Source organism: Micromonospora aridisoli (assembly GCF_056150025.1).
This window is the reverse complement of record NZ_JAXCFK010000023.1, coordinates 1-51,341: the sequence shown is the minus strand read 5'-3', so window position 1 is coordinate 51,341 and position 51,341 is coordinate 1. Positions and strand designations below refer to the sequence as shown.

At 71.0% G+C, this 51,341-nt stretch carries 50 protein-coding genes, 1 tRNA gene, 1 rRNA gene and 2 pseudogenes; 30 read left to right on the top strand and 24 right to left on the bottom strand.

The window, feature by feature from the left end; genetic code table 11:
• A 5S ribosomal RNA gene (rrf, locus tag SM447_RS28515) occupies positions 1–98 on the top strand; the annotation flags it as partial.
• A 94-nt stretch (positions 99–192) separates the two neighbouring features.
• On the opposite strand, the gene SM447_RS28510 is transcribed toward rrf, so the two are convergent.
• The gene (locus tag SM447_RS28510; RefSeq protein ID WP_474575971.1) at positions 193–1,980 is read right to left on the bottom strand and encodes a hypothetical protein; all 1,788 of its coding nucleotides are present in this window, start codon (positions 1,978–1,980) and stop codon (positions 193–195) included.
• Between SM447_RS28510 and SM447_RS28505 the strand changes: the two genes are divergently transcribed.
• Both SM447_RS28505 and SM447_RS28500 read left to right on the top strand, forming a co-directional pair.
• The gene (locus SM447_RS28505; protein WP_474575970.1) at positions 1,885–2,946 is read left to right on the top strand and encodes a tetratricopeptide repeat protein; all 1,062 of its coding nucleotides are present in this window, start codon (positions 1,885–1,887) and stop codon (positions 2,944–2,946) included. The two genes, SM447_RS28510 and SM447_RS28505, sit on opposite strands and share 96 nt — an antisense overlap.
• Positions 2,943–3,956, top strand: coding sequence for an HAD-IIA family hydrolase (locus SM447_RS28500; RefSeq protein ID WP_474575964.1), 1,014 nt, complete (start codon positions 2,943–2,945; stop codon positions 3,954–3,956). The genes SM447_RS28505 and SM447_RS28500 overlap by 4 nt, the downstream gene beginning before the upstream one ends.
• 15 nt (positions 3,957–3,971) lie before the next feature.
• Here the strand turns inward: SM447_RS28500 and SM447_RS28495 are convergent, their stop codons facing one another.
• On the bottom strand, positions 3,972–4,310 hold the full coding sequence (locus tag SM447_RS28495; protein ID WP_474575969.1) for an SCP2 sterol-binding domain-containing protein: 339 nt from the start codon (positions 4,308–4,310) through the stop codon (positions 3,972–3,974).
• Positions 4,311–4,418: 108 nt separating this feature from the next.
• Here SM447_RS28495 and SM447_RS28490 point away from each other — a divergent pair, with 108 nt between their 5' ends.
• From SM447_RS28490 to SM447_RS28430, 13 genes and pseudogenes are all read left to right on the top strand, one after another.
• A complete protein-coding gene (locus tag SM447_RS28490; protein WP_474575963.1) occupies positions 4,419–5,009 on the top strand; it encodes a phasin family protein in 591 nt (196 codons plus the stop codon).
• An 88-nt stretch (positions 5,010–5,097) separates the two neighbouring features.
• Positions 5,098–5,319, top strand: coding sequence for a hypothetical protein (locus tag SM447_RS28485; RefSeq protein WP_474575962.1), 222 nt, complete (start codon positions 5,098–5,100; stop codon positions 5,317–5,319).
• Between the two features lie 16 nt (positions 5,320–5,335).
• Positions 5,336–6,196, top strand: a complete 861-nt coding sequence (locus SM447_RS28480) for a TlyA family RNA methyltransferase (RefSeq protein ID WP_474575961.1) — start codon at positions 5,336–5,338, stop codon at positions 6,194–6,196.
• 61 nt (positions 6,197–6,257) lie between these two features.
• Positions 6,258–7,142 carry an NAD kinase gene (locus tag SM447_RS28475; RefSeq protein WP_474575960.1) on the top strand — a complete coding sequence of 295 codons (885 nt, stop codon included), beginning with the start codon at positions 6,258–6,260 and terminating at the stop codon, positions 7,140–7,142.
• 67 nt (positions 7,143–7,209) lie between these two features.
• Complete coding sequence (gene recN / locus SM447_RS28470) at positions 7,210–8,967, top strand: DNA repair protein RecN (RefSeq protein ID WP_474575959.1); 1,758 nt, start codon at positions 7,210–7,212, stop codon at positions 8,965–8,967.
• A 119-nt stretch (positions 8,968–9,086) separates the two neighbouring features.
• Positions 9,087–10,265, top strand: a complete 1,179-nt coding sequence (steA, locus tag SM447_RS28465) for a putative cytokinetic ring protein SteA (protein ID WP_474575958.1) — start codon at positions 9,087–9,089, stop codon at positions 10,263–10,265.
• 27 nt (positions 10,266–10,292) lie between these two features.
• Positions 10,293–11,234: a copper transporter gene (locus SM447_RS28460; protein ID WP_474575957.1), complete on the top strand. Its 942-nt coding sequence runs from the start codon at positions 10,293–10,295 to the stop codon at positions 11,232–11,234.
• 61 nt (positions 11,235–11,295) lie between these two features.
• Positions 11,296–12,162, top strand: a complete 867-nt coding sequence (locus tag SM447_RS28455; protein WP_474575968.1) for a hypothetical protein — start codon at positions 11,296–11,298, stop codon at positions 12,160–12,162.
• Position 12,163: 1 nt separating this feature from the next.
• On the top strand, positions 12,164–13,801 hold the full coding sequence (gene murJ, locus SM447_RS28450; RefSeq protein WP_474575956.1) for a murein biosynthesis integral membrane protein MurJ: 1,638 nt from the start codon (positions 12,164–12,166) through the stop codon (positions 13,799–13,801).
• 164 nt (positions 13,802–13,965) lie between these two features.
• Complete coding sequence (locus SM447_RS28445; RefSeq protein WP_474575955.1) at positions 13,966–15,132, top strand: glycosyltransferase family 4 protein; 1,167 nt, start codon at positions 13,966–13,968, stop codon at positions 15,130–15,132.
• Positions 15,132–17,261, top strand: a pseudogene (locus SM447_RS28440) (hypothetical protein); the annotation flags it as partial. The gene SM447_RS28445 and the pseudogene SM447_RS28440, both read left to right, overlap by 1 nt.
• A gap of 172 nt (positions 17,262–17,433) precedes the next feature.
• On the top strand, positions 17,434–19,173 hold the full coding sequence (locus SM447_RS28435) for a CTP synthase (RefSeq protein ID WP_474575954.1): 1,740 nt from the start codon (positions 17,434–17,436) through the stop codon (positions 19,171–19,173).
• Positions 19,174–19,249: 76 nt separating this feature from the next.
• Entirely contained in the window at positions 19,250–19,855 is a 606-nt protein-coding gene (locus SM447_RS28430) for an NUDIX domain-containing protein (protein WP_474575953.1), read from the top strand.
• A gap of 60 nt (positions 19,856–19,915) precedes the next feature.
• Here the strand turns inward: SM447_RS28430 and SM447_RS28425 are convergent, their stop codons facing one another.
• Positions 19,916–20,173 carry a TM2 domain-containing protein gene (locus SM447_RS28425; RefSeq protein WP_474575952.1) on the bottom strand — a complete coding sequence of 86 codons (258 nt, stop codon included), beginning with the start codon at positions 20,171–20,173 and terminating at the stop codon, positions 19,916–19,918.
• A gap of 291 nt (positions 20,174–20,464) precedes the next feature.
• On the opposite strand from SM447_RS28425, the gene ald reads away from it, so the two are divergent.
• The 8 genes from ald (at position 20,465) to der (ending at position 28,936) form a co-directional block, all read left to right on the top strand.
• The gene (gene ald / locus SM447_RS28420; RefSeq protein ID WP_474575951.1) at positions 20,465–21,580 is read left to right on the top strand and encodes an alanine dehydrogenase; all 1,116 of its coding nucleotides are present in this window, start codon (positions 20,465–20,467) and stop codon (positions 21,578–21,580) included.
• Positions 21,577–22,578, top strand: coding sequence for a tyrosine recombinase (locus SM447_RS28415; RefSeq protein WP_474575967.1), 1,002 nt, complete (start codon positions 21,577–21,579; stop codon positions 22,576–22,578). Before ald ends, SM447_RS28415 begins: the two co-directional genes overlap by 4 nt.
• 231 nt (positions 22,579–22,809) lie before the next feature.
• The gene (locus SM447_RS28410; protein WP_164450082.1) at positions 22,810–23,733 is read left to right on the top strand and encodes a ParA family protein; all 924 of its coding nucleotides are present in this window, start codon (positions 22,810–22,812) and stop codon (positions 23,731–23,733) included.
• Between the two features lie 46 nt (positions 23,734–23,779).
• The gene (locus tag SM447_RS28405) at positions 23,780–24,970 is read left to right on the top strand and encodes a segregation and condensation protein A (protein WP_474575950.1); all 1,191 of its coding nucleotides are present in this window, start codon (positions 23,780–23,782) and stop codon (positions 24,968–24,970) included.
• Positions 24,967–25,953 (top strand): SMC-Scp complex subunit ScpB, encoded by a 987-nt coding sequence (gene scpB / locus SM447_RS28400; protein WP_474575949.1) that lies wholly within the window; start codon positions 24,967–24,969, stop codon positions 25,951–25,953. Before SM447_RS28405 ends, scpB begins: the two co-directional genes overlap by 4 nt.
• Positions 25,940–26,710 (top strand): pseudouridine synthase, encoded by a 771-nt coding sequence (locus tag SM447_RS28395; RefSeq protein ID WP_474575948.1) that lies wholly within the window; start codon positions 25,940–25,942, stop codon positions 26,708–26,710. The genes scpB and SM447_RS28395 overlap by 14 nt, the downstream gene beginning before the upstream one ends.
• Positions 26,711–26,858: 148 nt before the next feature.
• Complete coding sequence (cmk, locus tag SM447_RS28390; RefSeq protein ID WP_474575947.1) at positions 26,859–27,539, top strand: (d)CMP kinase; 681 nt, start codon at positions 26,859–26,861, stop codon at positions 27,537–27,539.
• On the top strand, positions 27,536–28,936 hold the full coding sequence (der, locus tag SM447_RS28385; RefSeq protein ID WP_474575946.1) for a ribosome biogenesis GTPase Der: 1,401 nt from the start codon (positions 27,536–27,538) through the stop codon (positions 28,934–28,936). The genes cmk and der overlap by 4 nt, the downstream gene beginning before the upstream one ends.
• 20 nt (positions 28,937–28,956) lie before the next feature.
• Here der and SM447_RS28380 read toward each other — a convergent pair whose 3' ends face one another.
• Positions 28,957–29,409: a RidA family protein gene (locus SM447_RS28380; protein WP_474575945.1), complete on the bottom strand. Its 453-nt coding sequence runs from the start codon at positions 29,407–29,409 to the stop codon at positions 28,957–28,959.
• A complete protein-coding gene (locus SM447_RS28375; protein ID WP_474575944.1) occupies positions 29,406–30,218 on the bottom strand; it encodes an NAD(P)-dependent oxidoreductase in 813 nt (270 codons plus the stop codon). Before SM447_RS28375 ends, SM447_RS28380 begins: the two co-directional genes overlap by 4 nt.
• 80 nt (positions 30,219–30,298) lie before the next feature.
• Between SM447_RS28375 and SM447_RS28370 the strand changes: the two genes are divergently transcribed.
• On the top strand, positions 30,299–31,195 hold the full coding sequence (locus SM447_RS28370; RefSeq protein WP_474575943.1) for a LysR family transcriptional regulator: 897 nt from the start codon (positions 30,299–30,301) through the stop codon (positions 31,193–31,195).
• 187 nt (positions 31,196–31,382) lie between these two features.
• Positions 31,383–31,456 (top strand) — tRNA-Pro (locus SM447_RS28365).
• An 84-nt stretch (positions 31,457–31,540) separates the two neighbouring features.
• Here SM447_RS28365 and SM447_RS28360 read toward each other — a convergent pair.
• The 14 genes and pseudogenes from SM447_RS28360 to SM447_RS28295 form a co-directional block, all read right to left on the bottom strand.
• Positions 31,541–32,745 (bottom strand): annotated as a pseudogene (locus SM447_RS28360) (site-specific integrase).
• 59 nt (positions 32,746–32,804) lie between these two features.
• Positions 32,805–32,927, bottom strand: a complete 123-nt coding sequence (locus tag SM447_RS28355; protein WP_474575966.1) for a helix-turn-helix domain-containing protein — start codon at positions 32,925–32,927, stop codon at positions 32,805–32,807.
• A 153-nt stretch (positions 32,928–33,080) separates the two neighbouring features.
• Positions 33,081–34,325 (bottom strand): AAA family ATPase, encoded by a 1,245-nt coding sequence (locus tag SM447_RS28350; protein WP_474575942.1) that lies wholly within the window; start codon positions 34,323–34,325, stop codon positions 33,081–33,083.
• Positions 34,322–35,092 (bottom strand): DUF6884 domain-containing protein, encoded by a 771-nt coding sequence (locus SM447_RS28345; RefSeq protein WP_474575941.1) that lies wholly within the window; start codon positions 35,090–35,092, stop codon positions 34,322–34,324. Before SM447_RS28345 ends, SM447_RS28350 begins: the two co-directional genes overlap by 4 nt.
• On the bottom strand, positions 35,089–36,066 hold the full coding sequence (locus tag SM447_RS28340) for a bifunctional DNA primase/polymerase (RefSeq protein WP_474575940.1): 978 nt from the start codon (positions 36,064–36,066) through the stop codon (positions 35,089–35,091). The genes SM447_RS28345 and SM447_RS28340 overlap by 4 nt, the downstream gene beginning before the upstream one ends.
• Positions 36,067–36,082: 16 nt before the next feature.
• The gene (locus SM447_RS28335) at positions 36,083–36,382 is read right to left on the bottom strand and encodes a hypothetical protein (protein ID WP_474575939.1); all 300 of its coding nucleotides are present in this window, start codon (positions 36,380–36,382) and stop codon (positions 36,083–36,085) included.
• Positions 36,382–36,669: a hypothetical protein gene (locus SM447_RS28330; RefSeq protein WP_474575938.1), complete on the bottom strand. Its 288-nt coding sequence runs from the start codon at positions 36,667–36,669 to the stop codon at positions 36,382–36,384. The genes SM447_RS28335 and SM447_RS28330 overlap by 1 nt, the downstream gene beginning before the upstream one ends.
• Positions 36,666–36,908 (bottom strand): hypothetical protein, encoded by a 243-nt coding sequence (locus tag SM447_RS28325; protein ID WP_474575937.1) that lies wholly within the window; start codon positions 36,906–36,908, stop codon positions 36,666–36,668. The genes SM447_RS28330 and SM447_RS28325 overlap by 4 nt, the downstream gene beginning before the upstream one ends.
• 144 nt (positions 36,909–37,052) lie before the next feature.
• The gene (locus SM447_RS28320) at positions 37,053–39,275 is read right to left on the bottom strand and encodes a P-loop NTPase family protein (protein WP_474575936.1); all 2,223 of its coding nucleotides are present in this window, start codon (positions 39,273–39,275) and stop codon (positions 37,053–37,055) included.
• Between the two features lie 93 nt (positions 39,276–39,368).
• Positions 39,369–39,578, bottom strand: a complete 210-nt coding sequence (locus SM447_RS28315; RefSeq protein WP_474575935.1) for a hypothetical protein — start codon at positions 39,576–39,578, stop codon at positions 39,369–39,371.
• Between the two features lie 134 nt (positions 39,579–39,712).
• The gene (locus tag SM447_RS28310; protein WP_474575934.1) at positions 39,713–40,588 is read right to left on the bottom strand and encodes an ABC transporter permease; all 876 of its coding nucleotides are present in this window, start codon (positions 40,586–40,588) and stop codon (positions 39,713–39,715) included.
• A 14-nt stretch (positions 40,589–40,602) separates the two neighbouring features.
• Entirely contained in the window at positions 40,603–41,268 is a 666-nt protein-coding gene (locus tag SM447_RS28305) for an NUDIX domain-containing protein (protein ID WP_474575933.1), read from the bottom strand.
• A complete protein-coding gene (locus SM447_RS28300; protein WP_474575932.1) occupies positions 41,265–41,639 on the bottom strand; it encodes an RRQRL motif-containing zinc-binding protein in 375 nt (124 codons plus the stop codon). The genes SM447_RS28305 and SM447_RS28300 overlap by 4 nt, the downstream gene beginning before the upstream one ends.
• Positions 41,639–41,887 carry a DUF6284 family protein gene (locus tag SM447_RS28295; protein ID WP_474575931.1) on the bottom strand — a complete coding sequence of 83 codons (249 nt, stop codon included), beginning with the start codon at positions 41,885–41,887 and terminating at the stop codon, positions 41,639–41,641. Before SM447_RS28295 ends, SM447_RS28300 begins: the two co-directional genes overlap by 1 nt.
• 735 nt (positions 41,888–42,622) lie before the next feature.
• On the opposite strand from SM447_RS28295, the gene SM447_RS28290 reads away from it, so the two are divergent.
• From SM447_RS28290 to SM447_RS28280, 3 genes are all read left to right on the top strand, one after another.
• Positions 42,623–43,789, top strand: coding sequence for a hypothetical protein (locus SM447_RS28290; RefSeq protein ID WP_474575930.1), 1,167 nt, complete (start codon positions 42,623–42,625; stop codon positions 43,787–43,789).
• Between the two features lie 4 nt (positions 43,790–43,793).
• Positions 43,794–44,345, top strand: coding sequence for a cysteine hydrolase family protein (locus tag SM447_RS28285; RefSeq protein ID WP_474575929.1), 552 nt, complete (start codon positions 43,794–43,796; stop codon positions 44,343–44,345).
• A 554-nt stretch (positions 44,346–44,899) separates the two neighbouring features.
• Entirely contained in the window at positions 44,900–45,580 is a 681-nt protein-coding gene (locus SM447_RS28280) for a restriction endonuclease (RefSeq protein ID WP_474575928.1), read from the top strand.
• An 873-nt stretch (positions 45,581–46,453) separates the two neighbouring features.
• Here SM447_RS28280 and SM447_RS28275 read toward each other — a convergent pair.
• Positions 46,454–47,968, bottom strand: a complete 1,515-nt coding sequence (locus tag SM447_RS28275; RefSeq protein WP_474575927.1) for a ParB N-terminal domain-containing protein — start codon at positions 47,966–47,968, stop codon at positions 46,454–46,456.
• Entirely contained in the window at positions 47,968–48,459 is a 492-nt protein-coding gene (locus SM447_RS28270) for a hypothetical protein (protein WP_474575926.1), read from the bottom strand. The genes SM447_RS28275 and SM447_RS28270 overlap by 1 nt, the downstream gene beginning before the upstream one ends.
• A gap of 177 nt (positions 48,460–48,636) precedes the next feature.
• On the opposite strand from SM447_RS28270, the gene SM447_RS28265 reads away from it, so the two are divergent.
• On the top strand, positions 48,637–48,909 hold the full coding sequence (locus SM447_RS28265; RefSeq protein WP_474575925.1) for a hypothetical protein: 273 nt from the start codon (positions 48,637–48,639) through the stop codon (positions 48,907–48,909).
• A 474-nt stretch (positions 48,910–49,383) separates the two neighbouring features.
• Here the strand turns inward: SM447_RS28265 and SM447_RS28260 are convergent, their stop codons facing one another.
• The 3 genes from SM447_RS28260 to SM447_RS28250 form a co-directional block, all read right to left on the bottom strand.
• Entirely contained in the window at positions 49,384–49,644 is a 261-nt protein-coding gene (locus SM447_RS28260) for a hypothetical protein (protein ID WP_474575924.1), read from the bottom strand.
• Positions 49,645–49,964: 320 nt separating this feature from the next.
• A complete protein-coding gene (locus SM447_RS28255; RefSeq protein ID WP_474575965.1) occupies positions 49,965–50,342 on the bottom strand; it encodes an MBL fold metallo-hydrolase in 378 nt (125 codons plus the stop codon).
• Complete coding sequence (locus SM447_RS28250; RefSeq protein ID WP_474575923.1) at positions 50,276–50,707, bottom strand: MBL fold metallo-hydrolase; 432 nt, start codon at positions 50,705–50,707, stop codon at positions 50,276–50,278. The genes SM447_RS28255 and SM447_RS28250 overlap by 67 nt, the downstream gene beginning before the upstream one ends.
• Positions 50,708–51,341 lie beyond the last annotated feature (634 nt).

Below are 51,341 nucleotides of genomic sequence, written 5' to 3'. Positions count from 1 at the left end.
GGGAAACGCCCGGTCTCATTCCGAACCCGGAAGCTAAGCCCTCCAGCGCCGATGGTACTGCACCCGGGAGGGTGTGGGAGAGTAGGACACCGCCGGACACACGTCACAGTCGAGGGCCGCCCGGTATCGGGCCGGCCCTCGACTGCGTTGCGTCGTTGACACGGCGCACTCAGGAAGGATGTACCTGTGAGTTCAGCACCTCAGGGCGGGGACCGCCCCCGGGGTTACGAGGGTCGGCCCGCGGATCGCGACGGCGGATCCCGCCGCGACGACCGCCCGTCGCGCCACGACCGGGGAGAGGAGCGGGGCTCCCGCGACGGCGGACGCGACGCCGGCGACCGAACCCGGTCCGGAGGATTTCGGCGCGATGGTGACCGTCGCGAGGGCGGGTTCCGCGACGAGCGCCGTGACCGAGGATTCGGCGGCGGTCGGGACGGTGCTGCGGACAGGGACCGGGGCGCTGGAGGCTTCCGCGCGGAGCGTCGCTTCGGCGACGACCGTGAGGGTGGATTCCGACGCGACAGCGGTGAGCGTTCGGGCGGCTTCCGCGGCGGCGACCGGCCAACTGGCGGTTTCCGTGGTGATCGCCGTGAGGGCGGCTCCCGCGGTGGTGAGCGCCGGGACGGCGGTTTCCGCGGCAACGATCGCCGTGATGGCGACGGCGATCGCCGTGAAGGCGGTTTCCGGGGCGGTGAGCGTCGCGACGGCGGTTTCCGGGGCGGCGACCGCCGTGAGGGTGGTTTCCGGGGCGGTGAGCGCCAGGAGGGGAGCTTCCGGGGCGACCGTCGGGACGGCGATCGCCGTGAGGGTGGCTTCCGTGGCGGGGATCGTCGTGAGGGTGGCTTCCGTGGCGGGGATCGTCGTGAGGGCGGTTTCCGTGGCGGGGATCGTCGTGAGGGCGGTTTCCGTGGCGGGGATCGTCGTGAGGGTGGCTTCCGCGACGGTGAGCGTCGCGACGGTGGGTTCCGTGGCGGGGATCGTCGTGAGGGCGGTTTCCGTGGCGGCGACCGTCGGGAAGAGGGCTTCCGGGGCGACCGCCGGGAGGGTGAGCGTCGCGAGGGCGGTTTCCGTCGAGACGCTGACCAGCGAGGCGGGTACCGCGACGACTCGCGGCGCGACCGTGGCTTCCGCGGTGGTGAGGGCCGCGAGGGCTCCTTCCGTGGTGAGCGTCGAGACGACGAAGGCCGCAGCGGCGGGTTCCGTGGCGGCGACCGTCGTGAGGGTGGTTTCCGTGGCGGTGACCGGCGCGAGAGCGGCTTCCGCGGTGACGAGCGTCGCGGTGGCGGGTTCCGTGACGGTGAGCGCCGTGAGGGTGGTTTCCGTGGCGGTGAGCGCCGTGAGGGTGGTTTCCGTGGCGGTGACCGGCGCGAGAGCGGCTTCCGCGGTGACGAGCGTCGCGGTGGCGGGTTCCGTGACGGTGAGCGCCGTGAAGGTGGTTTCCGTGGCGAGCGCCGCGACGACGAGCGCCGCAGTGGCGGGTTCCGCGGCGGCGACCGCCGTGAGGGCGGCTTCGGTGGCAACCGTCGTGAGGGCGGTTTCCGCGACGGTGAGCGTCGTGAGGGTGGCTTCCGTGGCGGCGAGCGTCGTGAAGGCGGGTTCCGGGACCGGGACCGCTCCGGTAGCGGAGCGGGTGGTTTCGGTGAGCGCGGTGGGTTCCGTCGTGGGGCGGACGAGCGTGGCGGCGAGCGTCGTGGCGGCGGATTCCGGGACGACCGGGACGGCGAGCGTCGTGGCGGCGGATTCCGGGACGACCGGGACGGTGAGCGTCGCTACGGGCGGGACGACCGCGATGGTGGTTCGACCGAGGACGGGCGTACGCCGGCACCGGCACTGCCCGACGAGATCGTCGCGACCGACCTGGACAAGGAGGTCCGCGCCGAACTGCTGTCGCTGGCGAAGCCGGTCGCGGAGACCGTAGCCCGGCATCTCGTGGCGACCGGCCAGCTGATCGACGAGGACCCGGCCGAGGCGCTGGCCCACGCACTGGCGGCGCGGCGACTGGCCTCGCGGATCGCCGCGGTGCGGGAGGCGGTCGGCCTGGCCGCATACCACGCGGGACAGTGGCAGTCGGCCATCGCCGAGCTGCGGACGTACCACCGGATGAGCGGTGCGCAGAGCCACCTCGCGGTCATCGCGGACAGCGAGCGGGCACTGGGTCGCCCGGAGCGCGCCATCGACCTGTTCCGCGGCGCCGACCAGGAGAAGCTCGACCCGGCCGTCGCCATCGAACTGCTGATCGTGGCCGCCGGTGCGCGTGGCGACCTTGGCCAGCGGGACGCGGCGGTGGCGATGCTCCAGGTCCCCGAGTTGACCACCGAGGCGGTGCAGCCATGGACGGCCCGGCTGCGGTACGCGTACGCCGACGCGTTGCTGGCCGTGGGACGGCGGGCCGAGGCGCGGGAGTGGTTCTCCCGCGCCGCCGAGGTGGACACCGAGGCGGAGACGGACGCCGCCGAGCGGCTGCTCGAACTCGACGGCGTGGTCATCGAGGGTGACGACGAGGACGAGGTGACCGAGGAACTGGTCGCCGGTCCGGGTGCCCCCGGAGCGGTGCCGGCCCGTCCGGACGCCACGTCCGCGGTGCCCACCGCCGATGTTTCCGACCGGGACGTTCCGGCCCCGGGCGGCGCCGCTTCCGACGAGCCGGACGTCAATGCGACGGTCGTCGCCGAGCCGAACGGCGAGGACGCGCCGGTCGAGGCGCGGACGGTCGACCACCCGGCAGAGACGCGGTCGGCAGACGATCAGACGGTGGACGAGGAGCCGGCGGTCCGGGACCTGGCGGTCGACGAGCCGGACGCCGATGGTGGGCAGGACCAGGCCGGCGGCGACGGGGTCGAAAACGTGGCAGCGGGCAACGACGTTGCCTCGGAGGCCGCCGAACTCGATGCCGTGGACCGTCGCGAGGAGGACGGGCCTGAGGAGCCGGAGGCTCGGCAGCGATGAGCGGGGACCGGCTGGTGGACGGTTACGCCCTGGTCGTCTTCGACCTGGACGGGGTGATCTACCTGATCGACCAGCCGATCCCCGGCGCGGTCGAGACGGTCGCCCGGCTGCACCAGGAGGGCCGGGCGATCGCGTACGCCACGAACAACGCGTCGCGGCGCGCCGCCGACGTGGCCGACCTGCTCACCGGGATGGGCGTGCCGGCGCGACCGGAGGAGGTGCTCACCAGCGCCGCCGCGGCCGCCCAGTTGCTGGGTGAGCGGCTGCCCGCCGGTGCGCCGGTGCTGGTAGTGGGTGCCGAGGCGCTCCGGTCCGAGATCAGCGAGGTCGGGCTGAAACCGGTCTCCACCGCCGACGAATCCCCGGTCGCGGTGATCCAGGGGTACGGGCCGCAGGTGGGCTGGGCCGACCTGGCCGAGGCCGCGGTGGCGGTACGCGCCGGCGCGACCTGGGTGGCCACGAACACCGACCGGACGCTGCCCAGCGGCCGTGGACCGTTGCCGGGCAACGGCGCGCTGGTCGCGGCGCTGGCCACCGCGCTCGGTCGGAACCCGGACGAGATCGTCGGCAAGCCGTCGCCGGAGCTGTTCGCGACCGCCGCCCGGCGGGTGGAGAGCGGTCGCGCACTGGTCGTCGGCGATCGCCTGGACACCGACATCGAGGGCGCCAACCGGGCCGGTCTGGACAGCCTGCTGGTCCTCACCGGGGTCAGTGACGCTGCCGAACTGCTCGCCGCGCCCGCCGAGCGGCGGCCGACCTACGTCGCGTGGAACCTGGGCGGGCTCTTCGATCCCGGTGGTGTGGTGCGGGTGCCGGCGTCGGGGGCCGACCAGGCCGGCTGGCACGTGACCACCGGGACGGACGGATGGCGGCTGTCCGGCTCGGGGCGTCCACTGGACGCGCTCGCGGCGCTCTGTGCGGCGGCCTGGCGCGGTCACCCGGCCGGCCCCGGTCGGGCGACGTCCACGGAGGCGGCGCGGGCTCTGGAGACGCTCGGCCTGGCGTCCTGACCGGCACCGGCCGGCTCAGAGCAGCTTGCGCAGCTTCATCAGGTCGAACGGGTTCGCCTTGATCGACACGCGGCGGTTGGCGACCGCGCGGGTGACGTCGAGTTCGCCGCGGACCAGGGCGACCAGGTCGTCGCTGGTGGTGCTCATCGCGATCTTCGCCTTCGGGTCGTCGCCGTCGGCCAGGTCCACCAGCCGTCCGCCGGTGAGCCGACCGTGGAACGCGGTCTCCAGATCGGTGATCCGGCAGGCCAGGGTGCGATCCAGGTCCACCCGGTCACGGACGGTCTCCGCGTTGCGTTCGAGCCGGGCGGCCAGATCCTGCAACGCCTGCCGACACTCGTCCACGGTGGCCACCATCGCCTCCTCGCCCACCACGTCGTCTCCCGGCACGGTACCGCACGGGACGGTACCGGCGGCCGGTAGCGTGACACCTGCACAGCCGGCGGGCGAAAGGACTCAGGCATGCAGGACGCGTGGCGCGCCTACCTCGAACTGGCCATGGGCCTGACGGAGGCGCCCCGAAAGAAGGCGCAGGACGCGGTACGCCGGGCGATGGGATCGACCGGGGCGACCGCCGCTCAGCTCCAAACGCTCGCCGAGGAGCTGCGCTCGACCGGCGCGGCCAACCGTGAGGCCCTGACCAAGCTGGTCCGGTTCGAGGTCGAACGTGCCCTCGGCGCGGTGGGCCTGGCCACCGCTGAGGAGGTGGCCGAACTGGACCGCCGCGTGCGGGAGTTGGAGCGCCAGCTTCGGGCGGCTTCCGCCGGCACCGCATCGGGGCCGGCGTCGTCCGCCGCTGCCCCCTCCGTCGGCACGCCACCGACCGCGGCCGCCGCCCCACCCACGAAGGCCGTGGCGAAGAAGGCCGTGGCGAAGAAGGCGGTCGCCAAGAAGACGGTGGCCAAGAAGACGGTGGCCAAGAAGCCCGTCGCCAAGAAGGCGGTGGCGAAGAAGACGGCGGGGGCGGTCGTGCGTACCGCCGATGGTGAGCCCGCGCCGCGACCGGCGAAGGCCACGCCGGCGCGCCGACCGCGCCCGGACGGTGCCGCGTGACCGGCCGACGCACCGGGACCTCCCGGAGCGGCAGGCCGCCGCGTCCCGGTTGCGGCCTCGGCTTGGCGGAGCGCGGGAGAGGGGCGGCATGAGCGCGCCTCGGCCCGGTCCGCCGCCGGGTCCACGTCCCGGTCCACCGCCGCAGCGGTGGACCGGTGACGGCGGCGAGGACGACGGTCATCCGGCGGTGGACGCCGCGGTGCAGGCCATCGCCAACGCCGCGACGCTCGGCCCCGCCGACCAGATCGCCCAGTACGAGGCCGCGTACCAGACGCTGCGGGAGACGCTGGCCACCATCGACCAGGCCTGAGGAGGCGCGTCCATCCATGGCACGGCGTAACCGGCTGGACGCCGAACTCGTCCGTCGCGGTCTGGCCCGCTCCCGCGAGCAGGCGGTCGCGCTGGTGGAGGCGGGCCGCGTCCAACTGCGGGGAGTGCCGGCACGCAAGGCCGCCGCGATGGTCGACCCCGCCGATCCGCTGCTGGTCACCGGTGCCGACCCCACGTCGGAGTACGTCTCCCGGGGCGGACACAAGCTGGCCGGCGCGCTCGCCGCGTTCGCCCCCGCCGGGTTGGCGGTGCGTGGGCGCCGCTGCCTCGACGCCGGCGCGTCCACGGGTGGCTTCACCGACGTGCTGCTGCGCGCGGACGCCGCCGAGGTGGTCGCGGTCGACGTCGGCTACGGCCAGTTGGCCTGGTCGCTGCGCAACGATTCCCGGGTACGGGTCTTCGAACGCACGAACGTCCGGACGCTGACCCCCGAGGCGATCGGCGGGCCGGTCGACCTGACCGTCGCCGATCTGTCGTTCATCTCGTTGCGGCTGGTGCTGCCGGCCCTGGCGGCCTGCACCAGTGCCGACGGCGATCTGGCGTTGATGGTCAAGCCCCAGTTCGAGGTGGGTCGGGAGCGGGTCGGCACCGGCGGGGTGGTACGCGATCCGGAACTCCGCGCGCAGGCGGTGCTCGATGTCGCCGCCGCCGCGGCGACGCTGGGGCTGGGGCTGGCGGATCTCGCGGCGAGCCCGCTGCCCGGGCCGAGCGGCAACGTCGAGTTCTTCGTATGGTTACGCCGGGACGCGCCACCGGCCGACCCGCACCGGGTGCGGGCGGTGGTGGCGGCCGGGCCGGGTGGTCCGGTGACGTCCGGCGACGGGCCGGACGAGGCGACGGAGGAGGCGGCCACGTGAGGGAGCGGAGCAGGTCTCGGCGAGCGAACCGTCAGCGCGGTCCGGTCGGGCGGGCGTCGCGGTGACCCGCACGGCCCTGTTGGTGACGCACACCGGCCGCCGACGCAGCACCGAGCACGCCCGTACGGTCGCCGCGGATCTGATCGCCGCCGGGTTCGAGGTCCGGGTGGTGGCCGAGGAGGCGGAGGATCTCGACCTGCCTGGCGTGGTGCCGGTGACCGGGCCGGAGGCGGCCGAGGGTGCGGAGATCGTTTTCGCGCTCGGTGGGGACGGCACGTTCCTGCGCGCCGCGGAGCTGGCCCGGCCGGCGAAGGTGCCGCTGCTCGGCATCAACCTCGGCAAGGTCGGCTTCCTCGCCGAGGCGGAGATCGACGATCTGGATGTCGCGGTCCGTGACGTGGTGAGCCGCAACTACAGCGTCGACGAGCGGCTGACCCTCGACGTGACCGCGGAGTTCGACGGCGGACCGACGATCGAGTCGTGGGCTCTCAACGAGATCAGCGTCGAGAAGGGCGAGCGGGCGCAGATGCTGGAGCTGCTCGTCGACGTCGACGGGCGACCGCTGTCCCGATACGGCTGTGACGGCGTGGTCTGCGCCACGCCCACCGGCTCCACGGCGTACGCCTTCTCCGGCGGCGGGCCGGTGGTCTGGCCCGAGGTGGAGGCGTTGCTGCTGGTGCCGATCAGCGCGCACGCGCTGTTCAGCCGGCCGCTGGTGACGGCACCCACCTCCACCTTCGCCATCACCGTCGACCCGTTCACCACCCTGGCGGTGCTCTGCTGCGACGGCCGGCGGGTCTACGACCTGCCGCCGGGCGCCCGGGTCACCGTGCGGCGGGGCACCCTGCCGGTACGGATCGTGCGGCTGCGGGACCGGTCCTTCACCGCGCGTCTGGTGGCCAAGTTCGACCTTCCGGTACACGGCTGGCGGGGCAACCGTCGCTGACGGTCTCTGACCGTGGTGGCCGCGCTGGCTGGTCAAGTGTCGGGCCTCGCGTCTACTGTCGGTTGCTGTGCTGGAGGAGCTGCGCATCACCGGACTGGGCGTCATCGAGGACACGACGCTGCCGCTGACCGGCGGTATGAACGTCATCACCGGCGAGACCGGTGCCGGCAAGACGATGGTGGTGACCGGGCTCGGCCTGCTCTTCGGTGGCCGGGCCGACGCCGGGCGGGTGCGGGCCGAGCCCGGCCGCGCCGTCGTCGAGGGCCGGCTGCGCCTGGGCGGCCGGGTGGCGGAGACGGTGCACGCCCGGATCACCGACGCCGGGGGTGAGCCCGACGAGGACGGCTCCGTGCTGCTGAGCCGCACGGTCACTGTGGAGGGTCGGTCCCGGGCGCACCTGGGTGGCCGTGGCATGCCGGTGTCGATGCTCAGCGAGGTCGGTGAGCAGGTGGTGGCGGTGCACGGCCAGTCCGACCAGTTGCGGCTGCTGCGCCCGGCCGAGCAGCGGGCCGCCCTGGACCGGTTCGCCGGTCCCGAGCACGAGAAGCTGCTCGACGCGACCCGGGACGCGTTCACGCGCTGGCGGCGGGTGGTCGACGACCTGGCGGACCGGCGACGCAACGCGCGGGAACGCCACCAGGAGGCGGACCTGCTGCGGTTGGGCCTCGACGAGATCACCCGGGTGGATCCGCAGCCGGGTGAGGATGACGAGCTGAAGGCGGAGACGCAGCGGCTGGAGCACGCGGAGGGTCTGCGTACGGCGGCTCAGCTGGCGCACCAGTGCGTGGCCGGCGGTATGGAGGCGGCCGACGACACCCCCGACGCCACGACGCTGCTGGGCACCGCCCGACGTACGTTGGAGGCGCAGACCGGCACCGACGCGGCGCTCGGTGAGCTGGCCGCCCGGCTGGAGGAGGCCGCCACCCTGGTCGCCGACGTCTCGGTGGAGCTGTCCACGTACCTCGCCGGCCTGGACGCCGACCCGGCCCGACTGCAGGCCCTCTACGAGCGGCGGGCCGCGCTGCGCGCGTTGACCCGCAAGTACGCCGACGACATCGACGGGGTCATCGCCTGGGCGGAGCGGGCGAGGACCAGACTCTCCGAACTGGACACCTCCGACGAACTGCTCGACGAGTTGGACCGGGAGGCGTCCCGGCTGGCCGCCGAGGTGGCCGAGCTGGCCGGGCGGCTCTCGGCGTCCCGGCAGGAGGCGGCGACGCGCTTCGCCGGCCAGGTCACCGTCGAGCTGGCCGGGCTGGCCATGCCGCACGCCCGGATCGAGGTGGCGGTGCTGCCCCGACCCGCCGGTCGGGCCGAGCCGACGTTGCCGGTCAACGGGGTCGACGTCGGCGTCGGGCCCGACGGCGGCGACGAGGTCGAGCTGCGCCTGCTGGCGCACCCCGGGGCACCGTCGCTGCCGTTGCAGCGGGGTGCCTCCGGCGGTGAGCTGTCCCGGGTGATGCTCGCCATCGAGGTGGTCTTCGCCGGCTCCGGCGGTCCGCCCACGCTGGTCTTCGACGAGGTCGACGCGGGTGTCGGCGGTCAGGCGGCGGTGGAGATCGGCCGTCGGCTGGCCCGGCTGGCCCGCAGCCACCAGGTCCTGGTGGTGACCCACCTGCCCCAGGTCGCCGCCTTCGCCGACCGGCACCTGGTGGTGGCGAAGGACACCGGCGGCGCGGTCACCACCAGCGGGGTGCGGGTGGTGGAGGACACCGAGCGCGCCCGGGAGCTGGCACGCATGCTGGCGGGTTTGCCCGATTCGGATCTGGGTATCGCTCACGCGGAGGAACTGCTGGCCGTGGCGGCCAGGGAACGACGGTCCTGAGGACCGCGATTGTGAGCGGAGGCACACCGGCCTTCGCCCATGTGTGCTTCCCTGGGTAGGCGGCCCTGCTCAGGCATGTCGCGACAGATTCGCCTGCCTCACATGCCAGGATGGTCACGATGCGTCTACCCACGTTGCGCCGGACCCGGAACGCGGAACCGGGACGAATCCTCGGCACCGCGCGCCTCGACCGCCGTACGAAGCGGCTGGTCGGCCGGCTCCGCCCCGGTGACATCGCGGTCATCGACCACGTCGACCTGGATCGGGTCGCCGCCGACTCGCTGGTCGCGGTCGGCGTCGGCGCGGTGCTCAACGCCAAGCCGTCGGTCTCCGGCCGGTACCCGAACCTCGGGCCGGAGGTGCTGATCTCGGCGGGCATTCCGCTGCTCGACGACCTCGGCGAGGGCGTCTTCGAGCGGATCCGTGAGGGCGACACGGTGCGCATCGAGGGCAACACCGTCTACCTGGGCGAGGACCCGGTGGCGCACGGCAGCCTCCAGGACGCCGAGAGCGTCGCCAAGGCGATGACCGACGCGCGGGAGGGCCTGTCGGTGCAGCTGGAGGCCTTCGCGGCCAACACCATGGACTACCTCAAGCAGGAGCGCGACCTGCTGCTCGACGGCGTCGGGGTGCCCGAGATCGCCACCGAGGTGCAGGGGCGGCACTGCCTGATCGTGGTCCGGGGCTACGACTACAAGGCCGACCTGGACGTGCTGCGCCCGTACATCCGGGAGTTCAAGCCGGTGTTGATCGGCGTCGACGGGGGTGCCGACGCCCTGGTCGAGGCGGGCTACACCCCGGATATGATCATCGGCGACATGGACTCGGTCACCGACGACGTGCTGCGATGTGGTGCCGAGGTGATCGTGCACGCGTACCCGGACGGGCGGGCGCCGGGGCTGCCCCGCGTCAACGGCCTGGGGGTGCCGGCGGTGACCTTCCCCGCGGCCGCCACCAGCGAGGACCTCGCCATGCTGCTGGCCGACGAGAAGGGCGCCTCGCTGATCGTGGCGGTGGGCACCCACGCCACCCTTGTCGAGTTCCTCGACAAGGGGCGCGGTGGCATGGCGTCGACCTTCCTCACCCGGCTCAAGGTCGGTGGCAAGCTGGTCGACGCCAAGGGCGTCAGCCGGCTGTACCGGCAGAGCATCTCGGGGTCGTCCCTGCTGCTGCTGGTTCTCTCCGCGCTCGCCGCCATGGCCTCGGCGGTGGCCGTCTCCACCGTCGGCAAGGCGTACTTGGGCGTGGTCTCCGAGTGGTGGGACAATTTTGTGTTCCAGCTCGGCCAGCTCTTCTAGCTCCCGACCGATCAAGAGGCGTCAAGCGTGATCAACTTCCGGTACCACGTGGTGTCCCTGACCGCGGTCTTCCTGGCCCTGGCGATCGGCCTGGTGGTCGGTACAGCCGCCCTCAACGGCCCGGTCGCGGACTCGCTTCGGGAGACCGTCAACGAGCTGCGCAAGGACAACCAGCAGATGCGCCAGGCGGTCCAGAGCATGCAACGGGAGCTGGAGCTGGAGGAGGACTTCGCCGCCGAGATGGCCCAGGTGATGCTGCCGGGCACCCTCAGCGGCAAGCGGGTGCTGGTGCTCAGCCTGCCCACCGGCCGCGACCACACCGAGGGTGTGCTCAAGATGCTCCAGCTGGCCGGCGCCGACGTCACCGGGCGGATCGACCTGCAGGACAAGTTCATCAACCCGGAGAACAACAACAACCTGCTCGAACTGGCGGTCACCGCGGCCCGCCCCACCAGCGCGCCGACGAACGGTCTGCCCGGCAACGGCCACGGCGTCGAGACCTCCAGCGCCCTGCTGGCCACCGTGCTGCTGGACCAGCCCGCCAATGCCGAGCCGGTCACCGAGGCCGACCGCCGGGCGGTGCTGGCCGCGTACGGCAATGCGAACTACCTGACCACCTCCGACCGGGTCACCGCGCCGGCCGAGGCCGTCGTGGTGGTCAGCGGGCAGCCGTACGTGGACAAGGACGCCGCCAAGAAGGACGAGTCGGTGGTCAAGATCGCCGAGCAGTTCGACCGGACCGGGGGCATCGTGGTGGCCGGCAACGGCTCGGCCGGGGGCAACCTGGTGGCCTTCGTCCGGGGCGACGCGGTGCTCACCCAGACCATCTCGACCATCGACAACGCCAACACCGTCCAGGGTCAGCTGGTCACCACCCTGGCGCTGGTGCAGCAGCTCGGCGAGCGCAAGGCCGGTCAGTACGGCGTCGGTGACGGCGCGGCCTCGCTGATGCCTAGACTGCCCCAGTGACGGATCCGACGATCTCCGCCGGCCGGCGGGAGGGGACGGCGTGAGCGAGCGTGGCGGTGACGTGAGGGTGTTCGGACGACTGTTGGCGGCCGGGGTCGGCGCGGCCGCCGCCCGGTACGCGCTGCGCGGGATCCGTACCGCACCGGCCGCGCCGGCACTGGAACGGACCAACTTCCGCGGACGCACGGTGACCCTGGCCGCCGGCCCGGCGCTCGCCGTGGGCGCCTCAGGTGCCGCCGCCGGGGCGGCGGCGAGCGTGCCGGCCGGGGCGGCGACGCTGGTGGCCGGGCTCGGCGCCGGTGCGGTGGGCCTCTACGACGACGTGGTCGGCGCTCGCCCGGACCAGAAGTCGGCCAAGGGCTTCGCCGGGCATCTGGCCGCGCTGCGGCAGGGCCGGGTGACCGCCGGTCTCATCAAGGTCGTCGGCGTTGGTGCGGCCGGTCTGGGCGCGTCGATCCTGCTCTCCGCCGACCCCGGGGTGGCCGGGCATCGCCGCCGGGGGCGGCAGGGCGCGTGGGGGCGGGGCGTCGACGTGCTGCTCGGCGCGGGCGTCGTGGCCGGCACCGCGAACCTGATCAACCTGCTCGACCTGCGCCCCGGACGGGCGCTGAAGTCGGGTCTGCTGCTCGGTGCGCCGCTGGTCGGCGGCCGCCACGGTGGGATCGCCTCGGGCGCGGTCGGCGCCGCCGCCGGGCTGCTCCCCGCCGACCTCGGCGAGGACGTGATGCTCGGCGACAGCGGCGCGAACGCGCTCGGCGCGGTGCTCGGGGTCGCCATGGCCGCCCGTACCGGCCCGGTCGGGCGGGCCGCACTGCTCGCCGTCCTCGCCGGGCTCACCGCCGCCAGCGAGAGGGTCAGCTTCACGAAGGTCATCGCGAGCACGCCGGGGCTGCGTGAACTCGACGCGCTGGGCCGACGCGCCGACTGACGTGACCAGACCGGCCCCCCTCGCCGGCGCCGGCCGGGTGGCCGGAGCGGCGGCCCTCATCGCCGTACTCACCGTGGTCAGCAGGCTGGCCGGGTTCGGGCGTATCGCCGTCTTCACCTGGGTGGTGCAGGACAGCGACCTGGGCGCGATGTACGTCCTGGCGAACACCGTCCCGAACATCATCTTCGAGATCGTCGCCGGTGGGGCGCTGGCCAGCCTGGTCGTACCGCTGCTCGCCGGAGCGGTCGCGGCGGGCGACCGGCGGGCGGTCGCCGCCACCACGGGGGCCCTGCTCACCTGGACGGTGACGTTGCTCGTGCCGCTGGCGGCGCTGGTGGCCCTCGGTGCCGGTCCGATCATCGCCGCGGTCGGTGACAGCCGGTCACCGGAGGAACTGGCGTCGGCCGCCCGGATGCTGCGGGTGTTCGCGCCGCAACTGCCGCTGTACGGCATCGGCATCGTGCTCACCGGTGTGCTCCAGGCCCACCGGCGGTTCGCCTGGCCGGTGATCGCACCGCTGCTGTCCAGCCTCACGGTCGTCGTGGTCTACCTGGTCTTCGCCGGGGTGGCGGGCACGGGGGCGAGCGTGGCGCAGGCCGGCCGCGGCGGTGAGCTGATCCTGTCGGTCGGCACCACCCTCGGCGTGGTGGTGCTGTCGTTGTCCCTGCTGATCCCGCTGCGCCGACTGCGGCTGACGCTGCGCCCCGGGTACGCGTTCCCGGCCGACGCCCGGGTCCGGATCCGCGGGCTGGCGGTGGCCGGCGTGGTGACGGTCACCGCCCAGCAGGTGGCGTTGGCGGTGATCCTCTACCGGTTGGCGAGCGGCCGGACCGAGGCGTTCCAGGTGTTCAACCTGGCGCAGACGTTCTATCTGCTGCCCTGGGCGGTGCTGGCGGTGCCGCTGGCCACCGCGGCGTACCCGACCCTCGCCACGGCGGCCGCCGGGGGGGACGACCGGAGCTACCGCGACGTGCTGTCGGCGACGCTGCGCGGGGTGCTGCTGTGCAGTTCCCTCGGTGCCGCGGTGCTGGTCGGCGCGGCCGGCCCGATCGGGCGGTTCTTCCCGCTCGACAGCGACGCGACGGCGGCCGCGATCGCGGGTTATGCTCCCGGGCTGCTCGGGTACGGACTCTTCGCGGTGTTGTCGCGGGCGTTGTACGCGCGCGGCGCGACGCGGGTGGCCACCGCCGCCATCACCGCCGGTTGGTTGGCGGTCCCGCTGGTGCTGTTCCCGTTGTCGGCCCTGCTCCCGGTGGCCGACCGGGTGCTGGCGGTGGCGTTGGCGAACTCGGCGGGAATGCTGCTGCTCGGCGCGCTGCTGCTGGTGGCCGTCGCCCGCTCGGCCGGCCGGGAGGCGCTCGTGGGCGGGGGCCGGGCCGGCGGGGCCGGCCTGCTGGCCGGCAGCACGTCCGCGGCCGCCGGGGTGGCGCTGCTGCGGCTGCTGGGCGCCGGGGGCGACCCCCCGGCGCGGTGGACGGCACTGATGCAGGGCATGCTGTCCGGAGTCCTGGTCGCTGTCGTGTTCCTCGCCGTGGTGTGGTTGGTCGACCGGCAGGACCTGCGGCCACTGCTGACCGGGCTGGGTCGACGCCTGCGCCGGGCCCGGCCTGCGGGCCGGAAGGAGGAAGTGTCCCGGTGAGCGCGAGGAGTGAGCTTGCGAGCCCCGCAGTCGCGAACGGAGTGCTGGTCCGGTGAGCGCGAGGAGTGAGCTTGCGAGCCCCGCAGTCGCGAACGGAGTGCTGGTCCGGTGAGCGCGAGGAGTGAGCTTGCGAGCCCCGCAGTCGTGAACGGAGAGTTGGTCCGGTGAGCGCGGCGAGTGGGTCGGCGGCTGGTCCGGACCGACCGGGGACGGTGGTGCTGCTGCTCGCCTCCAGCACCGGCGGGGTGGGTCAGCATGTCCGGTCGCTGGCGCGGGGACTGGCCGCCGCCGGGCAGCCGGTGCTGGTCTGCGGGCCGGCGGCGACCCAGGACCAGTTCGACTTCGTCGCCGCCGGTGCCCGGTTCCGGCCGGTGGAGATCCCGTCCAGCCCCACTCCGGCCGATGCCCGCGCGGTGACCGTGCTGCGCCGGCTGCTGGCCGGGGAGGCGGTCAGCGTCGTGCACGCGCACGGGTTGCGCGCCGGGTTGGTGGGGGTGCTGGCCCGACCTTCGGCGCCGCTGGTGGTCACCTGGCACAACGCGGTGCTGGCCGGCGGGTTGCGTGGCGGTCTGTCCCGGCTGGTGGAGCGGATCGTGGCGCGGGGTGCCCGGGTGACCCTCGGTGCCTCCGCCGACCTGGTCGCGCGGGCCGCCGCGCTGGGCGCGGGGGATGCCCGGCTCGCTCCGGTCGCCGCCCCTGAGCTTCCCGCGCCGCGTCGTCGGCGGGCCGCCGTCCGCGCCGAGTTCGCCGTCGCCGCCGATCAGCCGTTGATCCTGTCGGTGGGTCGGCTGCATCCGCAGAAGCGGTACGACGTGCTGGTGGACGCCGCCGCCAGGTGGCGGGACCGCAACCCGCCGCCGGTCGTCGTGATCGCCGGCAGCGGACCGGCCTATCTGCCGTTGGCCGCGCGGGTCAGCGCCGCCCGGGCGCCGGTGACCCTGCTCGGGCACCGTACCGACGTGGCCGACCTGCTCACCGGCGCCGACCTCGCGGTGGTCACCAGTGACTGGGAGGCCCGGCAGCTGTTCGCGCAGGAGGCGCTGCGGGCCGGCGTACCGCTGGTGGCGACCGCGGTGGGTGGGTTGCCGGAGCTGGTCGGCGACGCGGCGGTGCTGGTGCCGGCGGGTGATGTGGACGCGGTCGACGCGGCGGTCCGGGCACTGCTCGACGACGAGGCCGGCCGCGCCGAGCTGGCGCGGCGCGCGGTGGCGCGGGCGGCGACCTGGCCTACCGAGGCGCAGACCCTCGCGCAACTGCTCGCGCTCTACGCCGAGCTGGCGCCCGGCCCGGCCACGCCGGACGCCGACGCACCGTCGACGGGACGCCGGTGATGTTGCGCCGAATCACGCCGATCCTGCTCACCCTGGTCGTGGTGGCGCTCGCGGTCACCGCGCTGGCCGCCCGGCCGCAGCACCCGCCGGCCGGGCAGAGCGCCGACTACGTGGTTCTCGTCGGCGTGTCCGGGTTGCGTTGGGACGACGTGGACGCGGAGCGTACGCCGACGCTGTGGCGGCTGGCCCGCGACGGCTCGATCGGGTCGCTGTCGGTGCGTTCCGCGCACCGGCCGACCTGCCCGGTGGACGGCTGGCTGACCCTCGGCGCGGGCAGCTTCGCCGCCTGGACCGGCAACCGGGCCGCCGACGGGCAGTGTGCTCCGGTCGACGTGACGGTGGAGCAGCCGGACGGCATCGGGGCGAACCTGCCGGACCAGGAGAGTGTCGTCCTGCACAACCAGGACCGGCTGCCGTGGGGCACGGTGCCGGGTGCGTTGTCGGAGTCGGTGCGGTGTTCGGTGGCGGTCGGACCGGGTGCGGCGGTGGCCGCGGCCCGACCGTTCGGCCGGGTGGACCGGTACGCCCCGACGCTGCCCACGGAACCGGCGGAGCTGCTCGGCTCCTGCGTGCTCAGCATCGTCGATCTCGGCACGGTGGACGGCGAGGACCCGGCGGTGCGGGCGGCCGCGGCTCGGGCCGCCGACGCGCAACTGGCCCGGGTGCTCGACGGTCGGCCACCGAGATCCCTGGTGATCGTCGCCGGGGTATCCGACACCGAGCGGCCGTCCCGACTGCACGTGGCGGTCGCCCATGGACCAGGCTGGGAGGAGGGCTGGCTGACCTCAGCCAGCACGGGCCGTCGGGGCTACCTGCAACTGATCGACCTGGCCCCGACCGCGCTGACCGCCCTGGGGCGTCCGATGCCGGACCGGCCCTTCCTCGGAAGGCCCGCCGAGTCGGTCGGCGGCCGGCCGGCCGACCCGTCCGCCGCGATCGCCGAGGCCGCCGACGCCGACCGGGAGGCCGCCGCCCAGCGGGAGGTGGCCGGCGGGTTCTTCACCCTGCTGGCGGTCGCCCAGGTGGCGCTCGCCGTGGCGGTGCTGCCGCTGCTGCGCCGGGCCCGCCGGCACGCTGGGCCGTACGGGCCGAAACCGGTGCCGCCCGCGGTGGTGGCGACGGTCGAGGTGCTGCTGGTGGCCGCCGCCCTCGCGATACCGGCGGCGCTGATCGCCGAGGCCGCGCCGTGGTGGCGCTACGCGCATCCGGCGGCGTCGTTCGCCGGGTTGACCGTCGTGCTGCTGGCCGCCACGACGCTGCTGGTACGGCTGGCCCCCGGCTACCGCACCACCCTGGGCCCGCTGGGCGCGGTGGCCGGGTTGACCACGTTGGCCGTCGGCCTGGACGTCGTCACCGGTGCCCGGTTGCAGCTCAACGCTGTGGTCGGCTACTCCGCGCTGGAGGGGGGCCGCTACGCGGGGCTCGGCACCGTCGGGCTCGGCGTGTTCGTCGCCGCTGCCCTGCTCAGCGCCGGCTGGCTCGCCCAGCGGGTACGCCGCGGCTGGCGGCCGATCGTCATGGTGATCGTGGGCGGCGGGGCCGTGGTGGTCGTCGGCAGCCCGTACCTGGGCGCCGACTCGATCGGTGCGATCGCCCTGACCGCCGGGGTGAGCGTGGCGGCGGCGATCAGCGCGGGGGGCTGGCTGACCCTGACCCGGCTCGCCTGGGCGGCCATGGCGGGTCTGGCCGTGACGGTCGGGTTCGCGGTGGTCGACCTCGGTCGCGCTCCGGCCGAACGGGGCAGCCTGGGCCGTTTCCTGGCCGCGCTCGGCGACGGCACCGGTGGGCTGACCGTGCAGCGGGCCAGTGCCGCCAGCTTCGACACCCTGGTCAACAGCCCGCTGACGGTGCTGGCGCTGGCCGGGGCGCTGCTGGTCTGGTTCGCGCTGCTGCAACCCTGGGGCGGGCTCATGCGCCTGTTCGGCATCTACCCGGCGATCCGGGCGGCGATGGCGGGTACCGCGGTGGCGGCGGTGATCGGCGGTCTGCTCGGTGCCGCGGCGCTGGACGTGGCCGGGGCCGCCGCCGCGGTGGTGGTGCCGATGGCGGCGCTGTCGGCGCTGCGGGTGCTCGACCACTCGGCGGACCGGACCCGGCCGGGGGTGGACCGTCCGGTCGAGGGCGAGCCGGGTGTGCGGTCGTCGGCCGAGGTGGTGAGCGGGTGACCGGACGGCGGTACCCGGGTGCGGCCCCGACCTGCCGCCGGGGAGGTGTTACCGTGGAATCCCGTGGATCGCGTGATCACTTCGCTGATCGGCTCGGCGGTCTGCACGACCGCGACGGACGACACGGGAGCAGGCCTTGGCCCCTTCAGCACGGACGACCAGGCACATATTCGTCACCGGGGGCGTCGCCTCCTCGCTGGGTAAGGGGCTGACCGCCTCCAGTCTCGGCAACCTGCTGACCGCGCGGGGGCTTCGCGTGGTGATGCAGAAGCTCGACCCGTACCTCAACGTCGACCCGGGCACCATGAACCCGTTCCAGCACGGCGAGGTCTTCGTGACCGAGGACGGTGCCGAGACGGATCTCGACGTCGGCCACTACGAGCGGTTCCTGGACCGGGCGTTGTCCGGCAAGGCCAACGTCACCACCGGCCAGATCTACTCCGACGTGATCGCCAAGGAGCGGCGCGGTGAGTACCTGGGCGACACCGTCCAGGTGATTCCGCACATCACCAACGAGATCAAGTCCCGGATCCTGGCCATGGCGGACCCGGACGACGACGGCCGTACTCCCGACGTCGTGATCACCGAGGTGGGCGGCACGGTCGGTGACATCGAGTCGCTGCCGTTCCTGGAGGCCATCCGTCAGGTCCGGCACGACCTGGGTCGGGACAACTGCTTCTATCTGCACGTCTCACTGGTGCCGTACCTCGCCCCGTCGGGCGAGCTGAAGACGAAGCCGACCCAGCACTCGGTGGCCCAGCTGCGCAGCATCGGCATCCAGCCCGACGCCATCGTCTGCCGCTCCGACCGGGACATCCCCGACAAGCTCAAGCACAAGCTGTCGCTCTACTGCGACGTGGACGCCGAGGCGGTGATCGCCGCGCCGGACGCGCCCAGCATCTACGACATCCCGAAGGTGCTGCACCGGGAGGGGCTCGACGCGTACGTGGTGCGCCGGCTCGGCCTCTCCTTCCGCGACGTGGACTGGGACGGCTGGGACGACCTGCTGGAGCGGGTGCACCAGCCCCGGCACACCATCACCGTCGCCCTGGTCGGCAAGTACGTCGACCTGCCCGACGCGTACCTGTCGGTCAGCGAGGCGATCCGGGCGGCGGGCTTCGGCCACCGGGCCCGGGTGCAGCTGCGCTGGGTGGCCAGCGACGACTGCGTCACTCCCGCGGGCGCGGCGGCGGCCCTGGCCGGCGTCGACGGCATCGTGATCCCCGGTGGATTCGGCGTCCGCGGCATCGAAGGCAAGATCGGCACCGCCCGGTACGCCCGGGAGAACGGCATCCCGCTGCTCGGGCTCTGCCTCGGCCTGCAGTGCATGACCATCGAGGTGGCCCGGCACCTGGCCGGCCTGGACGGCGCCAACTCCCTGGAGTTCGACGCCGAGGCGGTGCACCCGGTCATCGCCACCATGGCCAACCAGCAGGACATCGTCGCCGGCAAGGGCGACCTGGGCGGCACGATGCGACTGGGTGCGTACCCGGCGACGCTCGCCGAGGGCTCGCTGGTCGCTGAGGCGTACGGCAGCACGCAGGTCAGCGAGCGGCACCGGCACCGGTACGAGGTGAACAACGCCTACCGTGACCAGCTCACCAAGGCGGGGCTGCACATCTCGGGCACCTCGCCGGACGGCCGGCTGGTCGAGTTCGTCGAACTGGACCGTGACCTGCACCCGTTCTTCGTGGCCACCCAGGCGCATCCGGAACTCAAGAGCCGTCCCACCCGGCCGCACCCGCTGTTCGCCGCCTTCGTCCAGGCCGCGGTGAGGTACTCGCACGCCGACCAGCTTCCGGTCGATCTGGACACCGCCCCCGTCGAGCGGGCCACCCGCAACGGCGCCGCCACGAAGGCGGCCTCGGCCTCGTGAGCGAGCGGAGTGAGCGAGCCATGGGGTGCAGTAGCGCGGCGCCTCGCGCCGCCGGGGAGCGAAGCGAGGCGGCGGCGTGAGCGCGGTCGAGCACCGGTACGAGGTGCGCTCCCGGGAGCTGCGCTACCGCGGCCGGATCTTCGAGGTGGTCACCGAGGAGGTCACCATGCCCGGCGGCGGCACCGCGGCACGCGACCTCGTGCGGCACGTCGGCGCGGTGGCGGTGGTGGCGCTGGACGACGCCGGTCAGGTGGTGCTGATCCGGCAGTACCGTCAGCCGGTCGGCCGACGCCTGTGGGAGCTGCCGGCCGGGCTGACCGACGTCGCCGGGGAGGACCCGTCGGTGACGGCGGCGCGTGAGCTGGCCGAGGAGGTCGACCTCACCGCCGGCCGGCTCGACGTGCTGGTCGACGTGCACAGCTCACCCGGGTTCACCGACGAGCTGGTCCGGGTCTTCCTGGCCCGGGATCTCGGCGAGGTGCCGGCGGCGCAGCGGCACGACCGCCACCACGAGGAGGCCGACCTGCAGATCGTCCGGATCGACCTGGACGAGGCGGTCGGCATGGTGCTGGCCGGGGAGATCAGCAACGGGCCGTGCGTGGCGGGACTGCTCGCCGCCGCTCGGGCCCGCGACGCCGGCTGGTCGGGGCTACGGCGGTTGGACGCTCCGCTGCCCCGCTGACCCGCATACGCGACGCAGGGGCCGGGCGGCACGCCGCCCGGCCCCTGCGTGGTCCGTGGGTCAGTCGCGCAGCGGCCGGCCCTGTCCGTCGACGCCGCCGTTCACCAGGATCAGGATGCCGTCGACGAGGCCCCAGATGCTGCCGATGCCGCAGGTCACCAGGGTGACGATCAGCTGGATGACGCCCGTCTTGGTGTCGCCCATGTAGAACCGGCCGACGCCGAAGCCGCCCAGCAGAATCTGCAGGACGCCCGCGACGACCTTGCTCTTGTCAGAAACGCCCTGGGGGTACCCGGGCTGCATTGGAGGAGTGGTCATGGGGCGACACAATAGTGATCCACTCGACCGCTGTCCGCACCGGTGCGCACCAGGTGGGACGATGGGGGTCGAACACTGTCCTGACGGCTGATGTGACGTCCACCGGCGGCCCGGCTTCACACCTGACACATCGTCAACGGCCACGGCGAGCAGGTGTCACAGTGCAGGCCCCGGTGACCTGCGGGTACGCCTAGACTGCCGCCGGCGGGACCGGTTGACCGGGGCGGCAATGGGGCCGCCGCGGCACCGCGCAGTCGGGGCGAACGTGCCCCGAAGGAAGGTGTCTGCATCGTGAAGGTCGGCATCCCACGCGAGGTCAAGAACCACGAGTACCGGGTGGCGATCACGCCCGCCGGCGTCAACGAGTTCACCCGCGGCGGTCACCAGGTCTTCGTCGAGGCCGGCGCCGGGCTCGGGTCGAGCATCACCGACGAGGAGTTCGCCGCCGCCGGCGCCAAGATCCTGGAGAGCGCCGACGAGGTGTGGGACGCCGCGGACCTGGTGCTCAAGGTCAAGGAGCCGGTCGCCGAGGAGTACCACCGGATGCGTGCCGGGCAGGTGCTCTTCACCTACCTGCACCTGGCCGCCTCCCGGGACTGCACCCAGGCCCTGCTCGACCGGAAGGTGACCGGCATCGCCTACGAGACCGTCGAGCTGCCGGACCGGTCGCTGCCGCTGCTCGCCCCGATGTCCGAGGTGGCCGGACGGCTCGCCCCGCAGGTCGGCGCCTTCTACCTGATGCGTACCGGCGGTGGCCGGGGAGTGCTGCCCGGCGGCGTCTCCGGTGTGTACGCGGCCAAGACCGTGGTCATCGGCGCCGGGGTCTCCGGCATGAACGCCGCCGCGATCGCCCTGGGCCTGCAGTCCGAGGTGCTGCTGCTGGACAAGAACGTCGGCCGGCTGCGGCAGGCCGACGCCATCTACCGGGGCCACCTGCAGACCGTCGCCTCCAACGCGTACGAGATCGAACGGGCGGTGCTGGACGCGGACCTCGTCATCGGCGCGGTGCTGGTGCCCGGCGCGAAGGCGCCGAAGCTGATCTCCAACGAGCTGGTCTCCCGGATGAAGCCCGGCAGCGTGCTCGTCGACATCGCCATCGACCAGGGTGGCTGCTTCGAGGACTCGCGACCCACCACCCACGCCGACCCGGTCTACCGGGTGCACGACTCGATCTTCTACTGCGTGGCGAACATGCCCGGCGCGGTGCCGAACACCAGCACCTACGCGCTGACCAACGTCACCCTCCCGTACGCCCTCGAGCTGGCCAACCACGGCTGGCGCGAGGCATCGCGCCGGGACCCGGCGCTGGCGCTGGGCCTGAACACCCACGAGGGCCAGGTCGTCTACGGTCCGGTCGCCGAGGCGCACGGCCTGCCGACCCTGCCGTTGGCCGAGGTGCTGGCCTGACCGACGAGCGGCCGACCGCGGACGAGGCCGGCGGGGGCGACCAGCCCGCGCCGGCCCTGCGCCGTGCCGTACGCGGCTACCTGGACCACCTCACCGTCGAACGTGGACTGGCCGCGAACACGCTCGCCTCGTACCGCCGGGACTTGGACCGTTACCTCGGATCGCTGGCCGCCGCCGGGGTGACCGACCTGGCGGCCGTCTCCGCCGCCGAGATCGAACGCCACCTGACCCGGCTGCGGGCCGGCGCCGACGGGCACCCGCCGCTCGCGGTCTCCTCGGCCGCCCGCGCCGCCAGCGCGGTACGCGGACTTCACCGGTTCGCGCTGCGTGAGGGCCTGGTCGCCGCCGACCCGAGCCGCGACGTGCAGCCGCCCGCCCCACCCCGGCGGCTGCCCCGGGCGCTGCCGGTCGACGACGTGGTCGCGTTGCTGGAGACCGCCGGACCGATCGAGGCGGCGGGGGACACCGCGCCGCTCGCGCTGCGCGACCGGGCGCTGCTGGAGTTCCTGTACGGCACCGGGGCGCGGATCTCCGAGGCGGTCGGCGTCGCCGTGGACGATGTGGACCTCGACGACGGGGTGACGGTGCTGCGCGGCAAGGGCGGCCGGACCCGCCTGGTGCCGATCGGCGGGTACGCGCTGCGTGCGCTCGGTGCGTACCTGGTGCGGGCCCGGCCCGGACTGGCCGCCGCCGGCCGGGGCACCCCGGCGGTCTTCCTCAACGCCCGGGGTGGTCCGCTGACCCGGCAGGGGGCGTGGACCATCCTGCGCCGGGCCGCCGAACGGGCCGGGCTGACCGTCGACGGTCCACGGGCCGTGTCGCCGCACACGTTGCGCCACTCGTACGCCACCCACCTGCTCGACGGCGGCGCCGACGTGCGGGTGGTGCAGGAACTGCTCGGTCACGCCTCGGTCACCACCACCCAGGTCTACACCCTGGTCACCGTCGAGCGGCTGCGCGAGGTCTACGCCACCGCGCACCCCCGCGCCCTGAGCTGACGGCCGCCGGTCCCGCGGGCGCAGGGCGGGGCTCTCGAGGTACGCCTGACGTGCCCCCGGTCGGTGCCGGCGGCCGACACGCCGAGCGGGTGCCGAACGCCCTGCTGGCCGGTGGCGTACAGTCGGGATCGGCGCGGCCCTCGCGGCGATTGGACGGGGTGCGCAGCGGCGCTGCGAAGGGCGTCGGGCGGCTCCGACGCCGGACGGTCGTCGGGAGGGGGCAACGAGGACATGGCTGGCAACGGTGACCGTGCCGAGACCTGGACGTCGGAGCTCCGCGAGCAGCAGAACGCCCTCGGCTCGGACCTGGGCCCGGCCGACCCGGCCGCCTACACCATGCGTAAGCCGATCCCCGAGCCGATGCCCACCGATCGGCACGGGCCCGCTCGGATCATCGCGATGGCGAACCAGAAGGGCGGGGTCGGCAAGACCACCACGACCATCAACCTCGGTGCCGCGCTGGCCGAGTACGGCCGCAAGGTGCTGTTGGTCGACTTCGACCCGCAGGGTGCCCTCTCCGTCGGGCTGGGCGTCAACCCGCACAACCTGGACCTGTCCGTCTACAACCTGCTCATGCAGGACGACGTCACCGCCGACGACGTGCTCATCAAGACGGACGTGGCCGGGCTGCACCTGCTGCCGGCCAACATCGACCTCTCCGCCGCCGAGATCCAGCTGGTCAACGAGGTCGCCCGCGAGATGGCCCTGGCCCGGGTGCTCAAGAGCATCCGCAAGGAGTACGACTACATCCTGATCGACTGCCAGCCGTCGCTCGGCCTGCTGGCGATCAACGCGTTGACCGTCGCACACGGTGTGCTCATCCCGCTGGAGTGCGAGTTCTTCAGCCTGCGCGGGGTGGCCCTGCTGCTGGACACCATCGACAAGGTGCGCGAGCGGCTGAACTTCGACCTGGAACTCGAAGGCATCCTCGCCACCATGTACGACAGCCGCACCACCCACTGCCGTCAGGTCCTCCAGCGGGTGGTGGAGGCGTTCGGCGACAAGGTGTACCAGACGGTGATCACCAAGACCGTGAAGTTCCCCGAGTCCACCGTCGCCGGCTCACCGATCACCACGCTCGACCCGGCCTCCTCGGGCGCCCGCAACTACCGTCAGCTGGCCCGCGAGGTGATCGCCGCGCAGGCCGAGCGGTAGGAGGCGCTGAACCGAGGTGTCCCGACCGTGGACTACCGTCGTCGGCGTGAGCGCCCCGCCCCTCGACCCGACCGCCGCGGCTGAACCGCCGCCCGCGGTGGCTGACCCACCCCTCCCGGACACCGGCGGGAAGCCGACGACCGTTGCCGAGCCGGCGGAGGGCGCCGGGTTCACCGTGCGGCTGGCCAACTTCACCGGCCCGTTCGACCTGCTGCTGCAACTGATCGGCAAGCACAAGCTCGACGTCACCGAGGTCGCCCTGCACCAGGTGACCGACGAGTTCATCGCCTACATCCGGGCCATGGGCGACGACTGGGACCTGGACGAGGCGAGCGAGTTCCTGCTGATCGCCGCGACCCTGCTCGACCTGAAGGCCGCTCGACTGCTGCCTGCCGCCGAGGTCGAGGACCCGGAGGACCTGGCCCTGCTGGAGGCCCGGGACCTGCTCTTCGCCCGGCTGCTGCAGTACAAGGCGTACAAGGAGGCGGCGGCACACATCGCCGCGCTGGAAGAGGTCGGCGGCCGACGCTATCCACGTGCGGTCACCCTCGAACCCCGCTACGCCGAGGCGCTGCCCGACCTGGTGCTCGGCATCGGCCCGCAACGGCTGCTCAAGCTGGCCGTGCGGGCGATGACCCCGAAGCCGATACCCGAGGTCTCCGTCGCCCACGTGCACATGGTCCGGGTCAGCGTCCGGGAGCACGCCGGCATCATCGCCGAACGGCTGCGGCGGGCCGGCACCGCCAGCTTCTCGCTGCTCTGCGCCGACTGCGAGGCCACCCTGGAGGTGGTCGCCCGGTTCCTCGCCCTGCTGGAGCTGTACCGGCAGGGCGTGGTGGCCTTCGTCCAGGAGCAGGCGTTGGAGGAACTGACCGTCCGCTGGACGGGTCCGGCCGACGGTGGCCCGACGCTGGCCTTCGACGAGTACGCCGGCACGCCACCCGAGCCGCCCACCGAGCCGCCGACGATCGGCGGACCGGGGACAGCCGCCGGGGCGACGACTCCCGACCGGCCGCCGGACGGCGCGCCAGCGCGCCAGACTGCTGGTGCTGGTGCTGGTGCTGGTGCTGGTGCTGGTGCCGGTGCCGGTGCCGGTGCCGATGGTGCTGCCGACAGTGCTGGTGGTGCGGCCGGTGCATACGCTGCCGAGGTCGCCGATGCTGCTGGTGGGTCTCTGGCTGCCGAGGGTGTCGACGATGCTGGGGTGACGGGAACGACGGAGGATCGAGCAGGATGAGCAACGAAGAACGGTCGGACTCGCTGGCCGACCAGGCCGCCGCCTGGATCCCACCCTGGCAGCGCCCCGCCCCCGCCTCCCCGCCCTCCGCCCCCACCGACGCCACTCCGCCCGACCCCAGTGCGCCGGACCCCGCTGGACCCGCCACCACTCCCACCGACACCCCTCGACCTGAGGTCACTCCCACCGACGTCTCTCGGCCTGACGCCACTCCGCCCCCCACCCCCGCCGACCTCCCCACCGCGCGGCAACCCGAGGCCGCCGCGGATCTTGGTACGTCCGTGCCCCTCCAGGGGCCGCATCCGTCCACGATTGAGGCGGAGGACCCTGCGGGGGACGGGGAGGGCGGTACCGGGCAGGGCGCTGCGGGAGAAGGGCCTGCGCGGAAGCGGGCGGGGGCTCGGGTCCGGCCGGCACCGGAGCCGGCGCCGGTGCTCGACGACGCGGAGCTACGCGGTGCCCTGGAGGCGATCCTGCTGGTGGTCGACGAGCCGGTGAGCGAGCTGGTTCTCGCCCAGGTGCTGGAGCAGCCCGCCGAGCGGATCGGTCCGATGCTGGACGAGATCGCCGCCGGATACACCACGGCCGGCAACGGCTTCGAGCTGCGCCGGGCAGCGGGCGGGTGGCGGCTGTACACCCGGCCGGAATACGCCACGTACGTCGAGCGGTTCGTGCTCGACGGGCAGTCGGTCCGGCTGACCCAGGCCGCGCTGGAGACCCTGGCCGTGGTGGCGTACAAGCAGCCGGTCACCCGGTCGCGCATCTCCGCCATCCGCGGTGTCAACTGCGACGGGGTGATCCGTACCCTGGTCTCCCGGGGCCTGGTCGAGGAGTGCGGCACCGAGTCGGACAGCGGGGCGTACCTGTACCGGACGAGCACCATGTTCCTGGAGAAACTGGGCCTGAACAGCCTCGACGACCTGCCGCCCCTGGCCCCTTTCCTGCCCGACGACGTAGAAGAGCTTGCCGATGCCGCGCGATGACCGCACCCCCCGCCCCGACGCCCCCGTCTACACCGGCCCGGAGCGCCTGCAGAAGGTGCTCGCCGCCGCGGGTGTCGGCTCGCGGCGTGCCTGCGAGGATCTGATCTTCCGTAGGCGGGTGACGGTCGACGGGCGGGTGGCGCAGCTCGGGGACAAGGTCGACCCGGCCACGGCGGTGATCCACGTCGACGGCGAGCGGTTGGTGGCCGACAACCGGCTGGTCTACCTGGCGATGAACAAGCCGCGCGGGGTGGTCTCCACGATGGCGGACGAGAAGGGCCGCACCGCCCTCGCGGACTTCCTCGGCAACCGGGTCGAGCAGCGCGTCTACCACGTCGGGCGGCTCGACGCGGACAGCGAGGGCCTGCTGCTGCTCACCAACGACGGCAACCTGGCGCACCGCCTGATGCACCCCTCGTACGGGGTGCCCAAGACGTACCTGTGCGAGGTCTCCGGGCCGATCCCGCGCAACCTCGGCCGGCGGCTGGCGGCCGGCGTGGAACTGGAGGACGGCCCGGTGACGGTCGACGCCTTCCGGGTGGTGGACAGTCTGGGGCGTACCGCCCAGGTCGAGCTGACTCTGCACGAAGGGCGCAAACACATCGTACGTCGGCTGCTCGCGGAGGTCGGGCACCCGGTGAGTCGGCTGGTGCGTACCTCCATCGGGCCGATCCGGCTGGGCGACCTGCGCGCCGGGCGCACCCGGCGGCTGACCAACGCGGAGGTCGCCGCTCTGTTCAAGGCCGTGGGTGACTGAGCGGCGGTCGCGGGTACGGCTGAGGGTAGGCTCCCTGACGGCCCGGCCGGTGGCGTACCCGCGACGCCGGGCATGATTGGACATGTGTGCAACCGCTCGCGGTCGTCGCCGACGGCGAATCGTGAGGTACGGGCTGAGGAGGACGACGGTGGAGGAAAACGTGCCGGCCGGGCGCTGCGTGGTCGCTGTGGACGGGCCGTCCGGTTCGGGTAAGTCCACCGTCTCCCGGCGGCTCGCCACGAGCCTCGGCGGGCGTTACCTCGACACGGGCGCGATGTATCGGGCTATCACCTGGGCGGTGCTGCGCTCCGGCGTCGACCTGACCGACGCTCAGGCGGTCGCGAAGGTCGCCGGCGAAGTCGACCTGCGCATCGGCACCGACCCCCAGGGGTACGGCGTGACGGTCGACGGGGTGAACGTCGAGACCGACATCCGTGGCCCCGAGGTGACCGCCGCCGTCTCCGCCGTGGCTGCCGTTCCGGCGGTCCGTGCGCTGCTGGTGGCCCGCCAACGCGATGTGATCAGCAAGGCGGGCCGGATCGTGGTCGAGGGGCGGGACATCGGTTCCGTGGTGGCGCCCGACGCCGACCTGAAGGTGTACCTCACCGCCTCGGCGGCGGCGCGCGCCGCGCGGCGCAGCGCCGAGAACGCCTCCGACGTCGCGGCCACCGCCGCCGACCTGGCCCGGCGCGACCAGTTGGACTCGACCCGCAAGGCCGACCCGCTGGCCCAGGCACCCGACGCGGTGGTGCTCGACACCACCGAGTTGGGCATCGACGAGGTCGTGGCGCGCCTGCGTGCGCTGCTCGCCGAACGGTCCGTGGCGTGACTGACGACGGCTGGATCGAGCTGCGTGAGCCCGACCTGGACACGGAGGAGCAGACCGGCCCACAGCCGGTGGTCGCCGTGGTCGGCCGCCCCAACGTGGGCAAGTCCACGCTGGTCAACCGCATCATCGGCCGCCGACAGGCGGTCGTGGAGGACGTGCCGGGGGTGACCCGGGACCGGGTGCCCTACGACGCACAGTGGTCCGGCCGGGCGTTCACCGTGGTGGACACCGGCGGTTGGGAGCCGGACGCGAAGGACCGGGCCGCGGCGATCGCGGCCCAGGCCGAGACCGCGGTGGCCACCGCCGACGTGGTGGTCTTCGTGGTCGACGCGACGGTCGGCTCCACCGATGTCGACGAGGCGGCGGTGCGGATGCTGCGTCGCAGCGCCAAGCCGGTGATCCTGGTGGCCAACAAGGCCGACAACGCCAGCATCGAGTTGGAGGCGACCTCGCTGTGGTCGCTCGGCCTCGGCGAGCCGCACCCGGTGTCGGCGCTGCACGGCCGGGGCTCCGGCGATCTGCTCGACGCCATCATGGCGGCGTTGCCCGAGGCACCGAAGGTGGTCGAGGATCGACCGCGCGGCCCGCGGCGAGTGGCGCTGGTGGGTCGACCGAACGTCGGCAAGTCCAGCCTGCTGAACCGCTTCTCCGGCGAGGAGCGGGCGGTGGTCGACGCGGTCGCCGGGACCACCGTGGACCCGGTGGACAGCCTGGTCACCATCGGCGGTGACACATGGCACCTGGTGGACACGGCGGGTCTGCGCAAGCGGGTCGGCCGGGCCAGTGGCACCGAGTACTACGCCAGTCTGCGGACCGCCTCAGCGATCGAGGCGGCCGAGGTGGCGGTGGTGCTGCTCGACTCCAGCGAGCCGATCAGCGAGCAGGACCAGCGGATCCTGTCCATGGTCACCGAGTCGGGCCGGGCGCTGGTGATCGCCTTCAACAAGTGGGACCTGGTCGACGCCGACCGCCGGTACTACCTGGACAAGGAGATCGAGCGGGAACTGCGCCGCATCCCGTGGGCGATCAGGTTGAACCTGTCGGCGAAGACCGGCCGGGCGGTCGACAAGCTCGCCGCAGCCCTGCACCGGGCGCTGGACAGCTGGGAGACCCGCATCCCGACCGCCCAGCTCAACGCGTGGCTCACCGCCCTGGTCCAGGCCACGCCCCACCCGGTGCGGGGCGGCCGGGCGCCGCGGATCCTGTTCGCCACCCAGGCCGGCGTCGCCCCACCGCGCTTCGTGCTCTTCACCACCGGGCCGCTGGACGCCGGCTACCAGCGCTTCGTCGAGCGCAAGCTACGCGAGGAGTTCGGCTTCGAGGGCAGCCCGATCGAGATCTCGGTACGCCCACGCAAGAAGCTCGGCCCCGGCGGTCGCGGCAAGGCCCACGGCTGACCCGCCGGCCCAACCTTGTCCTAGGACGCTCCAGGGGGAGTGCGGTGTGCCACCGGCGCGGTCCCGACCGCCGCGGTGACCTCGATCTCGAGGACCGCTCCGGGCAGGAAGAGCCGGTTCACCTCCACCGTCGTGCTGGCCGGCGGGGTGACCTGCCGGCCAGCGGGGAAGAGGCTCCGGCGTACCGCGGCGTAGGCCGGCAGATCATCCAGGCTGGTCATGAAGGTGCGGATGTGCAGGATGTCGGCGAGAGTCGCGCCGTGCGCGGCGAGGACCCCGCCGATGATCTCGAAGATCCGGGTCGCCTGGGCGCTCGGGTCGCCGGGTGCCACGATCGCCCCGGTGTCGTCGACGGCCACCTGCCCGGAGAGCATGAGCAGCGCACCGCCGTCGAGGTCCAGCCGGGCCACGTGTGCGAAGCGATCGCCGAACGGCGCGCCCACGGCCGATGGGTTGTCCAGCGTCAGGTTCATCGGTTCTCCATCCTGATGAGGGACGCCACGTCCGTGTGCTGGTCGGCCGCGGTGAGCAGGTGCAGTGTGGCGCTGGCCACCGGGGCGCCCCGCAGCCCCCGAAGTGCCAGGCGGGCATCCTTGACGGCGAGAGCGGTCGAGAAGGACGCACCGGTAGCGGTCGCCCGCCGGACCGCACCGGCCAGCGGCCCGGAGCCGAGAACCTCCAGCGCCACCGCCCGATCCACACCCAGCCGGTCAGCCACGGCGAGCGTGTCGTGCAACGCGCCGAGCGTGGTCAACAGCGCCGTGTTGACCACCAGCTTCAGTGCCGCCCCCGCCCCGACGGGACCGCAGCGTCGGACGGTCCCCAACTCCCGCAGCGCCTGCTCGGCACGGTCCACCACGGCGGCTGGACCGCCGGCGTAGATCGTCAGGCGTCCGTCCGACGCCGCGTCGATGCTGCCGCCGACCGGCGCGTCGAGCAGTGACACCGAGGTAGGCAGCCGCTCGGCGATCCCGACGACCTCATCGGGACCCATGGTCGACATCTGCACCACGATCGCGCCCGGCCGCAGGGCAGCCAGGGTCGAGCCCGAGCCGAACAGTGCGGCTTCGACCGCGGCGGCGTCGGTCAGCAACGTGACGACCACGTCGGCGCCGGCCACCGCGGCCGCCGGGGTCGCGGCGAGATCCGCTCCGGCCGCGGCCAGCGCCGCTGCCCTGGCGGGGGTGCGGTTCCACACGGTGACCCGGTGGCCTCGCGCCAGCAGCCGCCGCGCGACCGCCGTCCCCATCTGCCCGGTGCCCAGTACCGCGATGTCTGTCATGGCGGCCACGCTAGGACGGCATCGAGTATGCGACCAACGACTGTCTCGCATCGCTGTCATGCGGACATAGCATGTCAAGGATGGACACCCAGCTGCTGGAGGTGTTCCGGGTCGTCGCACAGTACGGCTCGGTCACCGCTGCCGCCCGCCAACTGCGCTTCACCCAGTCGGCCGTGTCGCGGCAGATCGCCGCGCTGGAGGCTGACCTCGGGGTACGGCTCTTTGACCGGCTGCCACGGGGCGTGGCGCTCACCGAGGAGGGGCGCACCCTGCTACCGCACGCCGAGGCGATGCTAGACCGCCTGCTGGCCGCCCGGCAGGACCTCGACGAACTACACGGACTCGGCCGTGGTCGATTACGTGTCGGCGCGTTCCCCACCGCAGTCGCGGCACTCGTTCCCCGCGCTCTCGCGTCGTTCCGCGTCGCCCACCCTGACGTGGCGCTGTCGCTCGTCGAGGGGAAGACGCCGACGTTGCTGGACAATCTCTCCACCGGAGACGCCGACGTAGCAGTGGTGAGCGCGTCGCCGACAGCACCGCTCGACTCCACCCGTTTCGACCTGCACCACCTGATCGACGAGCGGCTGCTCGTAGCGGTGGCACGCGACCACCGGCTCGCCCGACGGCGCCGGATACGGTTGGCTGACCTGGCCGACGATCCCTTCATCGTGGGTTCGGCCACCGCCGAGGAGACCCTGCTGCGGGCCAGCCTGCCCGAGGGATTCCAACCGCGCGTCGACATCGTCGCCGCGGACTGGACCGGCAAACTCGGGTGCGTCGCCGCCGGACTCGGCGTCGCCCTCGTACCGGCCCTGGCCGTGCGGGGGACACCGGCCGACGTCACCCTGCTCCGCCTGCACCACGAGGACGAGACCGTCCGGCGGATCTTCGCCGCTACCGTTGCCGGACGCTCCCGTCCACCGGCCGTCAGCCGGTTCCTCACCCACCTCGGGCACGCCGCGAGCGGATTCGGCTGACGCGACCGGCTGACCAGCCGCCTCGCCCTCGCCAGCCGGGGATCCGTCGCGCGGTCACCCCCTCCGTACGAGGCGGACCAGTATCGACGCCGCGCCGTTCGTACCGGCCCAGGAGGGGTCGGTGCGTACGGTGTGAACGCTGCGCTAAGCTGTACCGGCTGTCGCGGGGGAGCCCCTGCGGTGGCATCGGGACGTGGCGCAGCTTGGTAGCGCACTTGACTGGGGGTCAAGGGGTCGTCGGTTCGAATCCGGCCGTCCCGACAGCACGAAAAGAGGCCGTCAACCGGGGTGAAAGCCCTGGTCAACGGCCTCTAATTCGTATGCGGGTAGTAGAGATTTGCTGATCTAGACTGCGCGTAGCTGGGGACCACCTGGGGACCGACGGGCCTTCAAGTGAGCGCTGAGCGCCGTTCCCGCGTCGGCGAACGACTGCCGGTCGGGGTGTAGGTAGCGCTGGGTGGTGGTCAGCGACCCGTGACCGGCGATCTTCCGTAGGACGTGCACTGGCACGCCAGCATCGGCCATCCACGTCAGGCCGGTGTGCCGCAGGTCGTGGCGGCGCAGGTGTTCGTATCCGAGCGTGGTGACCACCTCATCCCAATGCGTCGCGTCGCGGAGTACGGCGGTGCTGATCCGGCCACCGCGCGGGCCGGTGAACAGTCGGGAATCGGGTTTGGACGCGGCGTCCAGGCGGTGAGCCACGATCGGCCGTACCTCTTCGATCAGCGGCACGGTGCGTGCGCGTTTCCTTTGGTGCCCTTGTCGATGAGGCCACCGGGGCCGGGCGTGGTTTGGCGGCGTACCGTCCACATCCAGGTTTCGCGGTCGATGTCCTCGGCGCGGACGCCGGAAACCTCGCCGATTCGGGCGGCGGTACAGGCGGCGAATATCACCACGTCGGCCCACCCGGTGAAGTGATTCGCGGACCGGTTGACCAGCGCATCGGCGAGAGCGGTAAGCGTTTCCCAATCGGGCAGCGCGAGCGAACGAGGATCGTCCAACTCGTATTCGGCCCGCTGGTATTCGCGCTGCCACCCAGTGACCTGGGCGGGATTGCGTTCGATGATGCCGTCACGTACGGCCTGTTCCATCACGCGGACCAGCACGGCGAGGCTGTTCTTCACCGTGGATCGGCTGTATTCGTCGGCGATCCAGGAATGCACCGCCCGGTCTACCGCGCCGTTGGTGATCATCCGAACGGGAATGTGGCCGAGTGTCGGCACCACCCGCTTGCGCCACCCGGCCAGGTACGGATCAAGCGTCTTGCGTTCCAAGCCGCGTAGGGCCAGCGTCATCACGCTCTCGCCGTACTCGGCGAGGCGCTTGGTTGCGGCGACCGGGTCGACGCCACCCTGTGCGGCGCTGACCATGCCGTCCAGCCAGGCTTGCGCCTCCTCCGGCGTGGCGACCGTCGTTGACTTGGACAGCCGGCGCTTGCTGGTCGGGTCGGTCCACCGCACGCGCGCCCGGTACGGCCGATCGCGGCCGGGCCGGTGCTCAACATCGGTGGCCAGTCGTACGCCGATCGGTGGTTGCTGCGGCGTAGCCATCAAGCCGCCTGCGGGTAGACGCGACGGGCAGACAGCCAACGCTCTACGTCGGCTGTCGCCTACTTCACCACCCGGTCAGAGATTTGGATGAACGGCGGTCCTTGCAGCGGGGGCATCGTGCGCCACCGGCGCACGGTCGACGGGTCGACGTCGAGTAGCCCGGCTAGTTCCTCGGTGGACATGAACGGTTTGGCAGAGAGGCGGATGACATTGTCTCCTTCCTGGCGGTCGGTCGCGTCTGCGGGCTGATTCTGCGGCACGAGTCGCACGGTGAGCGCCTTTCCTAGCGTGGGTGGGTGCTGTGCGGGGCGAAGGGGTGGCGCTCTCAGCGGGCGTTAGAGCGGCCCGCTGAGAGCGCCGTAGAGCCAAGATCTTTGGGTTGCGAGGGTGATGGGGTAGGGTATGTGCTGAAACATGGCGGATGGCGTGTGTTTCAGCTGATCTGACCGGGCCGGTTGCCGCCGGTCGGTTGTCACTGGCCTGTCTCCGCGATTCGGCCGCGTTTCCGCAGGTGAGTGCAGGTCGGGTGACTGTGGTGACTCGGGTGACAGCGGGGACAGCGAGGCGGGTAGCCGGTATCGGCCGCCTGGGTCGCAGGCGACCTGGCCGGCGTCGAGCATCCGGCCGCAGGTCTTCTTGACGTTGTCGGCGGTGAGGCCGGTGCCTTCGGCGATGGCCTTCGGTGTGCTGCCGGGAAAGGTGCGCAGCCAGCGCAGGATTGCGGCGCGGGTGTCGCTGACTTCGTGCTCTGCGGCAGGGCCGTCGAGCATGGTCCACGCCCCGGCGGCGGGGTCGAACGCCAGCGCGTATTCCGACTCGTCCACGTCGCGGCCGGTCACGTGCAGCACCCCATCGGCCGACCCGCGCGGCCGGCGCAGTACGAGCGTGGCGTCAGCGGCACCGGCCAGGCCGTTGGTGCCGGACACGGCCTCTAGAAAGTCGTCCGATCCGGCCTTGCGGACGTGATGCACGAGCACCATCGCCACGCCGTAGGCGTCGGCGACCTTCTTCGCCCGACCTACGGCCGCGTAGTCGGCGTCATAGGCCGACATGCCGGGCGCGGACGTGCCGCGTAGCTTGGCGAACACGTCGATGATGACCATGCGCGCGTCGCGGTTGCGGTCCAGCCATGCGGCGATCGCTTCGTCGCCACCCTGCGGCAGCGGTGGGCATGCGGTGGCGAGGGTCAACCCGGCCGGCGCGGGTCGTCCGGCGAGAACCTTGCCCATCCGCGACTGCAACCGGCGTGGCGTGTCCTCCAACGCGAGGTAGAGCACCGGGCCGGGTTCGGTGTCGATGCTGCCGAAGGCTTTGCCGCCGTCGGCGACGGTGAGGCCGAGGCCGAGGGACAGCCACGACTTGCCGACCTTCGGCGGCCCGGCGAGCAGGTTCACGCCTTCGGACAGCACACCGGGCACCGCCCAGCGGGGCGGTGGGAACTCCATGGCCATGAGGTCGGCGGCGGTCCACGCGGTGCGGATGCGGCCCGGTTCCCGCCGGATAGGGGCGATGACCTCGGCGGCGGTGTCGTCACCGGGATGAATGACGCGCAGGTCGGGACGCTCTGCGGCGGCGGTCATGCGGCACGTCCTTCCGGTGGTGCGGCGGGGCGTGGGTTGGTGACAACCGGGGTTGTCGTCGTGCGCGCCAGCTCGGCGAGCCGGGCCATCTGTTCGGGCATTCCGCGTGTGCCGTCCAGCGGTCGGGCGGCGTGTGGCCAGACCGCTGTCACGGGGTCGGCGTAGTCGCGGCCGGCGAGCACGGTCACGCGGCCTGCCGTGTCGATGCCGAGGCGTCGCGCTTGTGCGCGCAAGGTCGGGACCGTGACGGCACCGGGGGCGTTCATGCGCTGCTCGTAGGGTTCGATCACGGTGTTCGGGGTGAGTAGGCCGTGGCGGGCGGACAGGATGAACAGTCGTCCGCCGAGGCGGTCGGCGGCACGGCGGCACGCGCGGTGGTAGCTGCCGGTGTACATCCGTTCGGCGGGTGCGGGCCGGTCGAGTTTCGCCGTGCCGCAGGGCACGATGACCAACGCGTCATCACGGCCCATCACGGTGCGCCGCATGCGGGTGTTCACCGGGTCGGCGTATGCCTTCGCGGCGGCCTGCCGGGTGATGGTCAGCGCCCGGCCGAGGTCGGCGTACGACCATCCGTCGATGAGCACCAGGTCGACGGCAAGCCACTCCCGCGCCTCACGGCACACAGCCTCCAATGCGGCGAGTGCCGCTAGGGCGTCGGATGGTGTGCGCGCGGTGGTGAATGCGGCTACCTGCTCGGCGACGTAACCGGTCGCCGCATCGAGCTGGGGCGCGCGGTGACAACTGCGGTTGTCACGGATCCCGGTCACGCGGCCACCTGCCGAGGACGACGCGCACCGGCGCGCAGCCCGGATGCGATGGTGCGGGCCGTCTCCGTGCGCCGTAGCCCGGCTGTGAGACCGGCGTCGGTGAGGATGGTTTCGGCGTCGTCTTCGGTGAGCGCGCCACCGGCGACGAGTTGGCCGAGGGCCACCGCGGAGACGTAGAGGGCGTGATTGCGGGTGCCTGCCGTGGCGGTGGTGACCTCGGCGACCTGGCGGCGGATCGCGGCGTCGACGTCGGCGGCGCGCCGTCCGGTGCCGAGGTCGACCACCACGGGCCGCTGTGGTGGCAGGGGCGGCGGCGCGGTGGCGGCGGCGATCCAGCCGGGCAGCGGTGCCGGGTCGCAGTCGAGCGCCACCACGTAGGGGCGGCCGGCGGCGGTGCTGCCGGCGGCGACGACGTAGCCACCGTGGGCGCGGGTGTCGACTTTCCAGCCGAGGCCGCCCCGGTCGCCGGTGGTGTTGCGTAGCTGCGGGCCGGTGTCGGGGTGGCGGTAGTAGAGGTGGGTGCCGCCGCTGCCGGTGAGCACGGTGTAGGTGTGGTCAACGCCGACCGGCGCGGTGTCGTCTGGGCCGAAACCGGCGATCCACCCGGTCGGGGTGCCGTGCCGGTCGGCGAGGATGGCGAACACGTCGCGGCCGTCGCACCCCCCGGCCCACTCCGGCGGCGGGGTGTCGGCGTCGCTCTTGGGAACGTCGAGATCGACCACGACCAGCCCGGACGGCCCGCCCGCGATGCCGATGCCGTACGGGCGGGTCGACCAGGCGCGGCGGATGCGGTCCGGGTCGGTGGTGGCCCGGTCCTCCCACCCGACGTGTCCGGTGCGGCAGCGCGGGTCACGGCCGGTGCACCGGTCGGCGGGGTGGTCGGGGAAGGCGGGTCGCTTGTCGTCGGGACGGAGCGGGAAGATGTGCCATCCGCGTTCGGCGTGGCCGAGCGCGGCGGTGAGTAGGTCGCTCATGGGGGAGTTCTCCTGATCAGGCGGTCTTGCGGTGGGCGCGGGCGGTGTCGAGGTCGAGCAGCGCCGCGCCGGTAGCCGGTGTGCGGCCGGATGGTCGGGCGTTGGTGGCGATGGACAGCCGCAGGTAGAGGCGGCATCGGCCGGCGTCAGCGCCGGTGAGCGGGCGGCGGGTGCCGCGTTGAGCGACCCGGTGCCCGGCGGTGGTGAGCGCGGCGGTGGCGGCGTCCAGTTCGGCCGGGGTGCCGGTGAGCCATATCTCTAGGCCGGTCAGTCGCGGGTCGCGTGGGGACGCGCCGTCGCGGCGCGGCCCGCGCATCAGGCGGCCCGGTGAGGTCGGGGCCGCGCCGCGATGGCCGCGCGGGTCACGGCCTGGCGCACGTCATCGAGCAGGCCGACCAACTGACGCCGCGCGGCCAACTCGGTCGGCGCGAGCGCTACCCGGACGCGTAGCTCGGCGTGCTCCCGCCCGGCGGAGGTCCGCACCCTCACGAGCACGGCCCGTGCCCGTCCGGAATCGACTACGATTTCGTCCGAGCGGTGTTCACCGAGGCCGCATCGGTGGCCACCGGCGCACCATCCGGTGTGCCGGTCGCGGCCGGTCATTGCTGGCCTGCCCGGTACTCCGTGCGGATGTACTCGATCAGCCGGCGGCCGAGGCGCGGCCGGCGGCCGGTGCCGTGGCACCGGTGGCACTCATGCAGCGCGCGGATGATCAAGCCGCGTCGCTCGCCGCGCCCGTGGCAGGCGCGGCAACGCGGCATCGGCGCGGCGTAGCAGAGGATCAGATGCCACGCTGCGTAACCAGCGGTGGCGAGGCTAGCGAGCAGGGCGAGGGTGACCACGAAACGCCTCCAGTAGGCCGTTTTCAGGGTGTGAACGGGTCGCGCCGCTAGGGACTAGGGCGCTGGCCAGGTTTCGGATTGGTCGCTAGTGGTGCCGCTAGGTCTAGCGGGCGTGCGTGCTAGACCTAGCGGCGATCGGCGCGGCTAACTGGCAGCCCGCCCACCGGTGTCGCGGTCACGCTTGGTGATGGCGGTGAGGATGTGCGCGCGGTCGATACCGCGCCGGTTGGCACCCTTGCCGGTGTCGGGGTCGGTGCCCCATACCTGGCCGGTGGTGACGCCGTACGGCTTGAGCGCGGCGGTCAACTGCTCCCGCGTCAACCCGCCGTAGACCTCCGGGCGCAGTCCGGCGAGGCGTTCGCAGACCACCTCGGACCACAGCTTGGCCTCGCTGTCGGACATCACGGCCGCGATGTCGTCCAACAGCGTGTCGCGCCGCACGGCGGTGGTGTCCATGACCTGTCCGGCGGCGTGGCCGGTCAGCGTCCCGGCCTGCTCTCGCAACGTCCGAGCGCGGCGGATGACCTGCTCGGCGGTCGGTCCGTCGATGTAGAACGTGCGGGTGATCGTCGGGTCGTCGCCTTCACCGGCGAGGTAGCCGATCCCCCGATCCCGGCGAGAGAACATGGTCGCTTTGATGCCGGCCTTGTGCATCGACGTGCCAAGGACCATGTCGTTCTCGGTGTGGCCCATGACCTTGAGGCAGAACCGCAGTACCGCGTTGGCGCTGATGCCGGTGGGCAGGCTTTTCGCGTCGGGGCGTTGGGTGGCCAGGATCAGGGTGATTCCGGCGGCCGGGCCACGCTTGATCAGGTCGGTGCAGATCTCTTCGAACTCGTCGCCGTACTTGGGGTGCTCAAACCACACCTGGCACTCGTCCACGCCGATCACGATGGGCTGCAACCCGAGGCGTTTCGTGCTGGCCAGGTCGGGGGTGACCTTGTTTTCCGGGCACAGGTCACGCGGCAGTTCCCGGATGACCTTCGTGCGGCGGCGTAGCTCGGTGCGGATCTCCCGCATGGCGGCCAGGCCGTAGGCGATGTCGTCGTCTTCGTCACCGGCGCGGTAGCGGTGGCTGATCGGCTCCAGCGGCGACAGGTCGCCGGTGCCCTTGAGGTCGAAGGCGAGGATCCAGGCGCGGGGGTCGAGGGCCGCGCCGAGCATGGCCAACCGTAGGGAGAACGTCTTACCCATACGCGGAATCGACCCGACGATCATCGACGCGAACATCAGCGTCAACGTGACGGCCCGGCCGCGTGGGTCGGTGCCGAACGGGAACGGCTTGAACAGGTCCACCGCACCCGACTTGAGCAGCGGCCAGGCCGCTTGCTTGCTGCGGGATAGGTCCTTGTCGGCGACGAACAACACGAGGCGGCCGGGGTGTACCTCGGCGTTGGCCTCGGGCCACACGCAGCCCAGCGGACGGGTCAGCGCGGCGGCCAACTCCTCCCGCTTCTCGACCACCGCCGAGGCCGTCACGCCACGCGGCAACTCCACGTCGGCGCGCCACCCGGTGCCGTTCTCCCGCGTGATGGGTGCGGGGAACCACCGCTTGCCGGTGTCGCCGCGCCGTAGCGCCTGGTTGATGCCGGAGATGTTGAGCGCGGCCAGGGCGCGCACGACCTCATCGGAGGTCAACGGGGTGACCGGGTTGCGGACCACGGCGGTGTCGAGCAACGGCCGGTCGGCGGGTGCGCCGAGGATCCCGAACAGCACCACCACGGCGGCGAGCACCGCCACGACGGCGGCGGCCGGGGCGGTGGCCAGCAGGCCGAGGCCGACCAGCAGCACGAGGCCGGTGGGGATGGTGGTCAGGCCGCGCCACCGCACGCGGCGATCTCGTTGCCGGGCAAGGGTTTGGTAGAGGCGGGCCTCTTCCGGGCGGTCGATGGTGGCGCGGACGACGGATTGGCGGACGGGTTCGCCTTCCAGGTCGAACAACCATCGCAGGTAGCCGCGCGTCACCCGGTAGAGGCCGACCGGGGCACGCCAGGCCAGTTTGCTGGCGTACTTCGGTGCCCGTAGCCCGTGGTAGAGCACGGTGTGCCCGGTCAGGCCGGCGGCCCACGCCAGGTTGCCGGCGAACTCCGTGCGGGAGTGCAGCCAGCCCGGCAGGATCGGCCGACGCTGCGCGTCGCGGAACCCGGCGAGGGTGAACCGCGGGCGTTGCTGCGCGTCGATGCTGTCGACCAGCACCGGCCCACCCTCACCCGGCTCGCCGCTGTCGTCGTCGGCGGGGCCGGCGGCGGCGCGGCGGGACCGGGCCGCGTCGAGGTCGACCACCTCGGCATCCGGCCCGGCGGTGGCGTCGGTCAGGTCGCGTTCGGCGGCCTGCCAGTCGAAACGGTCATCATCAGGGGCAGTCATGATGGGGGTTCCTCCAACGGTCGGGAGATCGGCAGGGGGCCGGCGGCACGGCGCAGGTTGGGAAGCCAGGGGCCGTGCCGCCGGGCAGCGGGGTCAGTGGCGGCGGATGGTGAGGCCGCCCCGGATCTCGTCGGCCTGGCGGCCGACGTGGGCGTTACCGGTGCGGATGTTCTCGGTGCGGCCCGACGTGGGGGCGTCGGTGCTGGTCGGGGTGTCCTTCTTGCTGGTGTCGGCTTTGCCGAGGATCTGACCGGCCTGAACGGCGACGCAGTCGTTACCGGATGCGCGGTTGGTGCGGCCCACAGCGGGGCTCCCTTCGATAGGCGTGCGTGACGGTTGGGGGATGATGGGTCCTCCCCGGTGGCTCTTACGGCTGATCGGTGGGCCGGCGGCACAGCACTGGTTCCTAGGCCGTTGGGCTGTGCCGCCGGGCGGGGCTAGTCGTGCGAGCGAACGAGGTGCGCCAGGGCGGCGCCCATGCCGAGCACCGCCACCGGCAAGCAGGCAACGGCGGTGGTGATCCACCACGGGGCCGACTCGACACCGGCCGCGACCAGCAGGTGATAGGCGACCTGGCCGAGCGCGCCGACCAGCAGCGAGGCGATGGCCGACCACTTCGCGAACCGGCGTGCCCGCTCCGGAACACGGCCGGACAGCCACACGTACAGGGCGTAAGCGCCGTACGTTTCGACACCGATCGGCAGGGTGATCGCGGTGTTGATGGCGAACCCGTCGGCGATACCGGGTAGCGGGTGCACCACCCCGAATCCGGTGAGTCCGCCGAGGCCGACCCACCCGGACCAGATCGCCACGAACGCCGGAAGCGCCAGCAGGATCACCGGCCACACCACCGCCGGACGGCCCGGCTTGCCGGTGGCGGGTGGGGTGGGCGTGTCCGGGTGACCGACCGGCGTGGCCTCGGCCACCGGCGCGGCCGGCGGGATCATCGGCGGCGCGGCGGGCGGCGGCGTGTGCTCGGGCACGACCGGTGCCGGGGCCGGGTCCGGGCCGATCGGCTCGGCGTAGTCCAACCGGAGCGCCGGCGGCGTGTCGGCGGTGGTCTGTGGTGCCAGCAGCGCACCGCGTACCGCCATCGCGGAGCGAAGGGTGTCGGTGCGGTTCCGCTCGGCGTGCTCGGCCCGCAGGCGGGCCAACAGCTCATCGGCCTTCGGCGCGCCGATGCGGAACTCCCGCATCAGCCGGTTCCGGGACGGGAACTCCTGCCCATCGGGCAGGGACAGGGCGCGAGCAGCGGGCAACAGGGCGTCGACGGGTTGCGGGTAGCGGGTGCCGTTGATCGTGGGGGCCGTCATGGCGTGTCCTCCGGTCAGTGGTTGAGGATGTCGGCGAGCAGGTCGCGGTGGGCGGGGAACACCTGGCCGCCGTAGACGATGTCCAGGAACAGGGCGAGGTAGGTGAAGTCGGCGGCGGGTGCCCAGATGGCGCGGCGGGCGTCGTCGGAGCCGGTGACGTCCGGCAGCGGGCCGGCGTGGCGGCCGAGGTCGAAACGGACCGGGGTGGTGACCATCCACGCCTCATCCGAGGCGCGCGGGTCGGGCACGTACCGGGCCGGCAGCACCTCGTGCGGCTCCCGGTCGGGGTTGACGGTCAGGCCGGTTTCCTCGGCCAGCTCCCGTACCGCCGCACTTAGCGGCGTCTCGCCGGGGTTGACGTATCCGCCGGGTAGCGCCCAGCCGTGGCCGTCGGCGCGCTCTACCAGCACGATCCGCCGCCATCCGTCTCGGACGGTTGCGGTGACGATTGCGTCGGCGCACTGCTGTTCGCCCCAGTGGCCGAGTTCGTTGCGGCCGTAGCGGATACCGGTCGGCGCGTACGGGTTGACCGGCCGCCCGTCGACCAGCGGGAACGGGATCGCCGCAGTGGCGCGGCGCGCCGTCCAGTCGATAACGGCGGGGTCCATGGTCGGGTCGGCCCACGACGCTCCGGCGGCGATGCCGTCCAGCACGCTCGGGTGGGTGTAGGTGCGACTCATGCGGCTCTCTCCTCGGGGTAGGCGCAGTCGACGCACTCGCCGAGCGAGCGCGGGATGCAGTAGGGCCGCACCTGCCGGCAGGTCGGGCAGGTACGGCGGGCCGTCAACGCGGCATCGATGGCACGGCGTTGGGCGGGGGTGGCGGTGCGCTTCGGCCGGGCCAAATCGACCCGGTACAGGTACGCGGTGCGGGTGCCACCCACACCGCGCCAAAGGATCTGCGCGGCAACCGGTTGGCCACCGGGCCGTAGGCCGGCGGCGCGGAGCTGGCGGCGGGTGGCGTAGCCCGGCGGCGCGCCGCGCCACCAAAACGTCGGGATGCCGTACTTCGTCCCGTCCGGGTCGTAGTAGGCGGCACGGATGCGCGACATCAGGCCGCGCGCTGCGGGTCGGTGGTACGGGCGGCCACCTCGGCGGCGGCGCGGGTCACGCGGGCCTCAGCCCGACGCAGCCGACGCCAATCCAGGGCGGTCGGCCCGCCGTGATCCTCGGCGTTGAGCAGGGTGATTTCGGCGTCGAGCATGTCCAGTTCAGCGGCGATCAGCGGCCACTCCGACTCGATCGCGGCCAGGTCGGCGGCGGTCGGCTCGGCGGTCACGGCAACGAGGTGCTTCCTCACGGGGTACCTCCGGTACAGGTCGAAACAGCGGGGGAACGCTCAGAACCGGGCCGGTGACGGCGACCGGTCGGCAGTCGTCACCGACCCGGATCCGAGGTGGTGCAGCACGCGATATCCGCTCCGTTCGCCCTGCTCGGCCGGGACCTACCGGCGTCGACCACCACGTGGTTCAAGGCAGGGATGCCGCACGGCGGCGTCTCGCGTGCTCATTCCTGTCGCTGTGGAGTTCTCAATGAACGGCCTGATCCGGCGTCTCATGGGCGTGCGGCAACGGCGTGCCGTCGTTCCCCGAGCCATCCGGCCGGTACAACGTGGCGTTGTATTCGTGACGCTACAGCGCCACGTTGTATTCGTGCAAGCACCTGTACCACGTAGGCTTGTACTGATGACTGACGCTGACTTGCCCGCCGACTGGTGGACGACGGACCACGTACGCACCTACCTGGCCTCGGTAGGTGCCCCGATCAGTCGCGCAACCTGGGCTTCCTACGTTTCACGCGGGCAGGCTCCCGCGCCTGACCGGATGTTCGGCCGGTCCCCGGCCTGGCAGCCCGAGACCATCCGAAAGTGGCAGGCCGACAGGCCGCGTAAAGGCACCATCGGGTAAGTCGGATCATCTGGTGCCTCCCGTCCTCGGCTCCCGTCTGCGGCGGCACCTTGCTCGCCTGCCAATGAGACTGCCCGTCGGGCGACGATCCGGGCAGGTCCTACGCACGGACACGAAGGACACGGCCTATGTCCACTGAGGTCCCACGGCAGTACAAGCCCAATCTCGTGCTGGTCAACCGCCGGAAGGCGGTCGGTTGGGAGTCGCGCAAGCGCGCCGCGCGAGAGCTGCACCGCGTCGGCCAACAGCGCGGCATCCGAGAGACGCCCACGGTTGAAGCCATCGAAAAGGCGATGTACCGCCACGAGACCGGGCGCGTAGCGGTCACCGACCCGATCTACCGGCAGCTCTACTGCCTGGCGTACGACGCGAAGCCGCACGACCTGTTCGGTGAGCTGACCAGCGGCGCTGAGGACCGGCCGCACTTCTCGGCGCGATCCCACAAGTTCGTGACGGCGTTCGTCGGCGCTGAGGGTGCTGCCCGGCTGCGGGTGAGCGCCGGCTGCACGCCGGCCGTGGGGGAGTGGCACACCTGCTATTCGGCACCCGTCGAGCACCCGGAAGGCGACTGCACCCTGTACGTCTGGCCGTGCGGGTCGGCAATCTTCCACCTTGTCGAGCACGTGCAGCTGTCCACGATCGCGGCACTAGCCGCGTGGCGAGAGGTGTCGTACGGCGACAACATCAAATGGGCCATCGAGTACCTCGCACCCATCGCACCCGCCGAGGACGACTCTGCGGTGTACGTCCTCGGCGCTCACTGGGTCACTGAACCGGCGTGGTCGGCTGAGCTGCTGGATAGCGCGCTACGCATCATGTCGACACCAAAGGTGGTGCTGCACCGTGGCCGCGCCCTGGACGACGAACACCTAGCGCATGCCGAGCTGGTCGAGCAGTCGTTGCTGTCCGAGGCGTACGACCACGTAGGCATCGAATCGTTCGGCGTACCTGGAATCTCGGTGGGCTACGCCTCATGGTCCGGCGTCGTGTACCACCCGATCTCAGCCGATCGATCCTTGACGGAAGCCGAGATGGTCGCCTGCGAACTCGCGATTCAATCCATGTGGGCGTATAGCGACGCGATAGCCCGCCAGATCGAGCAGGGGCGAGATCCGCAGGTGCCGCCAGAACATGGATGGCGCTACCTTCGGGGAGCACGCTCCCGACTCACTGTTTCCCGCCTGTGGGAGACTGGACAGCATCAGGCAATGCGCCGAGCGATTCTGCGAACCAGTGACCTAATGCCAGCCCTAGATCAAGCCATCGAAACCCTCCGTGATACGGATCGAGGTTGAGCCAATGACAACGGGTCGCCCTGTACTTGTCGTGACCGACATGCAAAACGGCTTCGTGCGAGAGCAATCGACACACATCGTTCCTGTCGTTGTCGATCTGGTGCGCCGCTGGCAGGCAGTCGGTGGCGATACGCTTTTCACTCGGTACCTAAATTACCCTGGCAGCCCGTTCGAACGCTTCTTTGGCTGGCAACGGCTCCAGTCTTCTCCTGAGATTGACTTCGTGCCCGAGTTGCTTCCATACGTGGATCAAGGCATTACGCTTGACAAGAGGATCTACAGCCCGTTCACCCCGGAGGGTGTCGCGCTCTTCAAGCAGCGCGGATGGGAAGAATTCTACTTCTGCGGCATCGCTACCGAAAGCTGCGTCTTGAAGGGTGCCGTAGACGCATTCGAGCACGACTTCACGCCGTGGCTGATCGCGGATGCCTCGGCAAGCCATGCGGGCACTGAAGCGCACGAGGCGGGGCTACTGGTCGCGCGCCGGTTCATCGGCCCGGGTCAGGTGATTCAGCTGGCTGACCTCTCCCCTCTGCTCATCACCCTGTCACCGTAGTCACCGCTGTCACCGTATGTATCTTGAGCTGCGGAAACAGCGTTCACCGCGGTGACGTGGCAGCGGGAAGCCAAGGTGCCAGGGTCTGGCCGGGTGTCGTCCTGCTGCCGCGCATGGTGCCGCTGTAAGTCGACACCGTCCAGGCTGTCGGTGGGTGACGTTACCCTCACGACATGTCATCTACTCCGGAGGTCGCACCAGTTGCAGAGCAATTGGCGCTTTGGGACGCTGGGCAGGAGGCGGGCGCCTTGCCTGAGCCTTGCTGCGACGTGGCACAGATTTCCATTAGTGATTCAACTGACGATCCTCGCCCGCGAGTTAAGCGCAAATTGACTATCAATGGCCAGAAGCCTTTGCTGCGTACGTACCCAGCATTCGCGGCTTTGCGGCGAAGGTCGACACTTGACGTGCTTCCAGAGCTCAAGTATCTGCCGACCCTCAGCCGAATGTGTCCGTATTGCCAGAATGAATTGAAGGTTACAGAGGATCGTAGTTCGAGCTTGGCTGGGTCCGATCGCTGGGGAGGGAGCCTCCTTGAGCACTGCGAATGGTGTATGTTCTGGCAGATTCACGAATTGCGGATGCAAAGCTACGAGGCCAGGGCGGCCGTTGTAAACGAATTTGACCTATCGGTGTTTTCCTCGAAGCTCCGTGAGTTCAGCCTGGAGACCCCAGAAGGCAGCCTTAGTGAAATTTCGCAATGGCTGAGACGGCATCCTGAAAAGTACCACACCATGTCCCCGCGATACCTTGAGTTGCTTGTGGCTCGCGTCTTTGGGGAAGTCGGAACATACGTTGAGGCAACGCACGTGGGTCGCCCCGGCGATGGGGGAATTGACGTCGTATTGGTTGATGCCGAGGGTGAGTCTTGGCTGGTGCAGGTAAAGCGTCGAGAGAGTCCTAAGGCTGCGGAGCCCGTCGAAACGATACGCAGCCTAATGGGCGTGATGAAGGTGGAAAACGCTCGCTACGGAGCCGTTGTATCCACCGCCGACCATTTCACCCGAGGAGCGCGTAACTTAGCTGGGCGCGCGAAGACGGTGAATGACACTATTGAACTGTTCGATAGAGCATCGTTCGATAAGCTTGTCGGCAAGTCACTGATCCCGCAGTCGTGGGCTCCATTCTTCAACGAATTGTCTGATAAGCGGAGTCGATGGATTCAAGAAGACTGGTGCTTCTGTGGTTGCCTCGAAGGGGATTCCCCTAACCTCTGCCATGATTCTCAAACCTAACTCTGAGGTTATAGCCCGCCATCACCGCTCCATTCCGGGTTGATGCATGGCCCTCGAATCCGACCGTCCCGACGCACGTCAGAGGGCTGATCCGGAAATCGGATCGGCTCTTTCGCCGTTCTGAGGACCAAGATCAGCCAAGTTGAAGCGTGCCTAGCGCTGCTTGACCGCTGGTCAAGCTTCAGCGGCCAGTGCGGTTGATTGCCGAACTGATGAGACTCGCCTTGTGCGCGCCTATCTAGATCTGCGGGAGGGGCCCCCAACGAGGGCGTTTGCCCCCTGTCAGCGGCCCCTGTTCATCAATCAAGCCGAAGTTGCAACGGAAGTGGTCCGCTGCTACGCGTCGGCTGAGAGCCATATGCCGAAGTCAGCGAGGCTCATAGGCTCGCCAGCGTGTTCGGACTCCTCGATGTAATTGGCGAGTTCGTTTGCCACTAACCGGAGCAACTGAGGGCCTGTGACGGGCTGGTTGACATCGACAACGCGCGTTTGATCCTCCATAACCCCATTGGATCACAGGCTGCCACAAGCTCTCCGCCCGCCCGGCTGTACATGATCCTCCGAGCGGGTTGACCTCCCGGTTTGCCCATACCTACAGTTCAATCCCTCGTGTCGAACATCGGCCGCGCACTTGTGAGCGGGCTGCCGGAGCGGCAGGGGGCCTCATGGGCGCAAGTTCGTGCTGCTGCCCAAGCCCTAACCCTTTGGGACATGCAGGGGATCTACATGGCTTGCCTACTCCGCCTACTAACCCGCATGCGCGGTCATCCTCCTGAAGGGACTAAGTCGTGCGGGAGCTAACGCATGTGCCTGGTCGCCGGGTCTGACATGGGTTTCAACCGCACCATCAAGTTCGCAAACCGAGCCGATGGCTCATTTGGTGGGTTCGTCGACGGTGGCGGTGAGGTCGGTCCACTTATTGGAGAGGATTTTGTTAACGACGGTGCCGATGTGGGCGGCCGTGTTCTGGGCCCTGCCGTCGACGATGAGTGTCTTGCCGCCGGCGCCGTCCTTGATTTCCCGCGTCTTCTTCTTGCCGTGCCGGTCAAGTTTGTACCCGGTCAGGCTGATCCAGTGCTTGCGGTAGCGGAGCCAGTCGATTGCGTGAATCCGGTGCGCGAACTCCTCGAAGCTGATGACCGGCTCGGGTGCGTCATTGCCGGACGCCTTCGCCAGGAAGAGTTCTTCAGCTTCCTCTGCCGTGCGATGCTCATCCCCAGAGCCGGTCCCGATGGCAGCAGCGAGGGGGGCGATGAGGTCTCTGCGGCAGTCATGGTAGGCGATAGCCAAAGCCTTGAGGGCGAATGCCCAGCCGTGGATGTAGATGAGTCGGTACGGTTCGCTACCCTTGGGCGTGGGATCGACCCATTTGTTGCCGAATTCGCTGTCGAGCAGTTCAAGGAATTCCCGGCAGAAGGGAAGGAAGTGCTTGATGTGGTAGAGCTTGATCTGCTCTTCTTTTCTTGCACCGCGGGAGATCACGTTCAGGAGGATCTGGTCCATGGTCGAGAGGTCGGCGATGTTCCTCGTCGCGGTCTCGCTTGCTCCACCCGTTCGCCCATCGGCAAGACGATCCTCGAAGACGGTCCCGGCGACGGCCTGGTTGCGTAGGCGGGCCATTGCTGAGGAACTGTCGAGGGTTGCGACGAGGTTTTTATTCTTCTTTGATCCGCGGCCGTTACGGTCAGCAAAGCTCTGCGCGGCGCGTTCGGGCGTGACGTTGAGTTCGATTTCCAATGTAGTACCGAAGGTGTCCAAAGCGCCGGCCTTGATCGCGAGGCCGGTCTGAGCTGCCTGGAACAGCGCGGCGGTTTGGGTCTGGCCGTCAGACTGCATCACAGGCTTCTTGGGCAGGTACAAAATCCCGTACAGGGCCATCGGGTTGCTCTCGTCTAGAGCCACGAAGATTGTCTCGGGAAACACAGCGGCCGACTGCCATCCACTGATGGTTGGAAGATAGGCGACGCGTTCTTCCCGGATAGCTTCGACATTGTACTGCTTGAAGTTGGCCAGGTTCTCCTTCTTGGCGCCCTTAAAGTCTTGCTGGGTCTGCTCGTGGGCCTTCAGCATGCCCTGAGCCTCCCAGTCCTCGATCGGCGGAGCCGAAGGGTCGTACTTAACAATCTCAGTAAACTGCCTCAGCGTTGGGTGCATCGTCGCTGTGATTCGGTAGTTCGGCTTCGCTCCTTTGAGCGCCAGAACCACGCCATGGATCATATGACGCTTTCCCAGTTCGTGCTGAAACTCGTACTGGTTCTGGGCGACCGTGGCCTGCGCCTTCGGGTCGCTCTGGTACCGGACGATCCTTAGCCCGCCGAACTCCTTGTCCTCGGGTATGGCGTCATCGGCAACCAGCTTGGTTTGTGGGAATGTGGGCAGGGTAGCCATCAGGACTCCTTGAACGTCGGCGGCAGCAGGTCGGTCAGGTGGGGGATTGTGGGAACTGACATGGCTGTTTCGACGTCTGGGACGCCGCCCGCTAGGCGGAGCTTGGCGGGTAGTTCGACGAGTTCGATGCCCAGATTCAGCACCTCGATGGTGGTGCGAATTTCGGCCTGGAACGCAAACGCGGCGAGCACGGCCCGGATCGGGCGACCGAACTCTTGCTCCTTCCTGGCCAACGCCAGGTACGTGAGAACCTGGCCGAGCCCCTCGTAGCCTGCGAGGATTTTGAACTCCCATACGCGGATCACTCCGTCGCTGCTGAGCGTGCGCATGTCGGCGCGGACGCGCGATCCGGCATAGGAGTGCTCGGTCTTGAGCAACATCTCCTCCGGCCGGAACTCGGTGAGCCTCCTGGCGTACAGGTCGCGGATGTGGCACTCGTGCGCGTAGCCGTCTTCCTGCGGTGGGGAGGAGGCGGCAAGATCAGTGATCACATCTTCAAGATATCACCGTCCATCGTGGTGCTAACCCTCGACATCTGGCCGATGCCTGAACGTTATCCGCGCCATCGTGTCCGGGCTGGACGCTTGCGCACCCAGCCAAGTTGTTGACGGGATCCCTTGCTGGGCGAGATCCGTGGGGGACCACAGTGGGACCACACGTAGTGCGCGTTGGCGGACGGCAGGCACTCGACCGCGCGGCCTGATCATGGCCGCAGCGGGCATGACCTGCGGGCCCGGGACAAACACAAGGGCGCCGCCGACTTCGCCCTGGTCGCCCTCCTGGGCCTACTCGGGCTGCGGATCTTCGAAGCCTGCGGGTCGACCATCGCCGACCTCGGCGAGGAACACGGCCACCGGGTCCTACGCGTACGCGGCAAAGGCGGCAAGGTCGTCCTCGCCCCACTACCACCGCTCACGGCTCTGCCACGTCGAGCGCACTGAATCATGCGCGTCGAGTGCACTGAATCATGCGCGTCGAGTGCACTGAATCATGCAGGGCTGGCGGGTGGTAGATCGGTTCGGTCCCGTGGGCCGGTAGCTTACAGTCGCTGCCATGGGCCTCCCGACCAGCTTTCGGCGGCAAACGCGCCAGGCCTTGAGTGCGGCCGGATGGTACGACAGCCGCGGCTTCTTCTCCTGCAGCCACGATGGCTCTCCGGTCTTACAGATCGTGCGCAGCGATCACTGGCGACTGGTATCGCCAGTGAGAAGCTACCCGGGCTGCAGCCCGATGATGGCTCCATCAGTCACGCCCTGCATCCGTCTATTCCGCGCGGATAGTGACTACGACGACGCAGCGTCCGCAGCTAGCCGGATCTGCCGCTGTCCGCTCAGGCCGACACCGCCGTCACGCCGGTGTCGGCGGCGGCGTACCCACCTCCTGTCGTAACCGATGAGCGGACCGCCCGTCGAACTTTACTCACGGGGGCGGTCTCCCGTTGGCGTCGAACGCTCGCGACTCAGATACCGAACCGGCTTGCCGAGCGACTCCGCGTAGGCAATCTCCCGTCGAGTTGACTCACCCAAGTAGCCGCCGGGATCCACGACGTACACCTCATCGGCCATGCGAATCTTCTGGAAGTGCACGCGCCCGAGCCGCCCCTTCAGGTCCGAGCTGTCGACTGTCCAGTCGTAGTCCGGCAGCTCGGGGAGGCTGAACATGCCGAGGCTGATCACGACGCAACCTTCCAGCGTGAGCCGCTGGTTAACCTGCGCGAACTCGGACTCGAACTTGGCCGAGCCGCAGAGCGTGACGATCCTCGCCTCACCCTCGGCCGACTGCGGCGGCCTGCTGGTCCTCCATGAGGTTCATGATCGGTGAACGGGCAGGACGAGTCCTTCATCGCCCCTGGAGGTCCGCTCATGCCGCCATCCGCGCGTTGGCCACTGCCCGGCGCAGTGCACTCGATCGTGCCGGCGAGAGTGCGCTTGCGAACTATGCCGGCGCGGAGGTCTATCCGGTGTGGACGTTTCTGAAGCTGAGAGAACACCGAGGTCTAGGGCAGGTCCCGGACTAGGTCAGCAGTGACGACGCCGATCTCACCGTCGTACCTGTCACCGGCTGCGGATCGCGCAGCCGCCGGATCCGTGCCTGGCCACAGGTGGGTCAAGAGTAGGTGTCTAACGCCGGCCTCGGCGGCCTGCCGCCCTACCTGGCGTGCACTCGACAGGTAGCACCGGGAGTCCTCCGGCACTTCATCGACGTAGGTGGCCTCGGCCAGCAGCAGGTCGGCGTCGCGCGCCAGTTCCACCACGTCGGGGCTCGGGCCGGTGTCACCGGTGTACGCGAGAACCCGGTCGCCCGCCGTCAGCCGTACGCCGGCATTTGGCACCCAGTGCGGCAGCAATCGGGTCTGGGCCCGGAACGGGCCGATGTCGAGGCAGCTGCCGACGGTGATCTCATGCAGAACGTGGCGGCATCCAGCATCCCGGGGCGGTCCAGCGCTAACACCGCGTCCAGCGCGCCAGGCAGCGCGTACACCGGTAGCGGCGCTGGCGGATCATCACGCAACGCTCGCGCCCGAAGCAGCGGATTCAGGTCGGCGCAATGATCCGGATGTCCGTGGCTGATGAACACCGCGTCGACCTGGTCCGCGGTGATGTGTTCCAGCAGCCGCGGCACGGTCGCATAGCCGAGATCGACGAGCAGCCGGAACCCGTCGTGCTCCACGAGGTAGCCGCTGCATGCCTGACCCGCCTCTGGCCATGCACCGCACCCGCCGAGAACCCTCAGCCGCACCCGATGGACCCTATCGACCGGTTCGCCAACTGTTCCAATCGACTGGCGCATATCGCTGCCCGAACATCCTCAACTGCCGCCTTGAGCACAGGTGCGGTCGGTTCACCCGTCGCCGTCGGTAGCTGAGTCTGGCTGGCGCGGACGTCGTGCTATACCGAATTTCGTGCGCCGCCTGGTCTGGCGCTCACCGCCGGTATTTGGCCCCGCGTGGCTGCTAACCTCCCTGGCCTATGACCCGACGATTCGGTGACCGAGCGACGTTCGCTGTGGAGATTGGCGCGATGAGCCCGAGCGCTCTCCGCGTCGTTGACGTTTGGGCGGCTGACAGACGGCTGACCACTGCCGACAACATGGCTTACGTTCCGTCCTTCTCGGCGTACATGCGGTCGGACGCGGACCGGGTTCGTCGGCGCGACGTCAGTCCCTGCCCGTTCCATGACCGAGCGCCGGAAGAGATCTTTCATCTTTTACACGGGAACGAGACCGACCTTCGGGAGCACTTTTGGTTCCTGCAGTGGAGCGAGACCCTTGACAATGAGCGTTTTCCAACTGGGTTTGCGTTGGTAGAGGGTGGGTTCGGGTGCCCCGCTGGTGGGTCGGGTTGAGGCTCCCGATAGGACAGCGATCGACCAAG

What these genes read in the sequence shown, in the direction of transcription:
- SM447_RS28500 (WP_474575964.1), top strand. Translation starts at nt 2,943, where the DNA reads ATGAGCGGGGACCGGCTGGTGGACGGTTACGCCCTGGTCGTCTTCGAC.
- SM447_RS28490 (WP_474575963.1), top strand. Translation starts at nt 4,419, where the DNA reads ATGCAGGACGCGTGGCGCGCCTACCTCGAACTGGCCATGGGCCTGACG.
- SM447_RS28485 (WP_474575962.1), top strand. Translation starts at nt 5,098, where the DNA reads ATGAGCGCGCCTCGGCCCGGTCCGCCGCCGGGTCCACGTCCCGGTCCA.
- SM447_RS28480 (WP_474575961.1), top strand. Translation starts at nt 5,336, where the DNA reads ATGGCACGGCGTAACCGGCTGGACGCCGAACTCGTCCGTCGCGGTCTG.
- steA (WP_474575958.1), top strand. Translation starts at nt 9,087, where the DNA reads ATGCGTCTACCCACGTTGCGCCGGACCCGGAACGCGGAACCGGGACGA.
- SM447_RS28425 (WP_474575952.1), bottom strand. Translation starts at nt 20,173, where the DNA reads ATGACCACTCCTCCAATGCAGCCCGGGTACCCCCAGGGCGTTTCTGAC.
- SM447_RS28410 (WP_164450082.1), top strand. Translation starts at nt 22,810, where the DNA reads ATGGCTGGCAACGGTGACCGTGCCGAGACCTGGACGTCGGAGCTCCGC.
- scpB (WP_474575949.1), top strand. Translation starts at nt 24,967, where the DNA reads ATGAGCAACGAAGAACGGTCGGACTCGCTGGCCGACCAGGCCGCCGCC.
- SM447_RS28395 (WP_474575948.1), top strand. Translation starts at nt 25,940, where the DNA reads ATGCCGCGCGATGACCGCACCCCCCGCCCCGACGCCCCCGTCTACACC.
- SM447_RS28380 (WP_474575945.1), bottom strand. Translation starts at nt 29,409, where the DNA reads ATGAACCTGACGCTGGACAACCCATCGGCCGTGGGCGCGCCGTTCGGC.
- SM447_RS28375 (WP_474575944.1), bottom strand. Translation starts at nt 30,218, where the DNA reads ATGACAGACATCGCGGTACTGGGCACCGGGCAGATGGGGACGGCGGTC.
- SM447_RS28370 (WP_474575943.1), top strand. Translation starts at nt 30,299, where the DNA reads ATGGACACCCAGCTGCTGGAGGTGTTCCGGGTCGTCGCACAGTACGGC.
- SM447_RS28355 (WP_474575966.1), bottom strand. Translation starts at nt 32,927, where the DNA reads ATGTCCACCGAGGAACTAGCCGGGCTACTCGACGTCGACCCGTCGACC.
- SM447_RS28350 (WP_474575942.1), bottom strand. Translation starts at nt 34,325, where the DNA reads ATGACCGCCGCCGCAGAGCGTCCCGACCTGCGCGTCATTCATCCCGGT.
- SM447_RS28340 (WP_474575940.1), bottom strand. Translation starts at nt 36,066, where the DNA reads ATGAGCGACCTACTCACCGCCGCGCTCGGCCACGCCGAACGCGGATGG.
- SM447_RS28335 (WP_474575939.1), bottom strand. Translation starts at nt 36,382, where the DNA reads ATGCGCGGGCCGCGCCGCGACGGCGCGTCCCCACGCGACCCGCGACTG.
- SM447_RS28330 (WP_474575938.1), bottom strand. Translation starts at nt 36,669, where the DNA reads ATGACCGGCCGCGACCGGCACACCGGATGGTGCGCCGGTGGCCACCGA.
- SM447_RS28320 (WP_474575936.1), bottom strand. Translation starts at nt 39,275, where the DNA reads ATGACTGCCCCTGATGATGACCGTTTCGACTGGCAGGCCGCCGAACGC.
- SM447_RS28310 (WP_474575934.1), bottom strand. Translation starts at nt 40,588, where the DNA reads ATGACGGCCCCCACGATCAACGGCACCCGCTACCCGCAACCCGTCGAC.
- SM447_RS28305 (WP_474575933.1), bottom strand. Translation starts at nt 41,268, where the DNA reads ATGAGTCGCACCTACACCCACCCGAGCGTGCTGGACGGCATCGCCGCC.
- SM447_RS28300 (WP_474575932.1), bottom strand. Translation starts at nt 41,639, where the DNA reads ATGTCGCGCATCCGTGCCGCCTACTACGACCCGGACGGGACGAAGTAC.
- SM447_RS28290 (WP_474575930.1), top strand. Translation starts at nt 42,623, where the DNA reads ATGTCCACTGAGGTCCCACGGCAGTACAAGCCCAATCTCGTGCTGGTC.
- SM447_RS28285 (WP_474575929.1), top strand. Translation starts at nt 43,794, where the DNA reads ATGACAACGGGTCGCCCTGTACTTGTCGTGACCGACATGCAAAACGGC.
- SM447_RS28280 (WP_474575928.1), top strand. Translation starts at nt 44,900, where the DNA reads ATGTTCTGGCAGATTCACGAATTGCGGATGCAAAGCTACGAGGCCAGG.
- SM447_RS28275 (WP_474575927.1), bottom strand. Translation starts at nt 47,968, where the DNA reads ATGGCTACCCTGCCCACATTCCCACAAACCAAGCTGGTTGCCGATGAC.